The sequence below is a fragment of the Aeromonas sp. 3P genome (assembly GCF_051919745.1).
Lineage (GTDB): Bacteria > Pseudomonadota > Gammaproteobacteria > Enterobacterales > Aeromonadaceae > Aeromonas > Aeromonas veronii.
Genome location: NZ_JBQBED010000001.1, coordinates 2,194,651 through 2,250,105 on the forward strand (window position 1 = coordinate 2,194,651; position 55,455 = coordinate 2,250,105).

Here is a 55,455-nt window from a genome sequence, read left to right on the forward strand (position 1 = left end):
AATCAAATAAACATCTAGGATGCCACTTATTAAATGACATTTTATATGTTTAATTAGAACGAGGCCCTATGCTAGATCAAACCACCGTTGCCGTCATCAAAAGCACCATTCCGCTGCTCGAATCGGCAGGCCCTGCCCTCACCCAGCACTTCTACCAGCGGATGTTCAGCCATAACCCTGAGCTGAAAGATATCTTCAACCTGGCCCACCAACGCAGTGGCGGCCAGCCGCTGGCCCTGTTCAATGCAGTCGCCGCGTATGCAAAGAATATCGACAATCTGGGAGCGCTCGCCGGTGCGGTCGAGCGGATTGCGCACAAACATACCGGATTCCTGATCCAGCCGGAACAATATCACATTGTAGGTAGTCATCTCTTGGCCACGCTCAAAGAATTGGGCGGAAGTGCGGTCACCGACGAGGTGCTGGAGGCATGGGGCAAGGCGTATGGCGTGCTGGCCGACATCTTCATCGGCCGCGAGCAGGAGATCTATCAGGAGAAGGCCAATCAGGATGGCGGCTGGCAAGGTACCCGCACCTTCATCATCAAGGAGAAGCGAGCCGAGAGCGACCTCATCACCTCCTTCCTGCTGGCGCCGGAAGATGGCAAGCAGGTACTGACCTTCAAACCGGGCCAATACCTCAGCATCAAGCTGGTTCACCCCGAGCTGGAATATCAGGAGATCCGCCAGTACTCCCTCTCCGATGCCCCCAACGGGCAGGATTACCGCATCAGCGTCAAGCGTGAGCCGCTGGGCCAGGTCTCCAACCTGCTGCACGATCACCTGCAGGCGGGTGACAAGATCGAGGTGATGCCCCCTACCGGCGATTTCTACCTGACAGCCGACAGCCAGACCCCGGTGGTACTGCTCTCAGCCGGTGTCGGCGTGACGCCGATGATGAGCATACTCAACCAGCTGCTGGCGAGCGGCCATCAGGCCGAGATCACCTGGCTGCACGCCTGCGAACAGGGCGCTGTACACGCCTTCCGGGAGGATATTCAGCAAAAATCCCGCCAGCATCCCAACTTGCTGAGCCGGGTCTGGTATAGGGAGCCGGAGGCCAGTGATGTGCAGAGCGAAGATTACGACCTGGCCGGCACCATGGATCTGACTGCCGTGAAGGAGCGCATCACGCCGCAGGCCCACTACTACTTCTGTGGCCCTGTCGGCTTCATGCAAGAGATCAAGCGGCAGCTGCTGGCTGCTGGGGTACCAACGGGGCAGCTCCATTACGAAGTTTTTGGCCCCCATCAAGATCTCTAAGGCGCGGGCAGCCATATAACAGAGGGAGGTTCCGGCCTGTCATGGCACGGCGGCTGGAACCGGACCCACAGGTGCAGACCTGTGGGTCATTTTTTTGGATCAGTGCATCGCCTTGGCGCGGGCCACCACGTTGGCCGGCATCCGGTTGCCAAGACGGTTGAGCAGAGTCGCCGCCTTCTGGTGCAGCGCCTTGTCACCTATGACGGAGCCATGGAGCCAGCGATAGGCGTCCTCATAATCGAGCGGACTGCCCATCCCCTGCAACAGCATCTCGACCCACTCGATGCGGGCCCGCAGAAAACCGAGGCTGGCCGCCTCGCGCATCAGGGTCTCGGCTCGCACCAAATCCTTCTGCACCAAAGTTCCTTTCCAGTAGTAGCGACCCAGCTGCTCCAGCGCCGGCGCCAACCCCTGATTGGCCGCCTCCCACATATATTGCACCCCGAGCTCGGCGTTGGACTTGGTACAGACCCCCCACGCCAGCATATCCCCCCAGAGGAATTGATAGGCCGGGATCTTCATCACCGAGGCGCGCGCTTCGATATCCTGAGTCAGCTGACAGCGATCCTGCTTCACCTGAGTGAGGTGGCGCCCCTGCTCAATCCAGTTGAGCAGCTCGTCCTGACGATAGAGCGGCACCGCCTGCAACTCGCCTGCGGCCAGAGGTGCGGGAGGAGCAACCACAGCAGCAGGTTCAGCCGGTTTTGGCAGCGGCGCGGCCCCCTCGCCACTGCTGGCAACGGGCGTGACCGGCTCAGCCGGAAGCAAGACGGGGGCAGCCTCAGAGGGAGTGGGAGTGGCCGTAGCGGCAGAGACAGGGGCCGTTGCCACCGCAGCACTGCTTGCTGTCGGTGCCGATGCACTTGCTGCAGGCGCATCGCTCGATACGGCAGCCGATACCGCCTCGGCGCCATAAAGGGGCGCGGTGAATGCACCGACAAGAACGAGAAGGGTAAGGGGTTTCATCATAAGGATCTCCTGCTGCACTCTGTTATCGGCACCAAGCCCCATCCCCTTAGCCTGCTGGGCGGATCTCATCAATACAAAAGGGAGCCGAAGCTCCCTTGTTGGCACGGTTGACCCGCTTACTTGACGAAATCGACACCCAGCTGGATATCGGCTTTCAGGGTAGCCAGCATGCCTTCCATCGCTTCCTGCTCGAACGCGCTCAGCTTGCCGTAATCCAGTACGGTTTCGACACCGTTCTTGCCCAGCAGTACCGGCTGCGCGAAGAAGGTGGCGTGCTCGCCGTTGCCTTCCACGTAGGCGCACTCAACAACGTTGGCTTCGCCCTGCAGACCCTTGATAAGGGAGAGACCAAAACGGCAAGCCGCCTGACCCATGGAGAGGGTCGCAGAACCGCCACCGGCTTTGGCTTCCACCACTTCGGTACCGGCATTCTGGATGCGCTTGGTCATGGCTGCCACTTCTTCAGCGGTGAAGGAGGCGCCTTCAATCTGGGAGAGCAGCGGCAGAATGGTGACGCCACTGTGACCACCGATCACGTTGACGCGTACCTTGTCGATGTTCAACCCTTTGGCAGCGGCCACGAAGGTCTCGGCGCGGATCACGTCCAGAGTGGTGACACCGAACAGGCGACGCTTGTCATAGACACCGGCTTTCTTCAGCACTTCGGCGGCGATAGCCACAGTGGTGTTGACCGGGTTGGTGATGATGCCGATCAGTGCTTTCGGGCAAGTGGCCGCGCACTTCTCGACCAAATTCTTGACGATACCGGCGTTGATATTGAACAGGTCGGAGCGATCCATCCCCGGCTTGCGTGCCACACCGGCGGAGATCAGCACCACATCGGCCCCAACCAGCGCAGGAGTCGGATCTTCACCGCAGAAGCCCTTGATGGCGACGTCGGTAGGAATATGACTGAGGTCAACGGCCACACCCGGGGTAACCGGGGCGATGTCATACAGGCTCAGCTCGGAGCCAGCCGGCAGACGGTTTTTCAACAGCAGAGCGAGGGCTTGACCGATGCCACCAGCGGCACCCAGAACGGCAACTTTCATGATCAACTCCATGTTTAAGCGTAGGTTTAAGGTTGTTTGTTGTTGTGCGCCCAACCTTAATGGATCCCCCCATAAAAAACAATCTGATAACAGTTGCAGTCACGGGTTCTGTGAGCCACGAAACATGCGGGAGCAAAAATTGGAGGGAAATACAAAAAGTTGGAGGAGAAGCACAGTTTTTCTGCACTTCTCCTTACCATAAAGAGGTAGATTTGAAGGTCTCAGGATTGGAATGCCAGCGCCCGTTTTTCACACCAGCGAAAACCAATTGTTAACAATCCGTTCATCGCCAGATAAAGCCCGCCAGCCACCCCGAACACCGCCAGGGTATCGTAGGTCTGGGCGTTCAACCCCTGCGCCAGCCCCATGATGTCCATGATGGTGATGGTACTGGCGAGGGAGCTCCCCTTGAGCACCAGGATCACCTCGTTGGAGTAGGCAGGCACCAGATGACGGGCGGCGTGGCGCACCTTCATCCACAAGGTCTGGCGGCCATTAAAACCAAGCGCACGACACGCCTCCACCTCACCAGCTGGGATGGCATCGAGCGCCCCCTTGAACAACCGGGTGGAATAGGCCGCCGTGTTTAGGCCCAGCGCCAGCACGGCGCAGAACCAGGGCTGCTTGAGCAACGGCCAGAGCGGGCTGGCTTTCAGCCACTCGAACTGGCCCGGCCCATAGTAAATCAGGAAGATCTGAATGAGCAGCGGCGTCCCGGTAAAGAGCAGCACCCACAGTTGCACCAGCTGGGTCGCCACCGGCAGGCGCAGCTCCAACACCCAGGTCATCAGGGCTGCCAACACAATCCCCAGCAGCAGGCTGAACAGGGTCAGCTCCAGCGTGGTGACAAGACCGCCCAGCAACGTAACGAGATACTCTTGCATCAGTTAGCCTCCGTAGCGGCGGGTGTAGCGGGCAGCCAGCCCGAGGCCATATTCACTCACCAGACTGATGGCCAGATAGATGAGGGCGGCGGCGGCATACCAGGTGAACGGCTCATAGGTACTGGCCGAGGCCATCTGGGCCTGACGCATCATCTCGTTGACCCCGATAAGCGACACCAGCGCGGTATCTTTCAGCAATACCAACCACTGGTTGCCGAGACCCGGCAAGGCATGACGCCACGCCTGCGGCAACACGATGCGAAAGAAGATGTGGCTCTTGCTCAAACCCAGCGCCAGCGCCGCCAGCCGTTGACCTGAAGGCACCGCATTGAGCGCCGCCCGCAGGGTCTGGGTCGCATAGCTGGCGAACAGCAGGGAGAGCGCCAGCACGCCACAGGCGAACGGGCTGAACTCCACATACTCGCCAGTGATGAGGAACAGCACCTGGGTCGAGCCGAAGTAGATGAACAGCACCACCAGCAACTCGGGCAGACCACGGATCAGCGTGGTCAGAGTGGCCACCGGCCACACCAGCGCACGCTGCTTGCTGAGCTCGGCGGCACTGAACGCCAGTGCCAATACCATGCCCCCGACCAGTGATGCCAAGGCCAGCCCGAGGGTCATCCAGGCTGCATCCAACAACAGGCTCAACATGGCTTACTGCGCGAAGTATTTGTCGAAGATTTTCTGATAGGTGCCGTTGGCCTTGATCTCGGCCAGCCCCTTGTTCAGCTGGGTCAGCAGCTCCTGATTGCCCTTGGCGACCGCGATGCCAAAGCCGGTACCGAAGTACTTGGCATCGGTCACTGGCGCACCCACCACCGCATACTCCTTGTGCTGCTTCAGCCAATCGGCAGCAACTGCAGTATCGGCAAAGACACCGTCGGTACGGCCATTCATCATGTCGAGGAAGGCGCTCTGGTAGCTGGCGTACGGCACGGTCAGCAGGCCCTTGCTCACCCAGTTATCCACCAGATAGGACTGGTGAGAGGTACCGTTCTGCACGCCGACAGTCTTGTCTACCATCTCTTCCGGCCCCTTGAAGGCCCCTTTCTTGGCGACGAATACTGCCGAGTTCTCGTAGTAGATGTCAGAGAAATCGACCTGCGCGGAGCGCTCAGGGGTTACGTCCATGGCGGCGATGGCAGCATCGTAGCGACGGAATTTGAGGCTGGGGATCAGGCTGTCAAAGGCCTGGTTGTGGAAGCTGCACTCCAGCTTGGCCTGCTCGCAGATGGCGCGGGCCAGATCGATGTCAAAACCCTGAAACTCGTTCTTGTCATCCAGATATTCGAACGGTGCGTAGGTGGCTTCGGTGGCGAACTTGATCTCTTTGGCCATGACGGAGGTACTCAACAGACCCATGGCAGCAACCAACAACAGACTCTTTTTCATGACAGCTTCCTTATCGATTCAATATCAATGCATCAAGAATTCGGCAAACCGGCTGGTTTGCGGGGATTGGAAAATGGCAGCGGTGCCGGATTCGATGATCCGCCCCTTCTCCAGATAAATCACCTGGCTGGCTACCTTGCGGGCAAAGTCGACCTCGTGGGTCACCACCACCTGGGTAATGCCGGTCTGGCTCAGGTTACGGATGATCTCGGCCACCTCCTTGGTGATCTCGGGATCGAGGGCGGCGGTCGGCTCGTCAAACAGCAGCACTTCCGGGTCCATCATCAGGGTACGGGCAATGGCCACCCGCTGCTGCTGGCCGCCGGAGAGACGTGCCGGCCAGGCATCGCGCTTGTCGGCCAGTTGCAGCTGGGCCAGCAGATAGGCCCCCTTCTCGATAGCGGCCTCCTTGCTCATGCCAAGCACCTTGACCGGCGCTTCAATCAGATTCTCCATCACAGTGAGATGTGGCCAGAGATTGTACTGCTGGAACACCATGCCCACCTTGCGACGCAGCAGTTGGGACTGGCGGTTGAATTCGGCAGCAGAGAGGGAGTTCGGGAAAGAAAATTCACTTTCACCAATCCGCAGAACACCCGCATCCGGGGTATCAAGCAGGTTCATCATCCGTAGCAGGGAACTCTTGCCAGCACCGCTCGGGCCCAGCAACACCAAGGTTTCACCGGGAGATGTTCGAAAGCTGACCTGTTGCAGAACCGGCACCTTGTGCCAGGACTTCTCGATACCTATTAATTCAATACCCATACAGCCCAATTGAATAAGTTTTCAAAATTTCATCCCGATTCTATCCCGAATAAAGGTTGATGCAAGCCATTTTTGAATCAATATGCAGAACAAGCGCCGCTTCCTTGCAAAAAACGGCATATGAATGCAAAATGGCCCCGCTGTTCGTATCTGCCGCCTGTATCGCACAGGCCGCCACACCTCCTCATTCGTGAGACCAAGATGAAACACAACGACAAGCAAGAAAAACTGGCCAAGGCCTTTAAAGCCTTGCTGAAAGAAGAGCGCTTTGGCTCCCAGGCAGAAATCGTCACCGCCCTGCAAGAGCTGGGCTTCGAGAACATCAACCAGTCCAAGGTATCGCGCATGCTGAGCCGCTTCGGCGCCGTTCGCACTCGCAATGCCAAGATGGAGATGGTCTACTGCCTGCCGGTGGAACTGGGCGTGCCCACCACCTCCAGCCCGCTCAAGAATCTGGTGCTGGACGTCGATCACAACGGCGCACTGGTGGTGATCCACACCAGCCCGGGCGCAGCCCAGCTGATCGCCCGCCTGCTCGACTCCCTCGGCAAGGCAGAGGGGATCCTCGGTACCATCGCCGGTGATGACACCATCTTCATCACCCCGACCAGCGACACCGATATCGAAGAGCTCTATCTCTCCGCCCTCGAGCTGTTCGAACAGACTCCGTAATGGCCGCTACCGCGTCATCGCGGTCAAGCCTGAACGAAAAATCCCGGCCAAGGCCGGGATTTTTGTTTTCTGAGTCTTCGTCAGGCGGGCTTATTTGCCCTGCGCCATCAGAAAACCCTCCGATGGGGCGAAGAAAGCCGCGCCGGTCACTGCCTTGGTGAAGCGCAGCAGGTGATCGAAGTGGCTGCCCTCTCCCTTGTACATGCTGGCCAGCATGGCGTTGAAGTGCTGCGGTGTGCGGCAGCAGGAGATGAAGTAGAGCCCCTGCTCGGTCATGGTGCCCCAGGGCATACTCTGGCGCAGGATCTCCATGGACTCCCCTTTCGGCGTCTTGAGATTGACCCGCTTGATGTGGGCGGTCAGCGGCTTGGCGGCAGATTCATACTCGATGTTGTCGGGCTTGGTGCGACCGATAATGTCTTCCTGCTCTTTTTGCGCCAGCTTCTCCCAGTCGCTCATGGCGTGTACCCAGCGCTGGACATGAATGTAGGAGCCACCGGCAAACTCGCCATCGGCCACCAGCGCCACTTCGGCACGGTGTTCATCCTGCGGGTTCTCGGTGCCGTCAACGAAACCGGTCAGGTCACGGAAATCCAGATTGCGGAAGCCACGCACCTCTTCGGCCAGCTCGACCAGTCCGGCCAGCAGCGCCATCACACGGTGACCGGCGTGGTGCAGCACATCCACCCGATCGGCGCGCAGCTGAATAAAGAGATCAAACGGGGTGTTGGGAGCTTCCTGACCGTTGGCGGATTGCGCCATAAAGCTGCGGAACTGGGGCGGACGGGCGGCAGGGTAGAGACCATCCCAGGCGTCGGCGCCAACAGCAACCAGACCGCTGAAACCGGCATCGGGGAAATCGGCGGCGACCGCCTGCCACAGGGCGGGCAGTTTGGCCAAACGGCCGACCAGTTCGGCGGCATCGCCGGTGCGATTGAACATCAGATAGAGGGCGTGCAGATTCGGCTCTGCGCAGATCCCGGCTTGGGCTTTCATATATCTCTCCCCTGAGTAGGCGTTAGCGTTACGGGCTATTTGCGTTGCGCGATTATAAACCAGAGTGGATCCAGTTCTTTGATTTCACGACGATATCACGCGTTCAGGGCAAAGGGTCAAACAACACCAATCCATGGGGGGCAACCTTGATCCGTGCCCGCATCCCATCAAGGGGCTCGCCAATGCTCGCCTCCAGCTGCAGATCGCCACACTCGAACAGCACCCGGCAGTGGTGGCCGAGGAACTGCTGCTCCACCACCTTGAGCTCGCCATCTGCGGCGCTCTCCAGCAGCAGTTGCTGGGGTCGAAGCATCAGCTGCAACTGCTCACCCACTGCGCGGCCATGGGGCTCGCTGCCACAAATGACCCCGAGCGCCGTCTGTACGCAGTGGCTGTCCACCACCTCGGCAGCCAGATAGTTGACCCCACCGAGAAACTCCGCCACGAAGCGGTTTTGCGGACGGCGATAGAGCTGCTCCGGCTGGCCCACCTGTTCGATGTGACCGGCACGAAACAGCGCCAGCCGATCGGCGAAGGCAAACGCCTCCTCCTTGCTGTGGCTGACGAAGATGGCGCCAATCCCTTGCTGCTTGAGCAGGGCGCGGATCTCGAGGATCAACTTCATCCGCACCTGGGTGTCGATGTTGGAGAAGGGTTCATCCAGCAGCATCAGCCGCGGCTTGCACACCAGCGCCCTGGCGATGGCTACCCGCTGCTGCTGGCCGCCGGAGAGCTGGTGCGGATAGCGATCCCCCAGCCCCTGCAGATTGACCAGCGCCAGCGCCTCGTCCACCTGCTGCTGGCGGGCACGGCGCTCGAGTTTGGTCAGACCGAAGCCGACGTTGTCGGCCACCGTCAGGTGGGGAAAGAGGGCGTAATCCTGAAAGATCATCCCGATATTGCGCGCCTCGGGCGGCATGCTGGCACCCGACCCGTCGAGCAGGGTATCGCCGAGGCGGATCGTCCCCTCTGCCAGCGGCAGCAGGCCGGCGATGGCCTTGAGCAGCGTGGTTTTGCCGCAGCCACTCGCTCCCAGCAGGCAGACGATCTCGTTGTCTGCCACAGTCAGGGACAAATGTTCCAGCACATTGCGGCCGTTGTAACGGCAGCTGACATTTTCAACCTGCAAACAGGACAAGGCTGACTTCCTCTCGTTTCTGGCGGCGCGCAGCCTTTCGGTTCAGCGCACCGCATGCAATTTCATTGGCCGACGTGGCGACTCAGTGGCCGGGACTATCCAGAGTGCGGTTGACCCAGATCAGCGGCAACAGCCCCACCAGCACGATGACGATGGCCCCCAGCGCGCCGCGCTCCAGCATTTCGTCCGAGACGAACTGGTAGACGTGGGTCGCCAAAGTATCGAAGTTGAACGGCCGCAGCAGCAGGGCGGCGGGCAGCTCCTTCATGGATTCGATAAACACCAGCATGGCACCGGCAAACAGACCCCGGCGCACCAGCGGCAGATGAACCCGCCGCAGCATGCCGCCATCCCCTTGCCCCAGAGAGCGGGCCGCCATGTCGAGGCTGGGGGAGATCTTGCCCATGCTGCTCTCCACCGAGCCGATGGCGATGGCCACGAAGCGCACCAGATAGCCGAACACGATGGCGGTGATGGTACCGGTCAGCAGCAAGCCCGGCCCCTGACGCCCGAGCCATTCGGCCAGATCGTTGATGGCAAAGTCGAGGGCGGTGAGCGGGACCAGCACCCCGATGGCGAGCACGGTGCCCGGCATGGCGTAACCCATGGCGGCGATGCGCAGGGGCAGCAAACTCTTGAACCCGCCATCGAGACGGCGGAAGAAGCCGAGCAGCAGGGCGATGCCCATCGCCAGCAGAGCGGTCAGCGCCGAGATAGCCAAGCTGTTGCCGGCGAAGCGGACAAACTCCGGCGTCCACGACAACTCGAAGTAGCGCACCCCGTAGTCCAGCAGGATGACGAATGGCAGGCCGAAACCGGCCAGCACCAGCCCCCAGCACCAGAGACCGGCCAGAGCGCGACTCATCCCCTTGAGAGGATAGCGCAGCGGCTGCTCATGGCCCATGGACTTCTGGAACACCTGCTGCCTGCTGCGCGAGCGGCGCTCCAGCGCGATCAGCAGCACCACCGCCAGCAGCATCAGGCAGGAGAGCTTGGCCGCGGTGGCCAGACTGCCATAGCCGAGCCAGGTGTCGTAGACCGCCGTGGTCAGGGTGTTGATGGCAAAGAAGTGGACGGTGGCGAAATCGGCCAGCGTCTCCATGGCCACCAGCGATACCGCCACCATGATGGCGGGGCGTGCCAGCGGCAGACTGAGGCGGCGAAAACTCTGCCACGGGGTACAGCCGAGCAGGCGGCTGGAGTGGATCAGGCTGACTGACTGCTCGAGAAAAGAGGCGCGGGTCAGCAAATAGACATAGGGGAACAGCACCAGCGCCAGCACCCAGGAGGCGCCGCCAAGGGAGCGAATGGCCGGAAACCAGTAATCGGCTGGACTGTTCCAGCTAAAGAGCGCTCGCAACTCGGCTTGTAGCGGGCCCGAGTAATCGAGCAAGTCGGTATAGACGTAGGCGACGATATAGGAGGGCATGGCCATTGGCAGCATCAAGGCCCACTGCAGGGCTCGGCGCCCCGGCACCTGACACATGGCCACCAGCCAGGCGGTGGGCACGCCAAATAGCAGGCTTAGCAATACTACGCCGACCACCAGCCCCAGGGTATTGCCCAAATAATCGAGCAGCACGGTATCGGCGAGGTGGCGAAAGAGCTCTCCCTCAGCCGAGAAGGCAGAGAAAAGCAGGGCTATAACCGGTAAACCCAGCAGCAGGGCGATGGCCCAGCTGCCGGTCATCCATCCAAAATTTTTCATGAGACCACAGATGTTGATGGGGCCGTTGGCCCCATCTAATTACAAGTCGAACTTCACTTCATCCAGCAACTGCAAGGCGTCCTTGCGGTGCTTGGCGTAATCGCTGACCGGTAGTGCGTCAGACTTGAAACTGCCCCAGGACTTGACCATGGCGGAAGGCTCGACTCCGGCCTTGACCGGATATTCGGCGTTCACGTCCGCATACATGTGCTGGGCGGTATCACCAGCCAGAAACTCCATCAGCTTCTGGGCCTCGGCCTTGTTCTTGGCATACTTGGTCATGGCCACGCCGCTCACGTTGACGTGGGCACCGCGGTCAGCCTGGTTCGGGAAGTTGATATAGACTGCATCCGCCCAGGACTTCTGCGCCGGATCTTTCAACATGGCGCCCAGATAGTAGCTGTTGCCGAGCGACACGTCACAGATACCATCCTTGATCGCCTTGACCTGATCCCGGTCGTTGCCCTGCGGCTTGCGCGCCAGGTTGGCCTTGACCCCTTCCAGCCAGGTTTTGGTCTCGGCCATGCCGTGATGGGCAATCATAGAGGAGACCAGCGCCACATTGTACTCATGCTTGCCGCTGCGGGTGCAGATTTTTCCTTTGAATTCAGGCTTGGCCAAGTCTTCGTAGCTGATGGTGTCGAGCTTGCCGAGGCGATCCTTGCTGGAGTAGATGGCGCGCACCCGGGTGGTCAGGGCGAACCAGCGATTCTCCGGATCACGATAGATGGCGGGGATGTTCTCCTGCAGGATCTTGCTGTCCACCGGCTGCACCAGCCCCTTGTCCACCAGATCGGTCAGACGGCTGATATCAACGGTCAGCATCAGGTCGGCCGGAGAGAGCTTGCCTTCCCGCTCCAGACGCTCGTTCAACCCCTCTTTGGCGAACACCACGTTCACCTTGATGCCAGATTCCTTCTCGAACTGCTGGATGATGGGCTTGATCAGCTCATCCTGCCGGTTGGAGTAGACATTCACTTCCCCGGCCGCCAATGCCGACTGAGCTGCCAACGCAGAGAAAGCCAGTGCCAACATCTTCATTTTCATCATCCATTCCTTGATTAGCTATACAGAGTGATAACGATTTCCGTTTGCATTCTGCATACATCTTATAAGCGGATCAAGAAAGCTCGCCGTCGCCACATCACATATTTAATCGCCCATAAATGAAAAGGGCCGGATGGAATCCCATTCGGCCTCTTCTGAGCAAAACGTTATGTTGATCAGGCTTCAATAAGCGCTCACTCCATCGGGATTCCCCGAGATCGGGAGGTCAACAGATCTGTACGTCACTGATGCGGTTCATCACAGCGCCTCGTCGTCACTCTCGCCGGTGCGGATGCGCACCGCTTGCAGCAAGTCGTAGACAAAAATCTTGCCGTCGCCGATCTTGCCGGTATAGGCCGCCTTGCAGATCGCCTCGATCACCCCTTCCACGTTATCATCGGCGGTAGCAATCTCCAGCTTCACCTTGGGCAGGAAGTCGACCTGATACTCGGCTCCCCGGTATAATTCGGTGTGTCCCTTCTGGCGGCCAAATCCCTTGACCTCGGACACGGTCAGCCCTTCCACCCCCAGGTTGGCAATAGCCTCGCGGACATCGTCCAACTTGAACGGTTTGATAATCGCACTAATCAGCTTCATCTGGTTGCTCCCAATCCATGGTGTGTCATGAATCGGGTTTCAATTCTTATGCCAAGTATTTTTATTGTTTTATTTCATATAGATAGAGTTTAATGTCGGCGCCATTCGCCAGGTACATCCCCATAACAGGCCAGCACGCCCCATAATGAGGCACCATGCTGCAGCGGTCAGCGGGTATGCACCAAACAAGAGCAAAACAGCATGTTAGTTATCTCCAACAGCGTCACAATTCCCTGGCATGAGCTGCAATTTCAGACCATGCGGGCACAGGGCAACGGTGGACAGCACGTCAACAAGACCGACTCCGCCGTCTGGTTGCGCTTCGATTACCGCAACTCTCCCAGCCTGACGCCCCTCTACAAGGAGGGTCTCGACAAGCTGAGCGACAGCCGGGTACACGATGGCTTTGTACTGATCCGGGTCGAGAGCCATCGCAGCCAGGACATGAACCGCAAGGAGGCGATGAGCCGTCTGGTGGAGTTGCTGAAAAAAGCAGCCTGGCGCCCCAAGGCTCGTCATGCCACCAAGCCGACCCGCAGCTCCCAGCGCAAACGGGTCGATGCCAAAAAGCGCAAGGGGGATATCAAGTCCGCCCGCGGCAAACCGGTTCTGGACTGAGCCCCCCCGACCCCCAAAGGATGTCAGCCGATGAGATACAGTTTTTGCGACAGCGCCCGCGGCCCGCTGCTCATTGCCATCAATCAGGATGGTCTGCGCTATGTGGAGTTCGTGCGGGGGGAGCAGCCGGTAACTCCGACCGATGAGTGGCAGCGTGATGACCTGGCTCTTGCTCCTTTCGTCGAGCAGTTCACCGCCTATTTTGCCGGAAAATTGCAGCAGTTCGATCTGCCCATGGCAGCGAAGGGCACTCCGTTTCAGCAAACGGTATGGAACGCTTTGTGTGATATCCCCTATGGCGAGACCGTGAGCTATCTCGAGATTGCCCAGGCTATCGGCAATCCCAAGGCGGTACGGGCGGTAGGCGCTGCCAATGGCCGCAATCCGCTGAGCATCATAGTGCCCTGCCATCGAGTGATCGGACGTAGCGGCGAGCTGACCGGCTATGCTGGCGGCATTCCCATCAAGCGCTGGTTGCTGGCACTGGAACAGGCAGGCACAACATTCGAGCTGGCCCCATGACACGATGACCACCCCGGAGAGGGACGGGACAATATCGTGACCAGCATGAAAAGGCTTTCAGCCAGTGGCCACGCTTTGCTGACAAGATGAACAGAAAATGAAGAATCGCCTCAGAACTACTTCAGATTGAGCTTGGCATGATGGCTCCATACTTGAATGGCACGGCTCATTCGCTGATTCAAGTAGCACCCATGTGACGCTTCCAATCTGTCTTTTTCCCCGCGCCTCCTCTGAGGCGCTTTTTTTGTGCCAACACAACAGGCCACCACCCGGGTTGAGTGGCCTGAGCGCCACAAAATCTACATCCGCCCAAAAACCAAGAGGCGAAGGATCATCCTTCGCCTCTGACGTAACAGCGGGCTACTCGCTCTGGGGCAGGAACTGCAGTTCCGGCGCCGAGGAGGTCAGCACATCGGCGCAATAATCCCAGGTCGAGATGCGATAGTGCTGCAGATCTTCATCCAGATGCAGACCATCCGACTCCTGATGGAACCAGCTGGCAAAACGGGATGGGGTGATGAGCTGGATCTGCTCTTCGATGGCATGACTATCCTTCCCCTCGGCCAGATCGCAATCTTCGATAACCCGCAGGGCGTAGATATGGCGAAAATAGACCCGGCAGAGAATTTGCGGGGGCAGATCGATGCTGCGTGCCCGCCCCAGCATGATGGTCAGAGAGTCGCTCCAAAGATCCTGATGCAGCTCGGCCACAACCAGACCGGGCGGTAGCTGGCGGGACGGAGCCCAAGGGACGGCAACCTGCCGAATGGCATTTTTCTGTTCCATATTCACCTCACGACGACTCGCTCCCTGTCTTGAGTCTATCTGAACCACATAGTCCCGGCGAAGGCAATCGATGGACAATAAAAACGGCAATAAAAAAGCCGACGTATCAAACGTCGGCGAATAAAAAGTGCTTACAACAGAGGATTCACATATTCAGACCCGCGGGTCGAAAGATTGGTTCCCTCTTTTTGTAATTAATTTTCGGCGCGTTTAAACATCAGGGTATTGGCGTCCGACTCTTCCGCCACGAAGTAGTAGCCCTCGGCGTTGAAACCGGTCAGCTGCTCCACCTCGGTCAGACGGTGCTTGATGATGTGGCGGGCCATCATGCCGCGCGCCTTCTTGGCGTAGAAGCTGATGATCTTGAACTGACCGTTCTTCTCATCCTTGAACACCGGCGTGACGATCCGCCCTTTCAGGCTCTGGGGGCGTACCGACTTGAAATACTCGTCGGAGGCCAGATTGATCAACACTTCATCCCCCTGCGCTGCCAGCGCGTCGTTGAGATGGTGAGTGATCACCTCGCCCCAGAACTGGTAGAGATCCTTACCGCGATCATTGTCGAGCTTGGTCCCCATCTCCAGCCGATAGGGCATCATCAGGTCGAGGGGGCGAAGCACGCCGTAGAGGCCGGAGAGCATCCGCAAGTGTGCCTGAGCGAAGTCAAAATCGGCCTCGCTAAAATCCTCCACCGCCAAACCGGTGTAGACATCCCCCTTGAAGGCCAGCAGCGCCTGACGGGCGTTGGCGGGGGTGAAATCTGGCTGCCACTCGGCAAAACGGGCGGCATTGAGACCGGCCAGCTTGTCGCTGATCTTCATCAGTGTGGCGATCTGGTCCGGGCTCAGTTGGCGGGCCCGGCTAATCAGTTCGGCGGAGTGATCCAGCAGCTCGGGTTGGGTGAAACGGGGAGTCACCAGCGGTGACTCGTAATCCAGCGTCTTGGCCGGGGAAACCACAATCAGCATAACGTTCCTTTATGGCGAGGGGCCGAACGGCGGAGCAGCCCCATGATTCATTCATCCAGCGTCACATTGTCCAGCGTGCCGGTGCCGAGCCGCTCGCGACCGGAGAGCTTGATCAGCAGTCGCAGGTCGTTGGCCGAGTCAGCGTGGGCGAGTGCCTCACTGTAGCCAATCTGGCCGGCGCAGAACAGGCTGAAGAGCGCCTGATCGAAGGTCTGCATACCCAGCTCGGTCGATTTGGTCATCACCTCCTTGAGGCGATGCATCTCTCCCTTGCGGATAATGTCGGTGATGAGCGGGGTATTGAGCAGGATCTCGAACGCGGCGCAGCGCCGCTTGCCATCCATACTCGGCACCAGCTGCTGGGCGACGATGGCCTTGAGGTTGAAAGAGAGATCGAACAGGAACTGGCGGTGTTTGTCTTGCGGCACCAGATGGAGGATGCGATCCAGCGCCTGGTTGGCATTGTTGGCATGCAAAGTGGCGAGACAAAGGTGTCCCGTCTCGGCGAATTGCAGGGCAAACTCCATGGTCTCCTGACTGCGGATCTCGCCGATCAGGATCACGTCCGGCGCCTGACGCAGCGAACTTTTCAGCGCCACATCGAACGACTCGGTGTCGATCCCCACCTCTCGCTGGGTCACCAGACTGCGACCATGCTGATGGACGAACTCCACCGGATCTTCCACCGTCAGAATGTGACCATCGGCATGCTGGTTGCGATAGCCGATCATCGCCGCCTGGGTAGTCGATTTGCCCGCCCCGGTGGCGCCAACAAACAGCACCAGTCCCCGCTTGGCCATCGCCACCTCTTGCAGGATCTTGGGTAGCTGCAAATCTTCAAAGGTGGGAATGCGGGTCTCGATACGCCGTACCACCATGCCGGGCAGCTCCTGCTGCCAGAAGGCGCTGACCCGAAACCGGCCCAAGGTTTCACGGTGAATCGCGTAGTTGGCCTCCTTGGTGCGGATATAGCGCTCGAAGTGATCGCTGCTGAGGGTATCCCTGACCAGCGTCAGTGCCCCCTTCTTGTCAAGCGTTTCGCCCCCCAGCGACACCAGATGGCCATTCACCTTGAGGGTGGGCGGCGAGCCCACCGTCACAAACAGATCCGATCCCTTTCGCTCGACCAGCTCGCTCAGCAGATCATCCAGATTCATCATCTATCCCTCCCTGGGTGCGAGTCTCTTAAATGCTGTTGGGATCGACGGCCTTGGCCTTGGCATCGAGGGATGCCACCACGCCACGACTCACCAGCTGCTTGAGGCTCTGATCCATGGTCTGCATACCGTGGGTCATCCCGGTCTGGATCACCGAGTAGAGCTGGGCAATCTTGTCCTCCCGAATGAGGTTACGCACCGCCGGAATGCCCATCATGATCTCGTGGGCCGCCACCCGGCCGCCGCCAATGCGCTTGAGCAGGGTCTGGGAGATGACCGCCCGCAGGGATTCGGAGAGCATGGAGCGCACCATGTCCTTCTCCGCACCTGGGAAGACGTCAATGATACGGTCGATGGTCTTGGCCGCCGACGAGGTGTGCAGGGTGCCAAACACCAGATGGCCAGTTTCGGCGGCGGTCATGGCCAAACGAATGGTCTCAAGGTCACGCATCTCGCCCACCAGAATGATGTCCGGGTCTTCCCGCAGTGCTGAGCGCAAAGCGTTGCTGAAGCTCTTGGTATCGCGGTGCACTTCCCGCTGGTTCACCAGACAGCGCTTGTTCTCGTGGACGAATTCGATGGGGTCTTCGATGGTGAGGATATGGTGATGGAAGTTCTCGTTGATGTAGTTGACCATGGCCGCCAGGGTGGTCGATTTACCGGAACCGGTCGGGCCGGTCACCAACACCAAACCCCGCGGGAACTCGGCGATCTTGCGGAAGATCTCCGGCGCATCGAGATCCTCGAGGCTCAGCACAGTGCTGGGGATGGTACGAAATACCGCGCCCGAGCCGCGCGCCTGCTGGAAGGCGTTAACCCGGAAACGGGCCAGATTGGGTACCTCGAACGAGAAGTCGACCTCGAAGTTCTCCTCCAGCTCCTTGCGCTGATGGTCGTTCATGATGTCGTAAATGAGGGCATGCACTTCCCGGTGTTCCAGGGCGGGCAAATTGATCTTGCGAACCTCACCATCAACCCTGATCATCGGGGGAACCCCGGCCGAGAGGTGTAGATCCGAGGCTTTATGCTTTACACTGAAAGCCAATAACTCTGTGATATCCATAGACTTGTCATTCTCCCATCACAAGATCACTAACGAAATATGAACCAGATTGCCCAGCACCTGTTTCAGGTAAAGGAACGTATTGCCCAGGGCGCCGAACGGGCGAGCCGCAACCTGCAGCAGATCCGCCTGCTGGCAGTGAGCAAGACCAAACCTGTCGAGGCCATCATGGCTGCCCATGCCGCAGGTCAGCGCTGCTTTGGCGAATCCTACGCCCAGGAAGCAGCGGCCAAGATCGATACCTTGCGCCAGCAGCCGGAATATAGCGACATAGAGTGGCACTTTATCGGCCCTTTGCAATCGAACAAATCCAAACTGGTTGCCGAACGGTTTGACTGGGTGCAGAGCGTGGATCGGGACAAGCTGATCGACCGCCTCAACAACCAGCGCCCAACTACAATGGCACCGCTAAATGTTTGTCTGCAAATCAATATTAGCGGAGAGAGCAGCAAATCCGGAACGTCGGAACAAGAGATTTTCCGCCTTGCCGAGCTGGTCTCTCAAAGTGAGCGACTGGTGCTGCGGGGGCTGATGGCCATTCCCGAGCACACCAGTGACGAGAGCGTACTGGCTGCCCAAATGACCCGTATGCAGACTCTGTTCACCGAGCTTGCGCGACAATACCCCACGGTGGATACCCTCTCGATGGGGATGACCGAGGATCTTGAACTGGCGATAGCCCACGGCAGCACCATGGTGCGGGTGGGCACCGCCATCTTCGGCGCCCGTGACTACTCATAGGCAAGGCCAGCGGATAACCCATACGTCCGCCTCTTGCCCGACTTCATCAACAGGAGCGTTTGATGGAACACCGAATTCTGGCGTCAGGTGGTGCAGGCAGCGCCAACCCCGCCGCGACCCCATGTGCTACAGGAGCATCTGATGCAGCATAGAACGCTGGCCTTTATCGGCGCGGGCAACATGAGCCGCAGCATCATCGCCGGACTGGTCAAGGCGGGTTATCCCGCCGGGCAGATCACGGCTGCCAACCCCAGTCTGCCCAAGCTGGAGGCGCTGGCGAGCGACTACGGCATTCGCATCACCCAGAGTAATGCCGAGGCGGCCCGTGACGCCGAAGTGATCGTGCTGGCGGTCAAGCCGCAGTTGATGGCCGGCATGCTGGCAGCACTGGTTGAAGAGCTGGGCTCCCTTGAAGGCAAGCTGCTCATCTCCATCGCGGCCGGTATCAAGGTTGCGCGCCTTGGCGAGATGGCCGGTGGCCACGACCGCATCATCCGCACCATGCCCAATACCGCGGCCCTGCTGGGTCTGGGCATGACCGGTCTCTACGCGCCCGTGCATATTGGAGCCAGTGATCGCAACTTTGCCGAGCAGATGATGCAGGCGGTCGGCAAGACCCTCTGGGTGGAGCAGGAGTCTGGCATCAACGGCGTCATCGCTGCTGCGGGCAGTGCTCCGGCCTACTTCTTCCTCTTTATGCAGGCGATCGCCGAAGAGGCGGAGGCACTGGGCTTCTCGCCCGATCAGGCACGCCTGCTGGTGCAGCAGACCGCGCTGGGCGCAGCCGCCATGGTGGAGCAAAACCCGGAGCTGTCGCTGCAAACCCTGCGTGAGCAGGTCACCAGCAAGGGCGGCACCACAGCCGAAGCCATCAAGACATTCCAGCAGCAGGGGCTGATGCCGCTGACTGCGCAAGCCATGCAGGCGGCCGTTGCTCGCGCCACCGAAATGGAAACCCTCTTCTAACAGGAGCCCAGATGAACACAGCTTACTTTCTGATTAACACCGTTTTCGATCTCTACCTGATGGTGATCCTGCTGCGCGTCTGGCTGCAGTGGGCCCGCGCCGACTTCTACAACCCGATGAGCCAGATGGTGGTCAAGCTGACCAATCCGCTGGTGATCCCGCTGCGCCGAGTTATCCCTGGCTTTGGCGGCATCGATCTCGCCTCCGTGGTGCTGGCGCTGGCTGTCGCCTTCCTCAAGCTGGCCCTGCTCAAGAGCATGAACGTACTGCTGGCGGACTGGCTCAGCATCAGCCTGTTTGCCGCGCTGACCGTGCTGAAGAAAGCGGGCTCGATGATCTTCTGGGTACTGCTGATCCGCGCCATCCTGAGCTGGGTCAGCCAGGGCCGCAACCCCATCGAATACGTGATGCATCAGCTGACCGAGCCGTTCCTCGCCCCTATCCGCCGCGTACTGCCGGCACTGGGCGGACTGGATCTCTCGGTGTTAGTCGCCTTTATCGGCCTGCAAGCCATCAACTACCTGCTGGGTGACCTGTTTGGCCAGCTGTGGTGGATGATTTGATGCCAGCCGTCCTGCAACAAGGGGATGAACTGGTACTGCATCTGGTGATCCAGCCCAAGGCGAGTCGGGATCAGATCATCGGATTGCATGGCGAAGAGCTGAAAGTGGCCATCACGGCGCCGCCCGTCGATGGCCAGGCCAACAGCCATCTGATCAAGTTTCTGGCCAAGCAGTTCAAGGTGGCCAAGGGACAGATCACCATAGTGCGGGGCGAGCTGGGGCGACACAAAACCGTCGCCATCGACAGCCCCAAACAGTTGCCGCAAGAAGTGAGTGCGCTGCTGAATGACACGCAAGGCTGAATGAATCGGCCTGCGCCAACCGTAGATATGAGAGGGATGACAGATGAAAACAGCCTGGATGAGTGGCCTGCTGGCACTGCTGATGACACTGCCGCTCAAGGCAGAACAGATGAAGGAGCTGGGGCCCTGGTTGGTGCACTACAACGCCTTCAACTCCAGCTTCCTCACACCCGAGGTCGCCAAGGCGTATGGACTGGAGCGCAGCCGCTACAACGCCATCATCAATATCGCGGTACAGGACAAGCAGAAAGTGGCGCAAGCCGTGGGGATCACCGGTGAGGCCAAGAACCTGACCGGCACCATCCGCACCCTGAACTTTCAGGAGGTAAAAGAGGGGGATGCCATCTACTATCTGGCGACCCTCCCCTACCGCAACGAAGATACCTATCAGTTCACCCTGAAGATCATGGGCGGTGGGCAGCAACAGAACCTCAGCTTCCAGCAGACCTTCTACGTCGACTGAGCAGCAACAAGAAGCCCCGAACAAGGCCGGGGCTTCATTTTATCCATATGACAAGGGCGCCATCAGGGCGCCCTTGTTGCATCTATTCCGTACCGCAGCGGTTACAGGGCGAGAAACAGACCGGCCAGACAGGCGCTCATCAGGTTCGCCAGCACGCCGGAGAGAATGGCGCGCATGCCGTAACGGGCGATGAAGGATTTGCGCTCCGGCACCATGGAGCCCAGACCACCGATCAGGATCGCCATGGAGGAGATGTTGGCAAAGCCGCACAGGGCGAAGGTCACGATGGCCTTGCTCGACTCGCTCAGGGTCTGATCCTGCACCAGACCGATGAAGGCGACGAACTCGTTGACCACGATCTTGGTACCGATCAGGGCGCCAGCGGCTTGCGCCTGATCCCAGGGCACACCGATCAGCCAGGAGACGGGGGCAAACAGCCAGCCCAGAATGATTTGGAAGCTCAGATCCAGCCCCACCAGACCACCAGCCCAGCCGAGCAGACCATTGAGCATGGCGATCACGCCAACGAAGGCCAGCAGGGTGGCACCGACCGCCACCGCGATATTGAGGCCGGACATGGCGCCATCGGCCGCCGCTTCAATCACGTTGGTAGCGCGGGGGATCTCCACATCCTGATGGTGATCCACCTCTTCAACACTCGGCGGAACCAGGATCTTGGCCATCGCCAGACCGGCAGGGGCTGACATGAAGGCGGCAGCGATCAGGTATTTCAACTCAACCCCGAGGCTGGCATAGCCCACCAGGGTGCCACCGGCGACGGAAGCGAGACCACAGCTCATCACCGCGAAGAACTGGGAATCGGACATCTTGGAGAGGTAGGGTTTGACCACCAGCGGCGCTTCCACCATGCCGACGAAGATGTTGGCGGTCGCGGAGAGGCTCTCGGCGCGGCCGGTGCCCAGCAATTTCTGCAAGCCACCACCCAGCAGGGCGATCACCCGCGGCATGATGCCGATATGGTAGAGGATGGCGATCACCGCGGAGAAGAAGATGATGACCGGCAACACGTTGAAGGCAAAGATGAAGCCCAGCTTGAACTTGGCCAGATCACCGAACAGGAAGGCGATCCCCTCCTGACCGTAACCAATCACGCTGCTTACGCTCTCGCTGACCCCGTTCAGCACATGCTGACCGGCAGGCAGCCAGAGCACCAGACCGGCAAACATGATTTGCAGGCAGAGGGCAAGGCCAACTGTTCGCAACGGGATACGACGACGATTATCAGAGCAGATGACGGCAAGCGCCAGGATACTCAGGATGCCGAGCAGGGCAATCATAGGGACTCCATCAGGTGGGGCAAAAGATGGGCGCGGATTCTGCGCCTCTCCCCCTGTCACTGCAAGTCCGCTTGGTTACAAGCCTGTTAGAAAAAACGTTTGCACGATATCGGTTGCGCCAACTGGCTGATTTGGTTCGATTTTAGTATCAGGAGAAATCGAGAGTTCTTATATGGAAACAATTATTCCTCACCGCCGGACAATTTACCCCCGAGCCAGGGGGCCAGTCGCTGCTCCCAATAGGGTTCGGGGCCAAAGCGGGCCTTGAGGAAATCGATGAAGAGACGGATCTTGGGATCCAGATGTTCGCGCCGGGCATAAACGGCGTGTACCGCCATCTGCTGGTTCGGTCGCCACCCTGGCAACACAGGGATTAGCTTGCCGCTCTGTAACTCCTTGTCCAGCAAGTAGTTGGCGATATAGGCGATGCCGAGCCCGGCCAGTGCCGCATCGCGTACCGCCTCCGCCATATCCACCCGATAGTTGCCCGCCACCTGCACCGTCTGGCGCTCCTTGCCCTGGCGAAACGACCACTGGTGATAGCGCCGCTCCCGACTCTGGTAAGTGATGCAGTTGTGCTGGGCCAGATCCTTGGGATGAAGCGGCGTGCCGTGGCTCAGCAGGTAATCCGGCGAAGCCGCCACCACGAAGCCAATGTCGGCCAGCCGCTGTCCCACCAGCCCTTCCGGCTTGTCCTCATAGGTGGTGAGCCAGAGATCCAGCCCCTCATCCACCAGATTGGTTCTGTGGTCGAACAGCGAGACTTCCAGCTCCAGCTCGGGATAGCGATCCTGAAACGCCTTGAGATGAGGAATGACGTGCAAGCGGCCAAAAGATTGGCCCACACCGAGATGGAGCACGCCGCTCACCTTGCCGCGCCGCTCGGCGATCATGGAGTCCGCCTCCTGCGCCACCGCCACCAGCGCATGGCAGTGACGGGCATACTCCTGACCCAGCTCGGTCAGGACGAAGCGGCGGGTGGTGCGCTGGACCAGCTGGGCGCCAAGGGTGGTCTCCAGCAACGCCAGCTGCTTGCTGATATGGGATTTGGAGACCCCGAGACGACGGGCGGCGGCAGAGATCCCCTGCTCGCGCACCAGCGCATCGAAGATCACCATTTGAGGAAGACGTTGCAGCACAAGATAACCGGATTGAGTGGCGGGAGCCCATTATTCCAGAGCCGCCCGCCAAGGGGTAGGGTCAGAGCCCCAGCGCCCGGGTGATCTGCAGTTTGAGGGGGTCGTCAGCCGGATTCTGGTTAGCGCCGTAGCTGGCGATCAGCTTGCCATCGCGCCCCACCAGATACTTGTGGAAGTTCCAGTTCGGCTCATCCCCATCAGCGGCCGCCGCCAGCCCCTTGAACAGTGGCACAGCATCGGGGCCCCGCACCGCTACCCGATTGAACATCGGGAAGGTGACGCCATAGTCGCGGCGGCATACCTCGGCGGTCTTGGTCTCGTTGCCCGCCTCCTGCCAGAAATCGTTGGAGGGGAAACCCAGAATAATCAGCCCTTTATCCTTGTAGCTCTGGTAGAGCTGCTCCAGATCGCGGAACTGGCCGCTGTAGCCGCAGTAGGAGGCGGTATTGACCACCAGCACCACCTTGCCCTCGGTCAGCTGACAGAGGTTGTGGCGCTGGGCATTGTTGAGTTCCCGCATCTCCACATTGAAATAATCGGGGCACGCCGCAGAGGCCGCGCCGGTCCCCAATAACAGCAACAGAGTGAACCATTTCATCGCCAAGACTCCTTTTGTTTTGTCCATCATACGCGGTTACCAGAGCCGCAGTTCACTCTCAATGCAATGGAATGCCGGTCAGCCAGCCGTGGCCCCAGAACACCAGCAGCGCGGTGGCAACCAGGCCCGCCCCGACGCTGATGCCGGTGCCCGTCCAGTTGGCCGCCGGGCGGGGATATCGCTGCCAATCCCGCACCGAACTCCAGACCATGCTCACCAGCGCCCACAGCCCGATACCGCCAAACAGCACCAAAGATCGCGCCTCGCTGTTGACCAGCAGATGGGCCACCGCCCAGAGCAGGGTACCGAGCAGTTGGGGATGCACCAGCCAACGGCGCAGATGGTTGGGCCCCTGGCCGGAGAAGAACAGGATCAGCGCAAAGGGCATCATCACCGTCATGGTCATCGGCCCCCACTCCGGCAGGAAGTAGAGCGGCAGCGAGCTGGCCGACCGCCAACCGGCAATGATGCAGGCGATGGCGACAAACACCAGCAGGGAGAAGAGCCCCTTGTAGCGATTCTCACCCAGCCGCTCGCGCAGTCGCGCCCGATGGGCCACCGCAAAACAGGGGTAGAGATGGATCAGGGTAAACAGCGCAACCCCCAGGGTCAGCAGGAACATGAGTCTCTCCTTGTACTTGGTACGACCACTATGCCGTAAAGGGAGATTTGCGCCTATCAAAACCGCGCTGACCCATGGAGTCAAAAGTGTGGCAAGACAAAGGAACGGAAAGAAAAGAGCCGATCACGATGGATCGGCAAATAAGTGCCAGGGCAGTCAGACATCTCGCGGGATAGGAGATGCCCCAAACGGGGATATTGAGTGGCCGATGGCGCCCATCGGCCGAACCGGATCAGCCCTTGAGCTGATAGAGCGCCGCTACGTTGCGCGCAGTGAGTTGAATATTGGTGCTGGCGCTCTCCAGCGCCTCCGGCAGAGACATGGCGCGGTTGACCACGGCGAATACCGCGTCCAGCCCGTGATCATGTACCACACCGCAATCGTCGGTCAGGCAACCGGAGATACCGATCACCGGCTTGCCGAACTGCTTGGCGCAACGTGCGACACCGATTGGCGTCTTGCCATGGATGGTCTGGCTGTCGATGCGCCCTTCGCCGGTGATGATCAGATCCGCATCGGCCACTTCCTCGGCCAGTTTCAGCGCTTCGATGACGATCTGGATGCCGGGCTTGAGCTCGGCACCAAGCAGACCGACCAGCGCGGCCCCCATGCCACCGGCGGCACCCGCCCCCGGAATATCCTTCACCTGCTTGCCAACGGCCTGCTCAATGCAGTCGGCATAACGGGAGAGGTTGGCATCGAGTTGCACCACCATCTCTGGAGTCGCCCCCTTCTGCGGGCCAAACACCGCAGAGGCGCCTTTCGGGCCGCAGAGCGGGTTGTTCACATCGCACGCTACCTCGATAACCAGATCGCTCAGACGCGGATCCAGACCGCTCAGATCGATGGTTGTGAGCTCACTGAGACCCGCGCCACCCAGCTCGATGGCTGAGCCATCGGCTTTGAGCAGCTTGCCGCCGAGCGCCTGGATCATGCCGGCACCGCCGTCATTGGTGGCGCTGCCGCCGATACCGAGGATCAGATGTTTCACCCCCATCTCCAGCGCAGCCAGGATCAGCTCGCCAGTGCCGAAGCTGGAGGTGAGCAGCGGATTGCGCTGCTCGGGCGCCACCAGATGGATACCGGAGGCGGCGGCCATCTCGATGACGGCGCGCTCGCCATCGCCCAGCAGGCCGACGAAGCCCTGCACCTTGTTGCCTAGGGGCGCGGTCACTTCGACCGGCAGGATCCGGCCACCGGTGGCATCGACCAGCGATTGCACCGTGCCTTCACCGCCATCGGCCATCGGCAATTTGACGTAGGTGGCGTTCGGCAGCACCTGCTTGAAACCGGCCTCGATGGCATCAGCCACCGCCATGGCGCTCAGACTCTCCTTGAATGAATCGGGGGCAATAACAATTTTCATATCAATTCCTTAGGCGAGGCCAAACACGCCAAACATCAGGGTGGAGACAGTGGCAATGGTCAGACCGACTGCAGTTTCGTAAGGGATAAGTTTCAGGCGCTCCCCCACCCCCATGTGGACGCTGCCACCGGTGGCATGGAAAAAAGAGCCGTGGGGCATGTGGTCAAACACAGTGGCACCGGCATGGATCATGGCCGCTCCGGCCAGACTGCTGATCCCCAGTTCAATCAGGGTGGAGCTGAATACGTTGGAGGCCACCACGGTACCGGCGGTGGTCGAGGCAGTCGCCAGCGACATCAGGGCACCGGAGATCGGCGCCAGCAGGTAAGAAGGCAGACCGGAGGCGGTCAGGCCGCTGATCAGCACATCTTTCAGGCCGGAGTTGGCGATGATGCCCGCCAGGGTACCGGTACCCAGCAGCATGATGGCGACCGGCGCCATACGAGCGAGGCCGGAGACCGCAAACTGGTTCACCTTGCTGAATTTACCCATCATCAAGGCGCCGACCAGACCACCGAGGGGCAGTGCAATCAGCGGATCCACCACGATACCGGCGACCGGACGCAGGGCCAGCAACAGGATGGCGACCAGCGGCGCGCTGATGGCGGCGGCAAAGCCCGGCAGTTTGGTGCCCTCGAAGCTCACTACCTCGTCGGCGGCAACCTTGCTGCCCTTGTTGTTCAGACGCTTGGCCAGCCAGTAGGCCATCACCAGACCGAACAAACCCGGGATGATGCCCGCCGCCATCACAGAGGTGAGGGGCAGATGGAAGGCATCAGCCGCGGCAATGGCGTTGGGGTTGGGGGACATGACGTTACCCGCCTTGCCGCCGCCGATCATCGCCAGCAGGATGGCCGCCTTGGAGAGGTCGGCACGGCGGGCGATGGCCAGCGCGATGGGGGCGACCGTGATAACGGCCACATCCACGAATACGCCGACCGCAGTCAGGATCAAGGTTGCCAGCGCCAGCGCCAGCAGGGCGCGGGTTTCACCCAGCTTCTTGACGATAGTCTCGGCGATAGTGGTGGCCGCACCCGATTCGATCAGCACGCCCGCCAGTACACCGGCCGCCAGGATCCGCATCACCGCAGTGGTGATCCCCTGGGCACCGCCGATCATCAGGGCAACGGTCTGGGTCAGATCGGCACCGCCGATCAGGCCGCCAGCGAGCGCGCCGACGATCATGCCGTAAGCAGGCGGAACCTTCTTCAGAATGAGGAAGATGGCGATGGAGAGCGCCGCGATGGCGCCAAGGGCAGTAACCGGGATCATGACGGACACCTTCAATGGGAGTGAATGGCCGCCATTATGGAGATCTGCAATCAGAATGCTTTGGCTTAAAAACCAAAAATTGCGTCATTTAAACGTGGTTTTTTGTCAAATCTCACAATCACAAGTCGAGATTAAGGCCGAGATAGAGCAAAAATTTGTCGTCTAACTTGTTGAAATTCAACCCGGTTATCTGCTCGATCCTGCTTAGTCGGTAACGCAGGGTATTGGGGTGAATGAACAGGGCTTCGGCGCAGCGATGCAGATCACAATCCTGCAAGAAATAGTGGCGCAGGGTCTTCTGCAGCGCCCCTTTGCCATCTTCCCGGGCCAGTTTCTGCAGCGGTGTGCGCAGCTGATCCGCTTGCCAGGAGTCCGCCAGACTCCCCAGCAGCACCGGCAAACGGTAGTCCTCGAAGAAGTAGACCTGTTTGCGCGGCGCCTGCCGCATGCCACGGCGCAGGGTATCGCGCGCCGTCTGGTAAGAGCGCGCCAGCCCGTCGATCCCGGCGAAGTAATCGCCCACCGCGATATGCACCTTGAAGTGGGGAATGCGCGCCAGCAACTGCTTGATCCGGCTGCGCTCCTGCGCCGATTGCCAGACGCCCTCACTCAATTGCGCCGGTTTGAGCACCACTATCTCGTCGAGCCCGTTGATGGCGACCAGATTGTCCCGCTCCGGATTTTCCAGCTGATGAACCAGCTCCCGCAGACGCGCCGGATCCGCCTCCTCCAGCGCCAGCACGGCTACCACCCGAGGCTGGGCCAACTCCAGTCCGAGAAAACGGGCCGCCTGCTGCAATTGATCGACTCGCCCCTCACCACGAATGAGCTGCAACACCAGCTCCTCCTTGTGGCGCTTGTCCCACTGCAACTGCTCGGTGAGCGCCGCCTGCTCCAGGATCAGTTCTGCCGTCATTCGCACCAGCTCGGCGTAAGCACGCACTTCCTCCGGATCGCCGGAGATGCCGATCACCCCGATCAGCTCCCCCTGATAGGAGATGGGCAAATTGATGCCTGGTCGCACCCCTTTGAGCTGCAAGGCAGTCGCTTCGCTGATCTCCACCACCCGGTTTTCGGTGAGCGCCAGCACGGCCCCTTCGTGGCGCTGATGGATCCGCTCCGGATTGCCGGACGCAATGATGAGACCGTGTTCGTCCATCACGTTGACCGAGAACGACAGGATCTTCATCGCCCGTGCGACGATCTGGCGGGCAAGATTATCGTTTAACTGCATAACATCTCCGGACAAGGGGCTGATCTGGCTACGCCACCACGGGCCGATTCAGGGCACATGGGCGCAAAGATGCCACATCATCAAGACAAGCGAGAGGGGGATCGCTAGAATAGGCCACTTTACCCGATGTGTGCCCCGCCATGGAGCAGGAATTGCGTGCTTGCACCCGCCTGCCCGTGATGGCCCATCCCTCCGATCTGGACTGTGCTATGGATTATGAATTTCGCCGCGACCCGTTTGGTGGCTATCGCGCCCGGTTCTCCATGGGCCATGAAGCCATCGGTCAGTGGCTGATCGACGAGGTTGGCAAGGATGAGGAGAAGCTCGATGAGCTCTTCTCCATCATTGATCAGCTCTCCAACCGCACCCGAGTCGAATACCGGCTCAACGGCGGTGACTACTCCCTGCTGCTGACCCATGAAGAGGCGGAGGTGAAAGCCAACGCCCTCAATATCGAGCTGGGTGAGGATCTTGACGATCTCGCCTACTACGATGATGAACAGCTGGCCATGTGCGGGCTGGAAGATTTTGCCCAGGTGCTCGGCTCCTGGCGAGCCTTTATCCGTAACGAGGATATGGGCTGATTGACCCAATGTCGGATTACTATGTCGGGCAAACGTGCCCTTTTGCCTAACTCAACAGGATTGACTATGTCTATTTACGATTTTGATGACGAACTGCCGGAAGACGAAGAACAGGAATCCACCAAGAAAGCGGCTGCACCTGCCAAGAAGAAAGGCAAGCAGGTGATGAACACCCAGGTCAACCTGAGCCCGCGCGATGCCAGCCGTCTGAACGGCATGCACGTTGAAGCGATCGCCACACTGGACGACGTCAGCCTGCCGAAGAACATCATCTTCAAGGCTGGCCTGATCGCCCTGGGCGAACTGGAAGCCAGCAAGCGCGCCGATATCATCGCCCGCGTGATTGCCGAATCAGGCCGCTAATCGCCTCTGAAACAATTAAAGAAAGCCGGAGCCACTGCTCCGGCTTTTTGTTTTCCGGCCGTGCACCCTCAACGGCAATCGATCCCCTTTCCGGCTCGGGAGACCAGTTGGTCATAGCGACCATCGGCACGGGCGGCAGCCAGAGCATGATTGAAGCGCTCAAGCAGGTTGGCGGCCTCAGGGTACTGCCGTGAAATGATCAGGTAAAAGGTGTCGCTCTGACGAAAGTGGGGCAATGCCTGCAGATGGCAGGGATCGCCAAACAGCTGACGGCTGGCATCCCGGGTCACCGTCTCGTTCATCGGCAGCAGATCGATCCGTTTGCGATCCAGCAATTGCAGACATTGTGCCAGGGTCTTGGGGCGCTGCAGATCCAGCCCGAAACTCTTGATCACCCCGTCGGCATGGCTGGTACTCCACCCCAGCGGAATACAGACACGCAACCCTTGCCAGCGGCCAGCCTGAATGACCTCGCTCCCCCGATAGGTGAACCAGGAGAGGCGATCAATGTGAATGGGAGCGCTGTAGTGGAAGAGCTTGGCCCGCTCGGCAGTCCAGGCGTAGGGGAAGGTGGCCGCGACCAACCCATTGCGGGTCAACTGATAGCCGCGGGGCCAGGGCAGGTAGTCGACCTGGAGCTCTCGATACCCGGCCTCTTGCAGCAGGGTCGTCACCAGCCGGGTGCTCTCGCCACCTTCAGGCAGGGCCTTGCCGGTATAGGGGGTGAACTCACCGGTCACCAGCAGCAAGGGTGCGGCCTGCAGCCAGACACACCAACAACACAACAACCACAGACAATGCTTCATCAGCTGCTCTCCCTTTACCCTGTTGATGAGTATAGAGAAGGGATCCGACCACCTCCTGCGCGGTTGTCCTGCTGACGCCCACTTGTTAAGGTTGCCGCCTGCCTCGATCAAGGAGATCCAATGTTACCCCCTCCCGACTCATTTATCTGGGGCGCGCTGGCACTGGCAGTGCTGCTTGCCCTCTTCCGCCAACGTCTTCCCGCCTTTGCTCTGCTGGGACTCTCCCTGCTGCTGGCACTGTGGCTTGACCGAATGACGCTACCCGCCCTGCTGGTCTCGGTCGCAGGATTACTGCTGGCGTGGCGTGCGCCAACCCTCCCCGCCCGCTGGGCGATGGTGACCAGAGTGGTGCTGATCCTCTGGGCGATTGCGCTGACCCTGCACCTAATCCCCGGCTTCAACAATCTCAAGGCGCTGGATCAGGCGCTGGCAGGCCCCGCCAGCGTGCCGTTCAACATGTATCTGAACCTCGACAAACCGCTGCTGCTCTTTGGCTTGCTGCTGGCCTGCCCGATGCTGCTGGGCAAGGGGGGCGCAATCCGCTGGCGCCCGCTGGCCCTGTTACTGCTGCCGCTGGGAGCCCTGCTGGTCATCGCCTGGCAGTTGGGGGCACTGAAACCGGAAGTGGGTCTGCCCCACTGGTGGTGGCTGTTTGCACTCAACAATCTGCTGTTCACCTGCGTGGCAGAAGAGGCGCTGTTTCGCGGCGCGATCCAGCAGGAGCTGACCGAGCGTTACCGCCCCTGGATTGGCATCGTCGTGGCTGCGCTACTGTTCGGAGCCATCCACCTGCCCGGTGGCCCACTGCTGGCGCTGTTTGCGACCCTGGCAGGCTGCTGCTATGGCCTGGCATTCCAGCTCAGCGGGCGACTCTCCGTGGCCATCCTGATCCACTTCGCCTTCAACTTCGCCCATCTGGCGCTCTTCACCTACCCGCTGGCCCACCGCTAACTCCTGAAGGCGCCTGACACGGGCGCCTTCCCTCGCTCTTCCCTCTCTCTTTAAGCGTGCTGCCTCGCTCGCTTTACACCTCCACAAAGCTCCAAACAAAACCAATTTATTTACTTGTAACCAAAATGTAAACAAACTGACCTCTGCATTCGCCATAACAGTCACTTTCCATTGCCCTGCAACCAAAAGGAGCCTGTGATGCAGAAAACCCTCAGTTATGCCGCCCTGCTGCTGGTCAGCCAGTTCCCGCAACTGGCACTGGCCGATACCGATGTCTATCTCACCAACAACAGTCCTGAACCGCTTCAGATCGACATCCGCCAAAGCGGCAGCGGCCAGCTGCAACCCGGCAGTCAGTGGAGCCAGCACCGCACCGAGCTGGGCCCGTGGGAGAGCGCCATGGTACTCAGCTTCAATCGCTATGAGGGGGTCAAGGCGGGCAAGAGCTATCTGTTCGAAACCCGCGTGACCACAGCGGGTGGCGACGTCTATCGGCTCAACCAGCTGATGGAGGGAACCTGGTGGAACACCACCTTGCAGCACGGTGGCGAGACGCCGACCAGCGCATCCGGCTGGCAAAACGATCGGGCGATCCACCGCGTTGCGGGGCCACAAGAGCTGGCCTTTGCCGCCAAGTTCACCGGCCGCTACGACGATCTGCACTATATGATCACGCCTCCCCAAAAACGGGAGCAACCGGAACCGGCAGAACACAGGCTCAAGGTGGCCAGCTACAACGTCTGGGCACTGCCGGTCATCGCCTCCAGCATCGGCGAGCGGTTGACCTTGCTGCCTGATTATCTCAAGGGCTATGACGCCCTGCTGCTGCAAGAGGTATTCGATGGCCGCCGCGAAGGCTTTTTGCAGGCGCTGGCGAAAGAGTACCCCTACCAGACCAAAGTACTCGACAAGCCCGGGGTCAACATTCATGACGGCGGCGTGGTGATCGTCAGCCGCTATCCCATAGTGCGGGAGGCCCAGCTGGTCTATCCCCAATGCACCGGCACCGACTGCTTCGCCGACAAGGGGGTGATGTACGCCGAGGTGATCAAGGGGGGCAAGGCGTGGCACCTGTTCGCCAGCCACACCGCCAGCTTCGACACCGACGAGGCCCGCAAGCTGCGCCAGATCCAGTTCGGTCAGATCCGCTCTCTGGCTGCCAGCCTCAAGATCCCCGCCAGCGACACCGTCATCTACGGCGGCGACTTCAACGTCAACAAACGCAAGTTTGCCGATGACTACGCCAATATGCTGGCCAATCTGAACGCCCATGAACCCGCCTATGGCGGCTACACCGAAGCCACCTTTGATCCCAGGATCAACCCCTATGCCGGTGGCCCACTCTCCGGTGGCGCCAACGTCGAGTATCTGGACTATCTGGTAGTGAGTCGGGAGTACGGCAACGCCAGCCACAACCTCAACACGGTCTGGATCCCGCGCAGCAGCGATGGCAGCCTCTGGCCCGCCAGCAACCTCTCAGACCACTTCCCGGTCAAGGGAGAGATCAGCCGATGACTCACCGTTACGGGATACTGGCACTGGCTATCCTGACCCTTTTGCTGGTGAATCTGGGCTGGCAGGAAGAGCAACCCCCGATATCGCCAGAACGGTCGGCGACGCCCTCTCCGGCCGATATGCAGTTGCCAGCAGAACCGGGGAGCCCGCCTCCCCGCATGCCAAACGCTGAGGGGATGGATGGCAAAAGCAAAGAAGTGCCCAGCAGCTGGCAGGCGATGCCGGATGAACTGATCAACCAGCTTGCCAGCGAGATCAGCGACAGCGAGTTGCCGCTGGCGCAGCGCGTGAGCAATCTGGAAGCAACAGAGGCCGGGTGGCTGAGCGAGGGGGAGAGTCTGATCCGGCTACAGGGGCGCTATGCCCTGGCGCTGGATCAGTTGGCGCAAGAGAGCGAGCAGTTGCCGCTGGCCGAGCGGCTGGACGCCCTCAGCCGCTTGCAGGATCGGTGGGCAGCGAATCATCCGGATCTGGCGGTGGATCTGTTCAACCCTGATGCCCGCCTGCAGCAAGCTCGTCAGCTGTGGGGAGATGAGGAGCTGGCCACCCTGGCCCGTCACTTCCTGCCCGCAGAGCAGGCTGAAGCCACGCTGGCGTTTGCTAGGGCGCGCCAGCAGCAGCTGGATCAACGCAACCGCTATCAGCGAGAGCTGGCCGAGCTCGAGCAGCAACTGGCGGCCAGCCAACAACAGATGGATCCTGCGCTGTGGCAACAACACAAGGAGGAGGTGTTGAGCCAGTGGCGTCGTGACTTCTTCGCGCGGGAGCAAGGCAAACCCTGAGGTCAGCGCTTGCCCTTGAACTGCTTGACGCTGCGTTTGGCCTGAGTGCGGCGATTGGCCTGCTTATCACGAGGGGGGCGCTTGCCCTCCCCGCTGGCAGGCTGGTCGGTGACCGGGAATCCCGCCAGATCGCCCAACGGCAGCTCGCGGCCGGTCAGGGTGCGGATGGCTTGCAGCATGTCACTCTCGCCATGACAAACCAGCGAGATGGCCAGCCCCTCACGGCCAGCCCGGGCGGTACGACCGATGCGGTGTACATAGACAGGGGCGCTGGCGGGCAAGTCCAGATTGATCACCACCGGCAGCGCCTCCACATGGATGCCGCGCGCCATCAGGTCGGTGGCCACCAGCACCCGAATTTTGCCCTCTTTGAAATCGCCGAGCGCCTGCTCGCGCACCGCCTGTTCTTTTTCGCCATGGAGGGCAGCCACAGCGATACCTGCCTTGGCCAGCTTTCTGGCCACACCGTCGGCATCATCCCGCGCACTGATAAAGACCAGCACCTGCGGCCACGCCTGCTCCTTGAGCAAGCTGATGAGCGCTGGTACCTTGCTGCTCTTGTTGACCAGATAGAGTCGCTCTTCGATCTCGTTCACCACGCTGTTGAGGGGGGTGGCCTCGATACGGGTAGGCTCGCGCAGCAGGCCGTTGGCCAGCGCCTCCAGCTCGGCAGGCAAGGTGGCGGAGAAGAGCAGGGTCTGGCGATCCGCCGGAATAAAGCCGAGCAGTGCCTTGATGTCGGGAGCAAAGCCCATCTCCAGCAGGCGGTCCGCCTCATCCAGCACCAAGAGTTGTAAACCATCCAGCCCCAGCACCTGTTGGGTCAGCAGATCCCGCAACCGCCCCGGCGTGGCGACCAGCAGCTGTGGCCCCTGCGTCAGTTCGGCCTGTTGCCGCTCCTGCGCAACGCCCCCACACAGCGTCACGATACGCAGCCCCAGCGCCTCAGCGCCCTCTTCAAGCGCGGCAGTGACCTGAGTCGCCAGCTCGCGAGTTGGCACCAGCACCAGACCCTGCACCTGGCTGGAGGCAGGATCCAGCCTTTGCAGCAGCGGCAAGCCAAACGCCAGCGTCTTGCCGCTGCCGGTCTGGGCCAGCGCCAGCAGATCCTGCCCCGCCAGCGCCGCCGGAATCGCCAGCTGCTGGATGCGGGTCGGCGTCTGCAAGGTGACGGGCAAAGAGGCAAGCAAGTCGGGATGAAGGGCAAGTTCGCTAAAGGTCATGGCGCTACGTCAACAAAGAAGTGGGAGGCGAAGTCTAGTGAGCAGGGGCCCAGAAGTAAAACCCTATCCATGATGGTTTGGCCAAGGGGCGCTGACGACGGGCTGACTACACTTTAGCTGACCTATCACCAAGAGAGACTCGCCATGACCAGACACATCCCCCTTCTGCTGCTCGTGGTCACCCTGCTCGGCAGCGCCACCCTCGGCCTGTCGCAGACTCCGGAGAACGACGCTGCCCCCGAGCCGCCTAAACCGATGCGCATCCTCAATGCCCACCTTGGCGAGCTGCCAGGGCTGATCAATGCCGACAAGACAGGCCCCTTTGTCGATCTGGTACACGCCATCGATGACCTCTACCCCGATGTAACCATCAAGATCACCATCTACCCCATCGCCCGCGCCATGGCAGGGGTGATCTCCGGCAAGGCTGATCTGGGGCTGCCCGCCATCCGCAACCTCAAGGATATCGATATGCTGGCTTATCGTTTCAGTACTCGCAGTTTTGGCAAGGTTGCCCATGTGATTTACAGCAATACCAGTTATCCAGTCACCACGGATATGGCCTACGGCATAGTGCCCACCAAACGGGATCTGCTGATCGAGGCCGTTCCCGACTATATGCCCTTCCCGGTGCAGCGCTCGATGAGTATCGAGCAGTCACTGCGCAAGCTCTCACGCGGCCGTATCGACGCCTTTGTCTGGGCACAAGAGGAGGCCGACCTGATGCTCAAGCAGCTGGGGCTGACCAATATCAGGCGAGAATTTTTCGGAGATTTCGAGGATGTCTTCATCATCCAGAAAGGGGCAGCAGGTGATGAGATGGACGAATTTCTCCGCCAAGCCATCGATCAGCTGGCTGCCACCGGCAAACTGGCCGAGATCTACGAGAAGATCCACCGCCCCTATGTGGAGTGGCAACCCTCCCCAACCGCCAAGGCTGAACCGGCGACCACCCCGCCAGCTACGCCCTGAACGGACAATTCCCGCATAAAAAATCCCGCCGAAGCGGGATTTTTTATGGCTTGCAGCCTTACAGCACGGCCAGCGCCGCAGCGTAGTTCGGCTCGTCGGCCACTTCGGCGACCAGCTCGCTGTGCAGCACCTTGTTGTCACCATCCAGCACCACGATGGCGCGAGCGGTCAGACCGACCAGCGGACCGGAAGAGAAGGCAACGCCGTAATCTTCCATGAAGGCCGCACCGCGCAGGGTAGAGAGGGTCACTACCTTGTCCAGACCTTCGGCGCCGCAGAAGCGGGACTGGGCGAACGGCAGATCGGCGGAGATGCACAGCACGACAGTGTTCTCCAGCGCGCTGGCCTGCTCGTTGAACTTGCGCACAGAGGTCGCGCAGGTCGGGGTATCGACGCTCGGGAAGATGTTCAGGATTTTGCGCTGACCGGCAAAGCTTGCCAGGGTCACGTCGGAGAGATCCTTGGCCACCAGAGAGAAGGGCTTGGCTTGCTCACCGGCGACCGGGAAGTGACCAGCGACGGAAACCGGGTTGCCTTGCAGAGTGACTGAGTTGCTCATGTGTTATGTCCTTTATTGGTGTAGTAAAAATCCGGGTGATCAGTATAGGGGCGGCGAGACCAGACAAACACCCGCGAAGACAAGGGATATAAAGGGGTTGACCTTGGACTTAACACCAAGGTTTAGACTCCTTCTCGGTAATCAGGGATCTCGCAGGGGCGGGATCCATCAAGAGGGACTCATCATGAGCAAATCCTGCTGCAATCATCAGCACGCCGCCCCCATCAAGGCCGTCAGCAAGGCGGCCCCCGGCCAGAGTGAGCATCACCACGATAGCCACTGCTGCGACAACACCACGCCCGTCAGTTGCTGTTCAACCCCGACGCCTCATGAGCCCGCATCCCGTGACGGCAATGAATCCCCCGGGGATGAAGAGCCTCCCCGAGGAAGCTGCCACGCTCAAGCGTGCTGCAGCGCCCCCTTATCGCCAGCTCACGATCATAAGCATGAGCACGATATGCCCCCTGCCGACCCGCTGGTTGCGCCGGTGCAAGGCAACAGCCGCCACAGCTGGCAGGTGTTGGGGATGGATTGCCCCAGCTGCGCCCGCAAGATCGAGACCGCCGTCAGCCGGGTGAGCGGCGTGCAACAGGCGCGCGTGTTGTTTGCCACCGAGAAGCTGGTAGTGGATCTGGCCCCCGGTCTCTCCCCCGATCCCGTCACCGCCGCCGTGCTGGCCGCCGGTTTCCAGCTCAAAGGGGAAAGCGCTGACAAGCAGGCAGCTGGCCGCAAGCAAGCTTCACAACAGCCCCTGCAGGGCAATCTATTCGATAACTTTTTGGGCAAATATTGGCAGCCCCTGTCACTGGCCGGTCTGATGCTGGTTGCCGCCCTGCTGCCGAAAGAGTTCGGTCAGCCGCTCTTTACCCTGGCGACCCTCTGGGGTCTGTGGCCCATCTCCCGCAAGGCGTGGGCGCTGACCAAGAGCGGCTCCCCCTTCGCCATCGAGACCCTGATGACGGTGGCCGCCGTGGGCGCCCTGTTCCTCGGCGAAACCGCCGAAGCAGGCATGGTGCTGCTGCTCTTTATGCTGGGTGAGCATCTGGAGGCCTACGCCGCCGGACGCGCCCGTGCCGGGGTGACCGCCCTGATGGCGCTGGTGCCTGACAAGGCGCTGCGGATCCGTACCACTGCCGAGGGCGAGGTGCGGGAAGAGGTAGCTGCCGATGAGCTGCGTCCCGGCGACATTATCGAAATCGCTCCGGGAGCCCGTCTACCTGCCGATGCCCGCCTGCTCGATGCCCTCGGTGCCTTTGACGAGAGCGCCCTGACCGGTGAATCCATTCCGGTGGAACGCCGCCAGGGTGACAAGGTGCCAGCCGGCAGTCTGGCGGCGGATCGGGTGCTGCGTCTTGAAGTCGTCTCCGAGCCCGGCAACAACGCCATCGATCGCATTCTGCACCTCATCGAGGAGGCCGAAAGCCAGCGCGCCCCCATCGAGCGCTTTATCGACCGCTTCAGCCGCTGGTACACCCCAGCCATGATGCTGGTCGCCCTGCTGGTGGTGCTGGTGCCGCCCCTTGCCTTCGGCCAGAGCTGGGACGAGTGGATCTATCGCGGGCTGGCGCTGCTGCTCATTGGTTGCCCCTGTGCGCTGGTCATCTCCACCCCGGCAGCGGTTACTTCGGCGCTGGCCGCGGCAACCCGTCAGGGGGCCCTGATAAAGGGTGGTGCCGCACTGGAGCGACTGGCCCATATCGACACTGTCGCCTTTGACAAGACTGGCACCCTGACGCTGGGCAAGCCGCAACTGACCGAACTGGTGAGCCTCAATGGCCAGCCGGAAACCGAACTGCTGGCACTGGCGGCTGCCATCGAGCAGGGCTCTCACCACCCGCTGGCCCGCGCCGTGGTCGCCAACGCGACCGAACAGGGGCTGACGCTGGCTGAGGCCCGCGACCTGCGAGCCCTGCCGGGCATGGGAGTTGAGGGACGCATCAACGGCGAACTGTGGCAACTGCTGGCACCGAGCCGGGTGGCGACCCTGAATGTGGAACAGCAGACCCGGATTGCTTCGCTGGAGCGGCAGGGCAAGACTGTCGTGGTGCTCTGCCAAAGCAGCGGCGACCAAGCGCAGCCAGTCGCCTTGCTGGCGCTGCGGGATCAGATCCGGCCGGAAGCGGCAGGGGCGCTGCAAGAGCTCAACCGGCTCGGGCTCAACAGCATCATGTTAACCGGGGATAACCCCCGCGCCGCCGAGGCCATCGCCGGTGAACTTGGGATGGGCTGGCGTGCCGGTCTGCTGCCGGAGAACAAGGTAGAAGAGATCGCCAAGCTGGCCAGCACTCGGAAGGTTGCCATGATCGGCGATGGTATCAACGATGCCCCCGCCATGAAGCGGGCCAGTATCGGCATCGCCATGGGGGGCGGCACCGATGTGGCGCTGGAGACCGCCGATGCGGCGCTGACCCACAACCAGCTCGGCGGTATTGCCGCGATGATCCGGCTGTCGCGGGCGGCACTGGCCAATATTCACCAGAATATCGCGCTGGCACTGGGACTGAAGGCCATCTTCCTGGTCACCAGCCTGCTCGGCATCACCGGACTGTGGATTGCGGTGCTGGCCGATACCGGCGCCACCGCGCTGGTAACCGCCAACGCCTTGCGGCTGCTGCGCAAGCGTTAAGCCAGCCAATGGTATCCCAGCCAAAAGCCGTCCCCCAACCGGGACGGCTTTTCTTTTTCCTCTCACGGCACCCCGTAAAAGAAAAAGCGCGCCTGCCGGTCGGCAGTCGCGCTTTGCTTACTCTCTCGGAGTTATCCCACCCTTGGCAAGGTGGAATTCAACCCGGGGGTGCCGAGCCATCCCCCGGACTCAATGGCTTGCTTACTTGACGCTGCACTCCTGAATGACGGCAGTACCCGCCTTGACGCCAGCCGGGTCAACCTTCACCAGCACACTCCACAGCCCCTGCGGCAGGGTGATGCTGTTATTGGCACTGCCACCCTTGGAGAAGGCGAACGAATAGCCGGTTTCAGCGTTCAACGCGCCGCCACCGTTGAGCAGATACTCCTTGCTCCAGTCCTCGTTGGCGACCTTGAACTCGGTGCTGCCGGCATAGTTGAACGCCGCCTGATAGATGGCAAGATCACCGTCCATCCCCTTGTAGCTCAGCTGGTACTGAGGTTGGGCTCCCCAGCTGGAGAGCTCACCCTTGACGAACAGGTTGTAGCCGAGCGGATTGCCCGCCACCGTATCCAGCACCTTGCAGCTCTGCACCGGCTCGGTGAAGCTGACGCTCAGGGTCGGTTTGTCCTTGTTCATGGCGGTAAAGACAAACTTGTAGCTGCCTGCCTTGGCCAGATCGACACCGATATTGCCGGTTTCTCCCCCCTTGCAAAGGGTCAGCGGAGTGCCGACCACCAGCTTGTCACCGGCGTTGCAACTGCCGTAGTTGACCGGCCCCCAGCTGGCGTCAGCGATCTTGACGTTGGTGGTACCCAGCTTGTCGGTGCTCACCTCGGTAGTGAACTCATACATAAAGTTGCCGCTGAAGGTCATCTGGTTGGTGTTGCCCCACTCATCGAGGAACCCCTTCAGATAAACATCGGTGTTGCCAAACGGTGGCAGGGTACTCAGGTCGGTCTTCTTGCTGACCGGCAGGCCCGCGCCCTGGGCGCCATTCTGCGGCTTGACGAACACGGCGGCAGACCAGGCCCCCAGCGTCAGCTGGCCATTATCATAGGCGGCGCCGCTGGCGATGCTGTCGACTGCGCGATGCTTGCTGCTTAGCACCATACCGCTCAGATCGATCGGCTGATCGTTGCCGTCACGGAAGTCGCCGATGCTCTGGCTCTGGTTGCTGGCGTTGATCATCACCACCAGACCGTCGATGGCCGGATCCAGATCCGTCCCGGCACTGACGCCATCATCCACCGTCATGACGATAAGGCCGGGCACCTGATCCGGGCCGGTATTGCGAAAATCAACCCGCTTGATCACCTCGGCGCCACTGCCCAGACGCAACAGACGGGAAGAGTTGCGCAGCTCCGCCAGCTCCTGATAGAAGCTCACCATCTGCGCCATCTCGGCCGAGCCCGGCTTGGCATGCTTGCCGAGCACCTGCTCAATCAGCGGATAGTTGTCGCCATCCTTGTCCTTGCGCGGCAACCCTTTGTCGAAGTTGTTGTCGCCCAGGGTGTAGTCGACCTTGTTGTACCAGTCGCCCGAGTCATAGCTGTCCCGCTCCATGGATTTGGAACGCAGCAGCTCGACACCGGCGTGGGTGAAGGGAATGCCCTGACCCAGCATGGCTGTCGCCAGCGAGACCCCCTGCATCCGCACCAGATCGGCTCCGGCAGGCGCCTTGTAGATCAGGTTGTCGAACAGGGTCTGGTTGTCGTGCTTGTCGACATAGTTCTGCACTTCCACCGGATCCTGGGCATAACCGGCGCTCTGGCCGTTGTAGTCGATCTCGGCGCCTTTCTTCGGTATGCCATCCTTGTCGGTCAGCACGAACTCCTTGAGGTTGCCCGCCATGCCGAGGCGCACCAGATCGGACTGGTGCAAGGCCGTAGCCAGATCCACCTTGCTCATTTCGTTAGGATCGACGAAAGCACCGTTGCCAAAGCCCTGGGTCTTGCGAATGGTATCGCCGCCGTCGAACGGACTGCCGCCGCGCACCGCATCGCGCAAGCGATCCGAGAAGGAGCCGATACCGGTACCGCCCAGATGCTTCTGGGTCGCCTGCACGAAGCGCTTGTCATCCTGCACTTCGCCGAAGTTCCACCCCTCGCCGTAGAAGTACATCTCGGGATTGACCTTCTTCACCGCGGCCAGCGCCTGCACCATCTGATCTTTCGGATGGTGGCCCATCAGGTCGAAGCGGAAGGCGTCGATCTTGTAGTCGCGCGCCCAGGTGACCAAGGAGTCATCCATCAGCTTGGCGAACATGGCGTGTTCCGGCGCCGTGTTGGAGCAGCAGGTGGAGTTCTCCACCGAGCCGGTCTCCGGATTGAGGCGCTGATAGTACCAGGGCACTATCTTGTCGAGCACCGACTTGGGGCCGAGCCCGGATTCGTTGGTGTGGTTGTAGACCACGTCCATCACCACGTTCATGCCGATGTTCTGCTTGATGGCCTTGACCATCTCGCGGAACTCCAGAATACGTTTGGTGCCCTCGGCGTTGGTGGCGTAGGAGCCTTCCGGCGTGGTGTAGTGGTAGGGATCATAACCCCAGTTGAAGGAGTCGACGCCGCGCAGATAGCCGGAGAGCTCCTGCACCTGCGGATTATCCTTGCTGTCGCCCCCTTGCAGGTCGGCCAGCACATCTCCCACGGTCTGACCGCCACCGCAATAGCCACCAAATTTGGATGTTTTCACATCCGGATTGACCTGACAGAGCTTGCTGAAGTCATCGCCGAGATTGGCCACCTTGGCCGGATCCTCGTTGACGGTAGCGATATCGAACACCGGCAGCAGGTGCAGGTGGCTGACGCCGCTTTTGGCCAGCGCTTTCAGATGGTTGACCGGTACAGAGTCGGGCTGGGTCAGACCGACAAACTTGCCGCGCTTCTCTTCATCGGTGGAGGCGTCGTTGCCGGTCAGGTCACGAATATGGGCCTCATAGATGGTGATGTCGGCGGGGTTCTGCTGGCTGTGTGGCGCCTTCAGGCTATCCCACCCCTCCGGTTTCAACGCTGGATCGTCGAGATCCACCACCTGACTGAACTCGGAGTTCATCGCGAGGCTCAGGGAGTAGGGATCGGTCACCTCGTAGTGCTCGACCTTGCGGCTCAGCGGGTGGTAAACCTCCATGTCGTAGCGGTAGAACTGGCCGATCAGCTCGCTGCACCCTTCGTAACTCCAGCTGCCGCTGGCGCTGTCAAAGGTCATCGCCACCTTGCGACGTTTCTTGTGATTGGCATTGTAGAGAGCCAGCTTGACCGACTTGGCAGTCGGCGCCCAGAGGCGGAAGGTCACCCGATTACCATCTACCACGGCGCCATAGCTGAGCTTGGTTGCCTCGGTCGCATAGAGGGCATCAAGGGCGCCGGCGCTCTGCACCAGAGTTGCTCCCTGCAAAATACCGTCAGCATCGGTACCGATAGCCACCAGCTCCCCCTTGAGCAGGGGCTTGAGATCCTTGCCAGCTGGCAGGGCAAAGGCAGCCGCATCCTTGAGGTGCGGATATTTGGCCTGCTGCTCGGCGCTCAGAGTGGTAGGAGTCAGTTTGATATAGGGGAAATCAAATACCCCCTTGTTATTCGCTGTGATCTGCCCTGATGCTGCGTAGTAGAGGCGAACATGGGGCTTGTCCTTGCCCCCTTGCCAAATCAGGGTGTTGCCATCGATCAGATGAGCGCTGGCCCCCGCCACGCCAAACGCGGCGGTGAAGGCGTCGGCGCGGCTGCCAAACACCTCCTTCTTGCCCGCCACAATAGCCACGGTGCGATCCGGATGATCCTTGAAGATCACCTTCATATCGCTGCCGGTCAGGTTGGCCAGATCGCCGTTGCGAGCGATAAAGTTGATACACCCTTCCACCTTGTTGAGCGGCACGACCCAGGCCGGACCAAAGCTGTCGACCGCAGCAGGAGTCTTGTTCTTGTCATCCCACCCGGTATTCAGGCCGCTATCAGCGGTGGCGTTACAGGCATCGTTGTTCCACAGATGTAGGCTGTGGCTGTCAAACGGTGCCTTGGCCCCCTTGGCTGCCGACTGGGTATCCACCAGCGCAATGACTACCTCGTTGGGGCCTGCTTGCAGCAGCTCCTTGGGGGGATCCATCTTGGGCAAGCGAGCGACAGGTCCATCAGAAGGTTCAGGTGTAGAAGTAGATGTGCTGTTGTCATTACAACCAGACAAAAGCGCGAGCAGTGAGGCTGTTACCAGCGCCACTTTGGTCTTTTCATATCCATATTTTTATAATTCCCGCTGTAGTTAGTCTCGATAGTCGAGCACCCGGTCATTGCCAGGCGGAGCCATATTAATCAGCGGAAATCGATTCAAATGTGAGCGGAAAGGCAAAAAAGCCACCAAGTTTCAACAAGATAACGTTTTCAGACTGAAACTTCGATCCGGCTCACAGACCTCGCGGCCATTTGGCCTCATATCTGGAAAATGGCAGTCACGAGGTCAGAAAAGTCATGTCTGATCAAGTGGATAGACAAGGAGTAAACAATGAAACGGATTGAAGAGCAGGCAAGACGACTCGATCAGGAGTATCAGGCGATCGGGCAGCTGTTCGACCAGTTCTGCCAGCAGGCTGGCACCCTGGCCGAGCAGTATCACTTCTTCAACTGGCCCGATTATGAAGACTCGCCCCCGCTGAGCCGCGCCTTCACCCTGCTGGGGGAACCCCGCGAACTGCGGCTGCGCTGTCAGCCCGGTGAGCGATCCGCCCTCAATGGCCTGATCCAGGTGGTCTCGGAGGATGGCACCATAGATGCCAGCCTCGGATTTCGCGCCGATGGTCAGCTGCTGCTGGAGTCCGGCAAGCTGCTGGACAACCCGCCCGGACTGCTGCTCAAGTTGCTGCTCGGCGCTGTGTGGCAACACAAGCCCCAGGATGAGATCACCGTGCAGCCGCACTGACATCAGAGTGCCAACAGCACTGAAACCAAGGGGCAACGGCCCCCGTTATTTATCCTGTTCGCTGGCGATCTCGATGGTCACATGCACCAGCTCTTCATGGATCGCCAGCCGCTCGCGGATCTGCTGCGCCGGTAGCGGATTGACCATCAGCAAAGAGAGCACGCAGGCATACTGCTGCTGCCCTACCCGCCAGACGTGAAGATCGCGGATATCAGTGCCCGGCAGCTCGGCGATGACCTCGCGGATCTCCGCCACCAGCGGGGTATCCATCTCGGCATCCAGCAGCACCCGACCGGAGTCGCGCAACAGGCCCCAAGCCCATACAGCAACCAGCCCTGCACCCACTATGCCCATCAGCGGATCCAGCCAGTCGGCCCCCCACAACATACCCCCAGTCAGCGCCAGAATCGCCAGCACGGAAGTGGCCGCATCCGCCAGCACGTGGATATAGGCGGCGCGCAGGTTGAGATCCTGATGGCCGTGGTGATCATCATGGTCATGATGATGATCGTGGTCGTGATGCTCATGACGGTGGTCATGCCCATGGTGATGGTGGCCGTGATCATCCTTGAGCAGCCAGGCACAGGCGAGGTTTACCAGCAACCCCACCAGCGCGATAGCGATCGCCTGTTGATAGTGGATCGGGCTGGGATCGAGCAGCCGGAACACAGACTCGAACAGCATCAACCCAGCCACTCCCACCAGCAAGAGAGCGCTGGTGAAGCCACCCAGCACCTCGATCTTCCAGGTGCCGAAGCTGAATCTGTGGTCGCGGGCGAAGTGGCGGGCGGCGCGGTAGGCCAGCACAGAGAGACCGAGCGCCAACGCGTGGGAGCTCATGTGCCAGCCATCGGCCAGCAGCGCCATGGAGTTGTAGAACCAGCCGCCGCCAATCTCCGCCACCATCATGATGACTGTGAGCAGCACGGCCCAGCGGGTCTTCTGTTCGGCCAGCGGACTGCCCTCGTGGATGACGGGTTGATGGCAGTGGGATTGAGCGAGGGATGACATGGATTTCTCCTGAGAGCGATGATGCAATATACTATACCCCAGTATAGTTTTATTGATCGAGAGGATCCGTCATGTCCCACACCATTCACGACAAAAAGAAGCTGCTGGCACGGGTGCGCCGCATCAAGGGACAGGCCGGTGCGCTGGAGAGCGCGCTGGAGCAGGAGAGCGACTGCACCGCAATTTTGCAGCAGATCGCCGCCATCCGCGGTGCCGTCAACGGCCTGATGCTGGAGGTGCTGGAGGGACATATGCGCGAGCATCTCGGCGCCGCCGATGTCACCCCGGCAGAGCGGCTGGAGGATCTGGATCAGGTGGTCAGCGTCCTGCGATCCTATTTGAAGTAAGCAGGATGGCGGCACCATCCCTTCAGGCTAGACCAGCGTCAGGCTTGAGCCACCGCCAGCTTTGCGCCATGATGTCCAGCCCGGCTGACCGCCGGTTTTACTGGACAGTCAATTTCAAGGATCCCCCATGTTTGAACACGTCGATGCCTATGCTGGCGACCCCATCCTGACGCTAGTCGAGACCTTCCACAAAGACACCCGCGAGCAGAAGGTGAACCTGGGGATTGGCCTCTATTACGACGAGCAGGGGCGCATTCCGCTGCTGCCGTCGGTGCAGCAGGCCGAAGCCCAGCGCGCCGCCGCCCCGGCGCCGCGCCCCTACCAGCCTATGGAAGGCGCCGCCAACTACCGCACCGCAGTGCAACATCTGCTGTTTGGTGCCGACCATGAAGCGGTCAAGGCGGGACGTATCGCCACTATCCAGACCATCGGTGGCTCCGGCGCGCTGAAGATCGGCGCCGATCTGCTCAAGCGCTACTTCCCGACCTCCGAGGTGTGGGTCAGCAATCCCACCTGGGACAACCACAAGGCGATGTTCGAGGGCGCCGGCATCAAGGTGCACGACTACCCCTACTACGATGCGGCCACCGGCGGCGTGCAGTTTGACGCCATGATCGACTGCCTGAGCACTCTGCCGGCGAAGAGCATCGTGCTGCTGCACCCCTGCTGCCACAACCCGACCGGAGTGGATCTCTCCCGCGCCCAGTGGGATCGGGTGATCGCGCTGGTGGTCGATAAGAACCTGATCCCCTTTATGGATATCGCCTATCAGGGCTTCGGTGACGGACTGGAAGAGGACGCCTACGCCATCCGCGCCATGGTAGCCGCCGGTGTCAGCTTCTTCGTCAGCAACTCGTTTTCCAAGAACCTCTCCTTCTACGGCGAGCGCTGTGGTGGCCTGTCGGTCATCTGCCAGGATGTCGAAGAGGCCAGCCGGGTGCTGGGCCAGATGAAGGCCACCGTGCGCCGCAACTACTCCAGCCCTCCCACCCACGGTGGCCAGATCACCGCGGCTGTGATGAGCCAGCCCGAACTGCACGCCATGTGGGTCGATGAAGTGACCGAGATGCGCACCCGCATCAAGGCGATGCGCCAGAAGCTCTACGAGGTGTTGAGCGCCAAGGTGCCGGGCCGCGATTTCAGCTACTTCATCAACCAGCGCGGCATGTTCAGCTACACCGGCTTCACCCCGGAGCAGGTAGATCGCCTGCGCGAGGAGTTCGCCGTCTATCTGGTACGCTCCGGCCGCATGTGCGTGGCGGGCCTCAATAGCCGCAACGTCGACTATGTGGCTGACGCCATGGCGGCGGTGCTCAAGGGCTAATCCGCATCAGCCCCGCTTTGGCGGGGCTTTTTGTCTGTTGCGTTCGCAGTCACCTCTTGAGGAGTCTGCTCACCCTCCCCCTGCTGTGAGAGAATGCCAGCAGGTCACGTTGAATCTTTCTGATTCCAAGCCTGTTTATCTTCATCAATTTCAGGAGCCACTATGGATCTGATCGCTCTCTCTCGGCTGGGAGGTCGCCATCTGGTCACCCTGCACCTGTTGCTCGACAACCAGAGCGTCACCCGCACCGCCGAGCGGCTCTGCACCACGCCTTCCACCGTCAGCAAAACCCTCAACCAACTGCGGGATCTGCTGGGGGATCAACTGCTCTACCGTCAGGGTAACCAGTTGCTGCTCACCCCCATGGCCGAGCGACTGGCTCCCACCCTGCATCGACTACTGGGGGAGCTGAACGGCCTCACTCGCCAGAACGCCTTCAACCCGCAGCAGTGGCAGGGCACATTGCGGCTGGGATTGCGCGAGAGCGTGATGACCTGGCCGGTGGGCCCCATTCTGGGTCAGCTGATGAAAGAGGTGCCGGGCATGGTGCCGGAGATCTGGAACAAGGATGAACAGGGGCTGGAGGCGCTGGCAGCGGGCAAACTCGACTTCGTGATCCTGCCCCATGACCAGAGCCAGCCGTTGCCGCGCCAGCCCGGGCTGGTGTGGGAGACCCTGCGGGAAGAAAAACTGGTCTGCCTGCTGCGCAAAGACCACCCCGCGCTGGCCAAACCCTGGGATCTCGATGCCTACCTGAGCTGGCGCCACATCGCCATCCGGGATCAGGAGCTGGCCAACCCCTTCTTCGAGCAGAGCCTGGCCCAGCAGCAGGTGCGTCGCCAGATTGGCGCCACCCTGCCCGATTTTGCCAGCGCGGCGGCTCTGCTGCCTCAAACCGACCTGATCCTCACCGCCATCGGTGGCTGGGCGGCCTGCATGGCCAGTCAGCCGGATCTGGTGATGCGTCCGGCACCGTTCGATTACGGCAAGGTGAGTCACAGTCTGGTCTGGTATGGCCCGGCCGGTGATGGCTCGGCCCGTCACTGGTTCCGCCAGCGGATCCTGCAACTGGGTCGCGAATTGATTGAGCCCTGAGCCGGACGACAGCGAGCAGAGATTGATGTTTCACCGCGGTGAAACATCAACGGCAAGCAGGGACTAGGGACGTTTGGTATAGATGGGGCTGGGGAAGGAGGCAACGTTGCTGCCCAGATCCGTGATGCGAGCTGCCCCCTGCTTTTTCACCTGATCGATGCGCAGCACCTGATGCATGGGAATAAGGGTCTGGCGCACATCGGCAAATTCGCTCTTGAGCTTCTCGTGACTGGGATCGACGATAAGCGCCGTATGGTTATCCCAAACAAAATCGGCGATCTCGATAAAACCAAACAGTTGGCCCTGATTGACTTCGCGCACATAAACTTCGTAGCGCTCGCTGTGGCAAATAAACTGAACCCGATATAACGCCTTGCTTTCACTCATGATTATCTGTCATTGAGGGGGTAAGAAGATGGCCATTATTCTAGCCGCCGTTCTCGCCCCCTCCAATAGACAGAAATCACAGTTGCGGCCTTTCCATGCCACACCTCACGCCATGACGGTCACCGGATGACGCAGCCACTCAGCCCATCAAGGCAGGCAGTGAGACCGGCCCCAATCCCGCTGCACGCAAACGGCTGGCCAGCTGTTCCAGCTCGGTTTGGTGAGCCTCTGGCCATTGCGCCGCCTCCCCCCGCACCCCGTGGTGGCGAAAGCCGTTGAGGCGAATGGGCACAGCGCCGAGCTGGCGCAGAAAATCGGCGAGACCGCGATCGAGCCTCCCCTCTGCGTCCAGAAAATCGCTCTTGCCCGGCACATGGAGCAGCCGCAGTTCGGTCAGCTTGCCGTGGCGTGCCAGCAGTTGCAGCGATGCCAGCACCCGCTCGCGACCATAGCCGGTCAGGGTGTGATGCACCGAGTCACGCCACCCCTTGAGATCGAGCATGGCGCCGTCGAGCACCGGCAGCAGCCGCTGCCAGCCGGTTTCGGCCAGCGAACCGTTGCTGTCGAGCAGGCAAGTGAGATGGGCCAGATCCGGCGCGGCCTTGATGGCGGTAAAGAGCGCAACCACAAAGGGGAGCCGGGTGGTCGCCTCGCCGCCGGAGACGGTAATCCCGCTCAGCAGTGGGCCGTAGCGGCGCAGCAGGGCCAACACGTCGGCCACCGTCATGGTGGCAGTCTTGGGATTGGCACTGCGCGGGCAGACATCCAGACAGGCGTCGCAATCGGTACAGAGCGCCGCCTGCCATTGTATCTTGCCTTCGCTCAAGGTGAGGGCACCGCTTGGGCAGACCGCAAGGCAGTCACCGCAATCGTCACACAGCCCTATGGTGTGCGGGTTGTGGCAGCCGGGGCAGCGAAAGTTGCACCCTTGCAGAAACAGCACCAGCCGGTTGCCCGGCCCGTCGACACAGGAGAACGGCAGCACCCTGCTCACCAGGGCGCTGCGTGTTGGCAAGGCGTCAGCCATCAGGTTCGAGCTCAATACTTGCAGATGGTCGATTCGTGGGCGACCACCCGCGGTGCCCGCTGCCGGATGGCAGTCACTTCACTCGCCTCGGCACCAAGACAGGTGGTCTGCAAGCGCGACCCCTCGGCTGCGAAGCGGGCCACGTCGCTCTTGCGGATCATGTAGCCGGTCACCCGCACCAGATCGCTGTCGGCCACGTTGGCGGTGAACTCGCGCATACCGATAGCGAGCGCCCCTTTGCAGAGCTGCAACAGCGCCTGCGGGTTCTGGCGGATGGTGGGATCCAGCGTCAGGATCTCGCTGATCCCCGAATGGTAATAAGTGTGGTGCGGTGCCAGTGCCAGCACATGGCTGGCCGGATCCGGCTCATGCCCGTAGGGAATGCGCACCCCGGGGGTAACAGCCACATCGATGCTGAGGCCACCTTGCGAGTGCAATAAAGCGCGGCCACCCCAGGCATGGGTCTGCGGGGTCGTGGTCACATAGGCGGAGAGTTGGGCCGAGATGCGATAGCCAAGCTGGTTCGCCTCCTCGCCATGGCCGTAGCGATCCGGCAGATTCTCTTTATCCATCAAGATATTGACCGCTTCCGCCATGCCGTAGATACCGAACATGGGGACGAAACGATCCTCATCCAGCAGCCCCTCTTTCACCAGAAAGCTGTCGAAGAAACCGGACTCATCATGGAGGAAAGCAGCCCGCGCTTCGATCAGCTGAGAGGCCAAGCGGCAGTAATGGGGCAGCAGGCAACCGAGGAAATCATCGATCCCCTGACACTGCTCGGCGACCCGCTTGAGGGAGATGCGCACCAGGGTATTGGCGCCACCGGCCTGCGGCAGGGCGTTGTAGCAGCTGACGATGCCAAAACCACGCTGGTCAAAGGTATCGCGATGGATCGGGTAGTTGGCGATGTGCGGCTTGCTGCACTCGGCGATGTTCTTCACCGCCTGCAACAGCAGGCTGTCCGGGGTCTGCTCCGGATCGTGGAAAAAGGTGAGGTTCGGCGCCACCTGCTTGAGCTCGTTGTCGATGCGCAGGATCAGGCGGCAGATGCGGTTGTCATCCGGCCCGATGTTGACGTGCATGAAGGCATCCGGCAGCACCCGATCCAGATAGATCCAGAACCCCTTCAGCTTGCGATAGAGGGTCTCGTCATCCAGTTCGCCGACAAACGGCAACAGCAGATGGTCGAGCCGCCCCAGCCAGACCGGCATGCCGGTGACGGAGGGGACATGGTGATAGAGGATGCGCAGGGCGTTGAGCGCCTCGTCGAAATCCTGCGGCGCCGCCAGCTCCAGCCAGGCAGAGCCCTGAGTCAGGAATTTTTCATAGTCCGGCAGCACATAACGTGGCTTGTAGGGGGCGTGCCCTTCGAACATGTCGCAGATAAATCCCTGCTCCATCGCCTCGGCGACTGCGGCAGGCAGGTCGGGGTAGGGCAACGCATTCTCGGCGGCCAGCGCCAGCGCGTGGCTCTTCTGGGCAGCGGAGAGATGGGGATCGCGCACGATGCGCTGACAGGTTTCGATCAAAGACATGGGACACTCCTTCACGGATAGAGCCCATATCCTCACCATTTGCAGGCTTTTTTTGAAGTGACATTCACAACAATACGAATGTCTCAAAAAGACATCCGTGAGAGAGGATCACACCCCAAACAGAACGGGGGCCTTGTCTGCCGACAAGGCCCCCGTTGTGCGGATCAGGGTTCGATGACGATGGGCGTACCCGGATCAATCGCGTCCCACACCTCATCCAGCTCGTGATTGAGCATGGCGATACAGCCGTTGGTCCAGTTGGAAGGCTGAACCCTGCGGTTGCCAATGCTGTTGCGCTGGCCGTGGATCATGATCATGCCACCCGGACGAACACCCAGCTCATTGGCACGCTTGATGTCATCCAGGTTCGGATAGTTGATATGGATGGCTTTGTAGTAGCCGGAATTGGTCTTCTTGTAGTCGAGGGTGTAGCGTCCTTCCGGCGTACGCTGATCCCCTTCCTGCTGCTTGTGCCCCTTGGGCGCCGGGCCCAGAGCAATCCAGTAGCGCTTCAGTTCTTTGCCATCCTTCATCAGGGTCAGGCTATAGGTCGACTTCTTGACCACCACCAAATCGGCTTTTTCGGTAAAGGCAAAACTCAATGCGGGCCAAAGCCCCAACAAACACAGTAATACGGCTCTCATTCCATCCCTCGACAAGCCTCTGGTGCGGGCTTTTCTTGTTACCAGATCATCTGAACGATGCCCGCCGAGCGGCGAGCGAGCGCCATGATATTGGATCGCCATCAATACTCAATATGCCCGGCAAAACATATCTTGCCGCAGCCAAGCCATCTTCCTTGAACGCCGTCATTTGGCATTGGTAATTAACAGTTAAAACAACAAGATACAAAAAATTATCGCGCTGGCACCCGGGGCAACGATCGGCGAAGATAACACTCCACTCCCCGACAGGATCATGCCATGCGCTCTTCGTGCCGCCTCGCCACCCTGCTGTTCTCGCCACTTCTGCTCTGGCTGCCTGCCAGTGTCGCCGCCGATGCACTCTGGCTGCGCGAGCCCGCCCTCTCCCCCGATGGCAAGCAGCTTGCCTTCACCTGGCAGGGGCGCATTTTTGTCGCCAGTGCCGAGGGTGGCCCCGCCACGGCACTCACCGGCAGCGACTACCTGAGCCAGCGGCCAATCTGGTCGCCGGATGGCAAACAGCTCGCCTTTGCCGCCAATCTCTACGGCAACGAAGATGTGTTCGTGGTACCCGCCAACGGCGGCGAGATGGTGCGCCTCACTCGCGATTCACGCACCGACCTGCCGCAAGCCTTCAGCGCCGATGGCAAACGGCTGTTGCTGAGCAGCCAGCGCCTGGGGGCGCCCGATGCCGACCATTTTGTCGCGGAAGGCTACCAATGGGGCGAGCTCTACTGGACCCCGATCACCGGCGGCACCTTGCAGGCCAATCTGCCGCTGCCTGCGACCCTGGCCCGCCCCCACGGGGAGCGGCTCGTCTACCAGATGCCCGCGGCGGATCAACCCTTTCGCAAGCATCAGCACTCGTTTGCGGTGCCCCGCCTCTGGCTGTTTGATGGCAAGCAGCACAAGCAGCTGACCGAAGATCGGGTGGCGGCCACCGATCCGGTCTGGAGCGACAAGGGAGATGCTCTCTTTTACCTGAGCGAGCGCAGCGGTGATTTCAACGTCTGGCGCCGGGATCTCGCCAGCGGCAAGGAGCAACAGCTGACCCACTATCAGGGCCATCCGGTGCGGGGGCTCAGCGCCTCTCGCAATGGCGATCTGGTCTGGTCATGGCTGGGGGAACTCTATCGCCTTGATGCCGGTAGCAGCGAGCCACGCAAGCTGACCCTCACCCCGCAAGTGGCCAGCGCGCCGGATGAGGCGAGCGAGGCCCTGACCCTGGCAGACGAAGCGCTGGTCAGCGAAGAGGCGGATGAGCTGATCCTGGTGAGCGAGGGCAACCTGTTTGCCGTCGACCCCGAGCGGGAGCGGGTGCGCCAGCTGACCCGAGATCCGAGCGAGCAGTCCAGCCCCCTCTTCGCCGAGCAGGGCCGTGCCCTCATCTATCTGTCGGAGCAGCAGGGGCACGCTGCCCTCTATCGCCTGCGCAGGGGGGATCCGGATCTGCTGTTCAGCGATCCCGGCACTCTGACCGAGAGTCTGCTGCTGGCCATTCCCGACAAGGGGATCAGCCGTCCGGTGCTATCCCCCGACGGCAAGCAGCTCGCCTTCGTGGTGGATGGCCAGGCCATCCACCTGCTGGATCTGGCGAGCAACAAGCAGCGGGAGCTGGTGCCTGCCAGCTTCAACCCGTCGCGCCACGAGGTGCATCTCGCCTTTGCCCCCGACTCCCGCCATCTGGCGCTCACCTTCCGCCCCGATGCGGCAGAGCAGGAGATCGCGGTGATCGACACGGCCAATTCCAAGGCCAAACCGGTCAATGTCAGCCTCAACGGCTATCAGGATGGGCAACCGGGCTGGAGCCAGGATGGCGCCATCCTCTACTGGCAATCGACCCGATTTGGCGCACTGGGGCCCGATGGCGAGCCCCTCGTCACCAACCTGCTCGGCATTTACAGCAGCCGCGCCGCCAGAGCCGATGCGATTGCCGAGCTGGAGCCGCCGAAAGGGGGATACGGCTTTGAGAGCGATCGTCTCAACCATAGAGAAGCACTGCTGCTACAACCCACCGGCACCCTGCTCGCCAGCCGCATCATCGGCGACCAGCTGATCTATCTGGTGGAGGAGATGGGGGTCAACAGCGAGAGCGAGATCAAGGGCTACAGCCAGGATCTGCGCAAAGGCAAAACCAGCGAACTGTTTGGCGAGCAGCCCGGCCCAGCGCTGGCAAGCCTCAACCAGCAGGGCACCCTGGCTACCCTGGTGCGGGATGGGGAGATAACCCGGATCCACCTCGACTCCGGCGAGGCCACCAGCGCCCCCTTCGCCTTGCAACCCAGCAGCCGCTGGCAGGCACGCATGACCGCCGCCTTCGATCAGATCGCCCGGCTCACCCGGGACGAGTTCTATCTGGACGATATGAACGGGGTGAACTGGGATAGCTATGTCGCCGCTTACCGCCGCCTGCTGCCGGGCATCGGCAACCCGCGGGACTTTGGCAACCTGTTGGCAGAGCTGGCTGGCGAGCTCAATGTCTCCCACACCTGGGGCAGCGGCCCCGCCCCCTTCCCGCGCATGGCGGACGAGACCGCCAGCCTTGGCTGCTACTGGCAGGATGGCGAGCAGGGGGTGATGCTCACCGCCCTGCTCTCCGGCGGCCCGCTGGATCAGGAGAGCGATATCGCCCCGGGCGCCCGCCTGCTCGCCATCAACGGCATCCCGATTGCCAATCTGGCCGAGCTGGATCGGGCCCTCAACCATCAGGCCAGTGCCCGGCTTGCCCTCACCTTCCAGCAGGAGGGCAACAAGCAAACTGACGAGGTGGTGCTCACCGCCATCAACAAGCAGCAGGAGTACCAGCTGCAACAGGATCGCTGGATTGAGAAACGGCGGGAGCTGGTGGCCAGCCTGAGCGGAGGACGGGTCGGCTACGTCTATCTGCCGGCAATGAATAGCGAGGTCTACGATGCGGTGGTGGCGGATGCCCTCGGCAGACAGCGCAATCGCGATGCGCTGATCGTCGATGTCCGCTTCAACAGCGGTGGCTATCTCGCCAATACCCTGGTGGAGTTTCTGACCGGCAGCGGCAGCGCCAAGGGGATGGCCAGCAGCTGGCCCCGTCAGGGCAAGGGGGAAACCGATGCCGCCACTCGCCAGTGGACCAAGCCTTCGGTGGTGCTGGTGAACGCTGGCAGCTACTCGGAAGGCTCCGCCTTCCCCGAGTACTACCGTGCCCTCAAGGTCGGCCCCATCGTCGGCGATCCGGTGCCCGGCACCGGCACCATGGTCTACAGCCACGACTCCCGGCTGATCCCGGGACTCTCCTACGGCATTCCGACCCTGGGGCTGCGCAAACCGGACGGTACCTTCTACGAGAATCAGGAGCTGATCCCGGACCAGCAGGTGCCCCTCACTCCGGCTGACATGGTGGCTGGACGCGACCCGCAGCTGGAGGCGGCGGTACAAGCCGCCCTCAAGCAGTTGCCAGCCAGCGCCAAATAACGGCGCCCATCGAGCTCAACGAAAGCGAAACAGCTCGCGATGCAGATGCCCGTCCGGCAACAGCCGGGTCAGGGCATCTGCCATCCCCTCCGGCCCGCAAAACCACACCTTCTCGGGCGCATCCTGCGCGATGCGGATCAGATCCAGCCGCCCGGCTGTCTTGTCCAGATGCAGCTGATAGCGCACGCCGGTGCGATGACAGAGCTCGGCCAACCGTCGGTTGTAGACAGCTCCCGCCAGATCCGGCGCGCACTGGATCAGGGTGATCCCCTCGCCCCGCTCCCCACGGGCAGCCAGCCCCTCCAGCCAGGCGACGAACGGCGTGATACCTATCCCGGCCCCCAGCCAGAGGGCTCTACCCCCCCCTTGCGGGGCGACAAAGGCGCCATAGGGCCCGGTCACCACCACCCCATCCCCGATGCGCGCCTCTGCCACCAGCTGACGGGTATGATCCCCGAGCGCCCGCACCGCGATCACCAGCTGGCGCCGATCCGCCGACACCCGCACCAGGGTAAAGGGGTGCGGCCCCTCTTTGGCGTCAAATTCGAAAAAGGCAAACTGACCCGGGCGGTAATGGGCGAGCGGCCTCTCCAGCTGCATGGTCAGCTCGCAGGTCTGATCCGCCAGCCCCCGCACCGCAATGACCCGGCCAGGATGGCGATCCCGCGCTCCCACTTGTCCCAACAGGGAGTCGAGGGCCCCGATAGCACCGATCCCGCCGATCAACCAGATCGATACCCCCACGGGAGTCATGGCCCCAATCTGAGGCAACAGGCAGAGCCCGTGCCCCCAACCCGCCAAATAGATGAGCGGCGCCAGCCGGTGGATCAGCCGAAAGCGACCATAACTCACCAGCGCCAGCAAGCTCACCACCACCAGCGCGATCAGCAGATAGAAACTCCACTCACCCAGGGTATTGCCAAGGGCATGAAGCGAGATGCCATTGCCTGCGCCAGCACCCACTCCGGCACCGCTGGCCCCACGCCGGGCGGGACGACTCAGCCAACCTGCCGAGACCGCCCACTTGGGCGCTTCTACCAACAGCCAGTGGGCGGTCAGCGCCAATGCACCGCCGATGGCCATCTGGCGGTGCAATCGCAACATCCGGTCCAGACCGCCACACCACACCTCCAGCTGCCGCAAGCGCAATGCCAGCAACAACGAAATCGCCATATAGGTC

Annotated in this window: 52 protein-coding genes and 1 pseudogene (1 of these 53 only partly in view); 21 read left to right on the forward strand and 32 right to left on the reverse strand. The window is 60.8% G+C overall.

The features are described 5' to 3' along the window. Window positions 1-68: 68 nt before the first annotated feature. Window positions 69-1,262, forward strand: a complete 1,194-nt coding sequence (gene hmpA / locus ACTG19_RS09970) for an NO-inducible flavohemoprotein (RefSeq protein ID WP_151286212.1) — start codon at window positions 69-71, stop codon at window positions 1,260-1,262. 99 nt (window positions 1,263-1,361) lie between these two features. Here hmpA and ACTG19_RS09975 read toward each other — a convergent pair whose 3' ends face one another. The 6 genes from ACTG19_RS09975 to ACTG19_RS10000 all read right to left on the reverse strand — a co-directional run bounded on the left by ACTG19_RS09975 (window position 1,362) and on the right by ACTG19_RS10000 (window position 6,327). Further along, window positions 1,362-1,946, reverse strand: coding sequence for a tetratricopeptide repeat protein (locus ACTG19_RS09975; RefSeq protein WP_005357982.1), 585 nt, complete (start codon window positions 1,944-1,946; stop codon window positions 1,362-1,364). Window positions 1,947-2,347: 401 nt separating this feature from the next. Continuing rightward, on the reverse strand, window positions 2,348-3,283 hold the full coding sequence (gene mdh, locus ACTG19_RS09980; RefSeq protein WP_005340384.1) for a malate dehydrogenase: 936 nt from the start codon (window positions 3,281-3,283) through the stop codon (window positions 2,348-2,350). A gap of 221 nt (window positions 3,284-3,504) precedes the next feature. Further along, window positions 3,505-4,167 (reverse strand): arginine ABC transporter permease ArtM, encoded by a 663-nt coding sequence (gene artM / locus ACTG19_RS09985; protein WP_005348902.1) that lies wholly within the window; start codon window positions 4,165-4,167, stop codon window positions 3,505-3,507. A 3-nt stretch (window positions 4,168-4,170) separates the two neighbouring features. Further along, window positions 4,171-4,821, reverse strand: a complete 651-nt coding sequence (artQ, locus tag ACTG19_RS09990; protein ID WP_043826111.1) for an arginine ABC transporter permease ArtQ — start codon at window positions 4,819-4,821, stop codon at window positions 4,171-4,173. Between the two features lie 3 nt (window positions 4,822-4,824). Then, on the reverse strand, window positions 4,825-5,562 hold the full coding sequence (locus tag ACTG19_RS09995; RefSeq protein ID WP_019445594.1) for a transporter substrate-binding domain-containing protein: 738 nt from the start codon (window positions 5,560-5,562) through the stop codon (window positions 4,825-4,827). Window positions 5,563-5,586: 24 nt separating this feature from the next. Beyond that, the gene (locus tag ACTG19_RS10000) at window positions 5,587-6,327 is read right to left on the reverse strand and encodes an ATP-binding cassette domain-containing protein (protein WP_005357971.1); all 741 of its coding nucleotides are present in this window, start codon (window positions 6,325-6,327) and stop codon (window positions 5,587-5,589) included. 201 nt (window positions 6,328-6,528) lie between these two features. Here ACTG19_RS10000 and argR point away from each other — a divergent pair, with 201 nt between their 5' ends. Next, entirely contained in the window at window positions 6,529-6,999 is a 471-nt protein-coding gene (gene argR / locus ACTG19_RS10005; protein ID WP_005340378.1) for a transcriptional regulator ArgR, read from the forward strand. Between the two features lie 90 nt (window positions 7,000-7,089). Here argR and ACTG19_RS10010 read toward each other — a convergent pair whose 3' ends face one another. From ACTG19_RS10010 to glnK, 5 genes are all read right to left on the reverse strand, one after another. Continuing rightward, entirely contained in the window at window positions 7,090-7,995 is a 906-nt protein-coding gene (locus ACTG19_RS10010; RefSeq protein ID WP_005340377.1) for a Dyp-type peroxidase, read from the reverse strand. A gap of 103 nt (window positions 7,996-8,098) precedes the next feature. Continuing rightward, entirely contained in the window at window positions 8,099-9,133 is a 1,035-nt protein-coding gene (locus tag ACTG19_RS10015; RefSeq protein WP_113740094.1) for an ABC transporter ATP-binding protein, read from the reverse strand. 82 nt (window positions 9,134-9,215) lie between these two features. Then, window positions 9,216-10,841 carry an ABC transporter permease gene (locus tag ACTG19_RS10020; RefSeq protein ID WP_439989038.1) on the reverse strand — a complete coding sequence of 542 codons (1,626 nt, stop codon included), beginning with the start codon at window positions 10,839-10,841 and terminating at the stop codon, window positions 9,216-9,218. A gap of 39 nt (window positions 10,842-10,880) precedes the next feature. Further along, a complete protein-coding gene (locus ACTG19_RS10025; RefSeq protein ID WP_005340374.1) occupies window positions 10,881-11,888 on the reverse strand; it encodes a Fe(3+) ABC transporter substrate-binding protein in 1,008 nt (335 codons plus the stop codon). Window positions 11,889-12,146: 258 nt separating this feature from the next. Continuing rightward, entirely contained in the window at window positions 12,147-12,485 is a 339-nt protein-coding gene (glnK, locus tag ACTG19_RS10030) for a P-II family nitrogen regulator (RefSeq protein WP_005341406.1), read from the reverse strand. 201 nt (window positions 12,486-12,686) lie between these two features. Between glnK and arfB the strand changes: the two genes are divergently transcribed. Beyond that, window positions 12,687-13,103 carry an alternative ribosome rescue aminoacyl-tRNA hydrolase ArfB gene (gene arfB, locus ACTG19_RS10035; RefSeq protein ID WP_019445599.1) on the forward strand — a complete coding sequence of 139 codons (417 nt, stop codon included), beginning with the start codon at window positions 12,687-12,689 and terminating at the stop codon, window positions 13,101-13,103. Between the two features lie 30 nt (window positions 13,104-13,133). Further along, window positions 13,134-13,625: a methylated-DNA--[protein]-cysteine S-methyltransferase gene (locus ACTG19_RS10040; RefSeq protein WP_042656246.1), complete on the forward strand. Its 492-nt coding sequence runs from the start codon at window positions 13,134-13,136 to the stop codon at window positions 13,623-13,625. A 360-nt stretch (window positions 13,626-13,985) separates the two neighbouring features. Here ACTG19_RS10040 and ACTG19_RS10045 read toward each other — a convergent pair whose 3' ends face one another. From ACTG19_RS10045 to tapT, 4 genes are all read right to left on the reverse strand, one after another. Beyond that, on the reverse strand, window positions 13,986-14,411 hold the full coding sequence (locus ACTG19_RS10045; protein ID WP_005340360.1) for a hypothetical protein: 426 nt from the start codon (window positions 14,409-14,411) through the stop codon (window positions 13,986-13,988). A 194-nt stretch (window positions 14,412-14,605) separates the two neighbouring features. Further along, window positions 14,606-15,379, reverse strand: a complete 774-nt coding sequence (gene yaaA / locus ACTG19_RS10050; RefSeq protein ID WP_206877997.1) for a peroxide stress protein YaaA — start codon at window positions 15,377-15,379, stop codon at window positions 14,606-14,608. Between the two features lie 47 nt (window positions 15,380-15,426). Then, the gene (gene tapU / locus ACTG19_RS10055) at window positions 15,427-16,536 is read right to left on the reverse strand and encodes a type IVa pilus ATPase TapU (protein WP_206877998.1); all 1,110 of its coding nucleotides are present in this window, start codon (window positions 16,534-16,536) and stop codon (window positions 15,427-15,429) included. A gap of 28 nt (window positions 16,537-16,564) precedes the next feature. Then, entirely contained in the window at window positions 16,565-17,599 is a 1,035-nt protein-coding gene (gene tapT, locus ACTG19_RS10060) for a type IVa pilus ATPase TapT (protein ID WP_005340354.1), read from the reverse strand. Between the two features lie 39 nt (window positions 17,600-17,638). Between tapT and ACTG19_RS10065 the strand changes: the two genes are divergently transcribed. The 5 genes from ACTG19_RS10065 (at window position 17,639) to ACTG19_RS10085 (ending at window position 20,634) form a co-directional block, all read left to right on the forward strand. Further along, window positions 17,639-18,340 (forward strand): YggS family pyridoxal phosphate-dependent enzyme, encoded by a 702-nt coding sequence (locus ACTG19_RS10065; protein WP_113740091.1) that lies wholly within the window; start codon window positions 17,639-17,641, stop codon window positions 18,338-18,340. Between the two features lie 141 nt (window positions 18,341-18,481). Further along, window positions 18,482-19,306 carry a pyrroline-5-carboxylate reductase gene (gene proC, locus ACTG19_RS10070; RefSeq protein WP_113740090.1) on the forward strand — a complete coding sequence of 275 codons (825 nt, stop codon included), beginning with the start codon at window positions 18,482-18,484 and terminating at the stop codon, window positions 19,304-19,306. A gap of 11 nt (window positions 19,307-19,317) precedes the next feature. After that, complete coding sequence (locus ACTG19_RS10075) at window positions 19,318-19,869, forward strand: YggT family protein (protein ID WP_005340343.1); 552 nt, start codon at window positions 19,318-19,320, stop codon at window positions 19,867-19,869. Continuing rightward, the gene (yggU, locus tag ACTG19_RS10080; protein WP_005340341.1) at window positions 19,869-20,171 is read left to right on the forward strand and encodes a DUF167 family protein YggU; all 303 of its coding nucleotides are present in this window, start codon (window positions 19,869-19,871) and stop codon (window positions 20,169-20,171) included. Before ACTG19_RS10075 ends, yggU begins: the two co-directional genes overlap by 1 nt. Window positions 20,172-20,214: 43 nt before the next feature. Continuing rightward, entirely contained in the window at window positions 20,215-20,634 is a 420-nt protein-coding gene (locus ACTG19_RS10085; RefSeq protein WP_005340339.1) for a DUF4426 domain-containing protein, read from the forward strand. Window positions 20,635-20,735: 101 nt separating this feature from the next. Here ACTG19_RS10085 and ACTG19_RS10090 read toward each other — a convergent pair whose 3' ends face one another. From ACTG19_RS10090 to ACTG19_RS10120, 7 genes are all read right to left on the reverse strand, one after another. Further along, window positions 20,736-21,932 (reverse strand): NupC/NupG family nucleoside CNT transporter, encoded by a 1,197-nt coding sequence (locus ACTG19_RS10090; RefSeq protein ID WP_113740087.1) that lies wholly within the window; start codon window positions 21,930-21,932, stop codon window positions 20,736-20,738. A gap of 182 nt (window positions 21,933-22,114) precedes the next feature. Next, window positions 22,115-23,050: a LysR family transcriptional regulator gene (locus ACTG19_RS10095; protein ID WP_005340335.1), complete on the reverse strand. Its 936-nt coding sequence runs from the start codon at window positions 23,048-23,050 to the stop codon at window positions 22,115-22,117. Between the two features lie 82 nt (window positions 23,051-23,132). Beyond that, window positions 23,133-23,669 (reverse strand): glutathione peroxidase, encoded by a 537-nt coding sequence (locus ACTG19_RS10100; RefSeq protein ID WP_113740086.1) that lies wholly within the window; start codon window positions 23,667-23,669, stop codon window positions 23,133-23,135. A gap of 58 nt (window positions 23,670-23,727) precedes the next feature. Next, window positions 23,728-24,291, reverse strand: a complete 564-nt coding sequence (locus ACTG19_RS10105) for an NnrU family protein (protein WP_113740085.1) — start codon at window positions 24,289-24,291, stop codon at window positions 23,728-23,730. A gap of 232 nt (window positions 24,292-24,523) precedes the next feature. Beyond that, entirely contained in the window at window positions 24,524-25,657 is a 1,134-nt protein-coding gene (locus tag ACTG19_RS10110) for a glycerate kinase (protein WP_439989039.1), read from the reverse strand. 9 nt (window positions 25,658-25,666) lie between these two features. Beyond that, window positions 25,667-26,929 carry a GntP family permease gene (locus ACTG19_RS10115; protein ID WP_167570819.1) on the reverse strand — a complete coding sequence of 421 codons (1,263 nt, stop codon included), beginning with the start codon at window positions 26,927-26,929 and terminating at the stop codon, window positions 25,667-25,669. 118 nt (window positions 26,930-27,047) lie between these two features. Further along, window positions 27,048-28,163, reverse strand: coding sequence for a sugar diacid recognition domain-containing protein (locus ACTG19_RS10120; RefSeq protein WP_201990752.1), 1,116 nt, complete (start codon window positions 28,161-28,163; stop codon window positions 27,048-27,050). A 209-nt stretch (window positions 28,164-28,372) separates the two neighbouring features. Between ACTG19_RS10120 and ACTG19_RS10125 the strand changes: the two genes are divergently transcribed. Beyond that, on the forward strand, window positions 28,373-28,747 hold the full coding sequence (locus ACTG19_RS10125) for a YacL family protein (RefSeq protein WP_031227767.1): 375 nt from the start codon (window positions 28,373-28,375) through the stop codon (window positions 28,745-28,747). A gap of 66 nt (window positions 28,748-28,813) precedes the next feature. Beyond that, a complete protein-coding gene (locus tag ACTG19_RS10130; RefSeq protein ID WP_103251372.1) occupies window positions 28,814-29,110 on the forward strand; it encodes a hypothetical protein in 297 nt (98 codons plus the stop codon). 68 nt (window positions 29,111-29,178) lie between these two features. On the opposite strand, the gene ACTG19_RS10135 is transcribed toward ACTG19_RS10130, so the two are convergent. After that, the gene (locus ACTG19_RS10135; RefSeq protein WP_257686752.1) at window positions 29,179-29,916 is read right to left on the reverse strand and encodes a substrate-binding periplasmic protein; all 738 of its coding nucleotides are present in this window, start codon (window positions 29,914-29,916) and stop codon (window positions 29,179-29,181) included. A gap of 120 nt (window positions 29,917-30,036) precedes the next feature. Between ACTG19_RS10135 and ACTG19_RS10140 the strand changes: the two genes are divergently transcribed. The 3 genes from ACTG19_RS10140 (at window position 30,037) to ACTG19_RS10150 (ending at window position 33,164) form a co-directional block, all read left to right on the forward strand. Next, complete coding sequence (locus tag ACTG19_RS10140) at window positions 30,037-30,867, forward strand: CPBP family intramembrane glutamic endopeptidase (protein WP_257686751.1); 831 nt, start codon at window positions 30,037-30,039, stop codon at window positions 30,865-30,867. A 198-nt stretch (window positions 30,868-31,065) separates the two neighbouring features. After that, entirely contained in the window at window positions 31,066-32,382 is a 1,317-nt protein-coding gene (locus ACTG19_RS10145; RefSeq protein WP_257686750.1) for a sphingomyelin phosphodiesterase, read from the forward strand. Further along, window positions 32,379-33,164: a hypothetical protein gene (locus ACTG19_RS10150; protein ID WP_257686749.1), complete on the forward strand. Its 786-nt coding sequence runs from the start codon at window positions 32,379-32,381 to the stop codon at window positions 33,162-33,164. Before ACTG19_RS10145 ends, ACTG19_RS10150 begins: the two co-directional genes overlap by 4 nt. Window positions 33,165-33,166: 2 nt before the next feature. Here ACTG19_RS10150 and ACTG19_RS10155 read toward each other — a convergent pair whose 3' ends face one another. Next, complete coding sequence (locus ACTG19_RS10155; RefSeq protein ID WP_439989040.1) at window positions 33,167-34,387, reverse strand: DEAD/DEAH box helicase; 1,221 nt, start codon at window positions 34,385-34,387, stop codon at window positions 33,167-33,169. Between the two features lie 144 nt (window positions 34,388-34,531). Here ACTG19_RS10155 and ACTG19_RS10160 point away from each other — a divergent pair, with 144 nt between their 5' ends. Next, a complete protein-coding gene (locus tag ACTG19_RS10160; protein WP_439989041.1) occupies window positions 34,532-35,359 on the forward strand; it encodes an ABC transporter substrate-binding protein in 828 nt (275 codons plus the stop codon). A 58-nt stretch (window positions 35,360-35,417) separates the two neighbouring features. Here the strand turns inward: ACTG19_RS10160 and tpx are convergent, their stop codons facing one another. Then, window positions 35,418-35,918, reverse strand: coding sequence for a thiol peroxidase (gene tpx / locus ACTG19_RS10165; RefSeq protein WP_005341463.1), 501 nt, complete (start codon window positions 35,916-35,918; stop codon window positions 35,418-35,420). Window positions 35,919-36,102: 184 nt separating this feature from the next. Between tpx and ACTG19_RS10170 the strand changes: the two genes are divergently transcribed. Next, a complete protein-coding gene (locus ACTG19_RS10170; protein WP_439989043.1) occupies window positions 36,103-38,544 on the forward strand; it encodes a zinc/cadmium/mercury/lead-transporting ATPase in 2,442 nt (813 codons plus the stop codon). Window positions 38,545-38,745: 201 nt separating this feature from the next. Here ACTG19_RS10170 and pulA read toward each other — a convergent pair whose 3' ends face one another. After that, window positions 38,746-42,648, reverse strand: coding sequence for a pullulanase-type alpha-1,6-glucosidase (pulA, locus tag ACTG19_RS10175; RefSeq protein WP_439989044.1), 3,903 nt, complete (start codon window positions 42,646-42,648; stop codon window positions 38,746-38,748). A 393-nt stretch (window positions 42,649-43,041) separates the two neighbouring features. Here pulA and ACTG19_RS10180 point away from each other — a divergent pair, with 393 nt between their 5' ends. Beyond that, a complete protein-coding gene (locus ACTG19_RS10180; protein WP_113740075.1) occupies window positions 43,042-43,455 on the forward strand; it encodes a hypothetical protein in 414 nt (137 codons plus the stop codon). Window positions 43,456-43,500: 45 nt separating this feature from the next. Here ACTG19_RS10180 and dmeF read toward each other — a convergent pair whose 3' ends face one another. After that, the gene (gene dmeF / locus ACTG19_RS10185; RefSeq protein WP_113740074.1) at window positions 43,501-44,466 is read right to left on the reverse strand and encodes a CDF family Co(II)/Ni(II) efflux transporter DmeF; all 966 of its coding nucleotides are present in this window, start codon (window positions 44,464-44,466) and stop codon (window positions 43,501-43,503) included. Window positions 44,467-44,537: 71 nt separating this feature from the next. Between dmeF and ACTG19_RS10190 the strand changes: the two genes are divergently transcribed. The 3 genes from ACTG19_RS10190 (at window position 44,538) to ACTG19_RS10200 (ending at window position 47,232) form a co-directional block, all read left to right on the forward strand. Then, window positions 44,538-44,813 (forward strand): metal/formaldehyde-sensitive transcriptional repressor, encoded by a 276-nt coding sequence (locus tag ACTG19_RS10190; protein WP_113740073.1) that lies wholly within the window; start codon window positions 44,538-44,540, stop codon window positions 44,811-44,813. 127 nt (window positions 44,814-44,940) lie between these two features. Continuing rightward, window positions 44,941-46,137, forward strand: coding sequence for an amino acid aminotransferase (locus ACTG19_RS10195; protein ID WP_439989045.1), 1,197 nt, complete (start codon window positions 44,941-44,943; stop codon window positions 46,135-46,137). Between the two features lie 162 nt (window positions 46,138-46,299). Then, a complete protein-coding gene (locus ACTG19_RS10200) occupies window positions 46,300-47,232 on the forward strand; it encodes a LysR family transcriptional regulator (RefSeq protein ID WP_100646832.1) in 933 nt (310 codons plus the stop codon). A 63-nt stretch (window positions 47,233-47,295) separates the two neighbouring features. Here the strand turns inward: ACTG19_RS10200 and ACTG19_RS10205 are convergent, their stop codons facing one another. The 4 genes from ACTG19_RS10205 to ACTG19_RS10220 form a co-directional block, all read right to left on the reverse strand. Beyond that, window positions 47,296-47,619, reverse strand: coding sequence for a DUF1820 family protein (locus ACTG19_RS10205; protein WP_005340296.1), 324 nt, complete (start codon window positions 47,617-47,619; stop codon window positions 47,296-47,298). A 139-nt stretch (window positions 47,620-47,758) separates the two neighbouring features. Continuing rightward, window positions 47,759-48,646, reverse strand: a complete 888-nt coding sequence (locus tag ACTG19_RS10210) for a YjjW family glycine radical enzyme activase (RefSeq protein WP_439989046.1) — start codon at window positions 48,644-48,646, stop codon at window positions 47,759-47,761. Between the two features lie 11 nt (window positions 48,647-48,657). Next, entirely contained in the window at window positions 48,658-50,184 is a 1,527-nt protein-coding gene (locus tag ACTG19_RS10215) for a YjjI family glycine radical enzyme (RefSeq protein WP_368172337.1), read from the reverse strand. 164 nt (window positions 50,185-50,348) lie between these two features. Further along, window positions 50,349-50,828, reverse strand: a complete 480-nt coding sequence (locus tag ACTG19_RS10220) for a L,D-transpeptidase family protein (protein ID WP_042084254.1) — start codon at window positions 50,826-50,828, stop codon at window positions 50,349-50,351. Window positions 50,829-51,107: 279 nt separating this feature from the next. Here ACTG19_RS10220 and ACTG19_RS10225 point away from each other — a divergent pair, with 279 nt between their 5' ends. Then, a complete protein-coding gene (locus ACTG19_RS10225; protein ID WP_439989047.1) occupies window positions 51,108-54,275 on the forward strand; it encodes a S41 family peptidase in 3,168 nt (1,055 codons plus the stop codon). 15 nt (window positions 54,276-54,290) lie between these two features. On the opposite strand, the pseudogene ACTG19_RS10230 reads toward ACTG19_RS10225, so the two are convergent. Beyond that, a pseudogene (locus ACTG19_RS10230) lies at window positions 54,291-55,455 on the reverse strand (ferredoxin reductase family protein); it runs 132 nt beyond the window's last position.

Excerpts from the sequence above, each read along its gene's own strand:
- hmpA (WP_151286212.1), top strand. The coding sequence starts at position 69 with ATGCTAGATCAAACCACCGTTGCCGTCATCAAAAGCACCATTCCGCTG.
- mdh (WP_005340384.1), bottom strand. The coding sequence starts at position 3,283 with ATGAAAGTTGCCGTTCTGGGTGCCGCTGGTGGCATCGGTCAAGCCCTC.
- artM (WP_005348902.1), bottom strand. The coding sequence starts at position 4,167 with ATGCAAGAGTATCTCGTTACGTTGCTGGGCGGTCTTGTCACCACGCTG.
- artQ (WP_043826111.1), bottom strand. The coding sequence starts at position 4,821 with ATGTTGAGCCTGTTGTTGGATGCAGCCTGGATGACCCTCGGGCTGGCC.
- ACTG19_RS09995 (WP_019445594.1), bottom strand. The coding sequence starts at position 5,562 with ATGAAAAAGAGTCTGTTGTTGGTTGCTGCCATGGGTCTGTTGAGTACC.
- ACTG19_RS10000 (WP_005357971.1), bottom strand. The coding sequence starts at position 6,327 with ATGGGTATTGAATTAATAGGTATCGAGAAGTCCTGGCACAAGGTGCCG.
- argR (WP_005340378.1), top strand. The coding sequence starts at position 6,529 with ATGAAACACAACGACAAGCAAGAAAAACTGGCCAAGGCCTTTAAAGCC.
- ACTG19_RS10010 (WP_005340377.1), bottom strand. The coding sequence starts at position 7,995 with ATGAAAGCCCAAGCCGGGATCTGCGCAGAGCCGAATCTGCACGCCCTC.
- ACTG19_RS10020 (WP_439989038.1), bottom strand. The coding sequence starts at position 10,841 with ATGAAAAATTTTGGATGGATGACCGGCAGCTGGGCCATCGCCCTGCTG.
- ACTG19_RS10025 (WP_005340374.1), bottom strand. The coding sequence starts at position 11,888 with ATGAAAATGAAGATGTTGGCACTGGCTTTCTCTGCGTTGGCAGCTCAG.
- glnK (WP_005341406.1), bottom strand. The coding sequence starts at position 12,485 with ATGAAGCTGATTAGTGCGATTATCAAACCGTTCAAGTTGGACGATGTC.
- arfB (WP_019445599.1), top strand. The coding sequence starts at position 12,687 with ATGTTAGTTATCTCCAACAGCGTCACAATTCCCTGGCATGAGCTGCAA.
- ACTG19_RS10040 (WP_042656246.1), top strand. The coding sequence starts at position 13,134 with ATGAGATACAGTTTTTGCGACAGCGCCCGCGGCCCGCTGCTCATTGCC.
- ACTG19_RS10045 (WP_005340360.1), bottom strand. The coding sequence starts at position 14,411 with ATGGAACAGAAAAATGCCATTCGGCAGGTTGCCGTCCCTTGGGCTCCG.
- yaaA (WP_206877997.1), bottom strand. The coding sequence starts at position 15,379 with ATGCTGATTGTGGTTTCCCCGGCCAAGACGCTGGATTACGAGTCACCG.
- tapU (WP_206877998.1), bottom strand. The coding sequence starts at position 16,536 with ATGAATCTGGATGATCTGCTGAGCGAGCTGGTCGAGCGAAAGGGATCG.
- tapT (WP_005340354.1), bottom strand. The coding sequence starts at position 17,599 with ATGGATATCACAGAGTTATTGGCTTTCAGTGTAAAGCATAAAGCCTCG.
- ACTG19_RS10065 (WP_113740091.1), top strand. The coding sequence starts at position 17,639 with ATGAACCAGATTGCCCAGCACCTGTTTCAGGTAAAGGAACGTATTGCC.
- proC (WP_113740090.1), top strand. The coding sequence starts at position 18,482 with ATGCAGCATAGAACGCTGGCCTTTATCGGCGCGGGCAACATGAGCCGC.
- ACTG19_RS10075 (WP_005340343.1), top strand. The coding sequence starts at position 19,318 with ATGAACACAGCTTACTTTCTGATTAACACCGTTTTCGATCTCTACCTG.
- yggU (WP_005340341.1), top strand. The coding sequence starts at position 19,869 with ATGCCAGCCGTCCTGCAACAAGGGGATGAACTGGTACTGCATCTGGTG.
- ACTG19_RS10085 (WP_005340339.1), top strand. The coding sequence starts at position 20,215 with ATGAAAACAGCCTGGATGAGTGGCCTGCTGGCACTGCTGATGACACTG.
- ACTG19_RS10090 (WP_113740087.1), bottom strand. The coding sequence starts at position 21,932 with ATGATTGCCCTGCTCGGCATCCTGAGTATCCTGGCGCTTGCCGTCATC.
- ACTG19_RS10095 (WP_005340335.1), bottom strand. The coding sequence starts at position 23,050 with ATGGTGATCTTCGATGCGCTGGTGCGCGAGCAGGGGATCTCTGCCGCC.
- ACTG19_RS10100 (WP_113740086.1), bottom strand. The coding sequence starts at position 23,669 with ATGAAATGGTTCACTCTGTTGCTGTTATTGGGGACCGGCGCGGCCTCT.
- ACTG19_RS10105 (WP_113740085.1), bottom strand. The coding sequence starts at position 24,291 with ATGTTCCTGCTGACCCTGGGGGTTGCGCTGTTTACCCTGATCCATCTC.
- ACTG19_RS10110 (WP_439989039.1), bottom strand. The coding sequence starts at position 25,657 with ATGAAAATTGTTATTGCCCCCGATTCATTCAAGGAGAGTCTGAGCGCC.
- ACTG19_RS10115 (WP_167570819.1), bottom strand. The coding sequence starts at position 26,929 with ATGATCCCGGTTACTGCCCTTGGCGCCATCGCGGCGCTCTCCATCGCC.
- ACTG19_RS10120 (WP_201990752.1), bottom strand. The coding sequence starts at position 28,163 with ATGCAGTTAAACGATAATCTTGCCCGCCAGATCGTCGCACGGGCGATG.
- ACTG19_RS10125 (WP_031227767.1), top strand. The coding sequence starts at position 28,373 with ATGGATTATGAATTTCGCCGCGACCCGTTTGGTGGCTATCGCGCCCGG.
- ACTG19_RS10130 (WP_103251372.1), top strand. The coding sequence starts at position 28,814 with ATGTCTATTTACGATTTTGATGACGAACTGCCGGAAGACGAAGAACAG.
- ACTG19_RS10135 (WP_257686752.1), bottom strand. The coding sequence starts at position 29,916 with ATGAAGCATTGTCTGTGGTTGTTGTGTTGTTGGTGTGTCTGGCTGCAG.
- ACTG19_RS10140 (WP_257686751.1), top strand. The coding sequence starts at position 30,037 with ATGTTACCCCCTCCCGACTCATTTATCTGGGGCGCGCTGGCACTGGCA.
- ACTG19_RS10145 (WP_257686750.1), top strand. The coding sequence starts at position 31,066 with ATGCAGAAAACCCTCAGTTATGCCGCCCTGCTGCTGGTCAGCCAGTTC.
- ACTG19_RS10150 (WP_257686749.1), top strand. The coding sequence starts at position 32,379 with ATGACTCACCGTTACGGGATACTGGCACTGGCTATCCTGACCCTTTTG.
- ACTG19_RS10155 (WP_439989040.1), bottom strand. The coding sequence starts at position 34,387 with ATGACCTTTAGCGAACTTGCCCTTCATCCCGACTTGCTTGCCTCTTTG.
- ACTG19_RS10160 (WP_439989041.1), top strand. The coding sequence starts at position 34,532 with ATGACCAGACACATCCCCCTTCTGCTGCTCGTGGTCACCCTGCTCGGC.
- tpx (WP_005341463.1), bottom strand. The coding sequence starts at position 35,918 with ATGAGCAACTCAGTCACTCTGCAAGGCAACCCGGTTTCCGTCGCTGGT.
- ACTG19_RS10170 (WP_439989043.1), top strand. The coding sequence starts at position 36,103 with ATGAGCAAATCCTGCTGCAATCATCAGCACGCCGCCCCCATCAAGGCC.
- pulA (WP_439989044.1), bottom strand. The coding sequence starts at position 42,648 with ATGGATCCCCCCAAGGAGCTGCTGCAAGCAGGCCCCAACGAGGTAGTC.
- ACTG19_RS10180 (WP_113740075.1), top strand. The coding sequence starts at position 43,042 with ATGAAACGGATTGAAGAGCAGGCAAGACGACTCGATCAGGAGTATCAG.
- dmeF (WP_113740074.1), bottom strand. The coding sequence starts at position 44,466 with ATGTCATCCCTCGCTCAATCCCACTGCCATCAACCCGTCATCCACGAG.
- ACTG19_RS10190 (WP_113740073.1), top strand. The coding sequence starts at position 44,538 with ATGTCCCACACCATTCACGACAAAAAGAAGCTGCTGGCACGGGTGCGC.
- ACTG19_RS10195 (WP_439989045.1), top strand. The coding sequence starts at position 44,941 with ATGTTTGAACACGTCGATGCCTATGCTGGCGACCCCATCCTGACGCTA.
- ACTG19_RS10200 (WP_100646832.1), top strand. The coding sequence starts at position 46,300 with ATGGATCTGATCGCTCTCTCTCGGCTGGGAGGTCGCCATCTGGTCACC.
- ACTG19_RS10205 (WP_005340296.1), bottom strand. The coding sequence starts at position 47,619 with ATGAGTGAAAGCAAGGCGTTATATCGGGTTCAGTTTATTTGCCACAGC.
- ACTG19_RS10210 (WP_439989046.1), bottom strand. The coding sequence starts at position 48,646 with ATGGCTGACGCCTTGCCAACACGCAGCGCCCTGGTGAGCAGGGTGCTG.
- ACTG19_RS10215 (WP_368172337.1), bottom strand. The coding sequence starts at position 50,184 with ATGTCTTTGATCGAAACCTGTCAGCGCATCGTGCGCGATCCCCATCTC.
- ACTG19_RS10220 (WP_042084254.1), bottom strand. The coding sequence starts at position 50,828 with ATGAGAGCCGTATTACTGTGTTTGTTGGGGCTTTGGCCCGCATTGAGT.
- ACTG19_RS10225 (WP_439989047.1), top strand. The coding sequence starts at position 51,108 with ATGCGCTCTTCGTGCCGCCTCGCCACCCTGCTGTTCTCGCCACTTCTG.